General features: G+C 71.0%; 51 protein-coding genes and 2 pseudogenes (2 of these 53 cut by a window edge). 32 read left to right on the top strand and 21 right to left on the bottom strand.

All coding sequences use genetic code 11. The features are described from left to right. The 4 genes from ACGFZK_RS03420 to ACGFZK_RS03405 all read right to left on the bottom strand — a co-directional run. A protein-coding gene (locus tag ACGFZK_RS03420) for an aldo/keto reductase (RefSeq protein WP_393847128.1) crosses the window boundary here: on the bottom strand, window positions 1-156 show its start. The gene continues 687 nt to the left of window position 1, outside the view; 156 of the gene's 843 nt are visible here — the first part of the coding sequence; its start codon is at window positions 154-156; its stop codon lies off the left edge, out of view. Between the two features lie 60 nt (window positions 157-216). Beyond that, window positions 217-369: a hypothetical protein gene (locus ACGFZK_RS03415; RefSeq protein ID WP_393847127.1), complete on the bottom strand. Its 153-nt coding sequence runs from the start codon at window positions 367-369 to the stop codon at window positions 217-219. Continuing rightward, the gene (locus ACGFZK_RS03410) at window positions 366-1403 is read right to left on the bottom strand and encodes an alcohol dehydrogenase catalytic domain-containing protein (protein ID WP_393847126.1); all 1038 of its coding nucleotides are present in this window, start codon (window positions 1401-1403) and stop codon (window positions 366-368) included. Before ACGFZK_RS03410 ends, ACGFZK_RS03415 begins: the two co-directional genes overlap by 4 nt. Before the next feature lie 83 nt (window positions 1404-1486). Next, a complete protein-coding gene (locus tag ACGFZK_RS03405) occupies window positions 1487-1858 on the bottom strand; it encodes a DUF2255 family protein (protein ID WP_393847125.1) in 372 nt (123 codons plus the stop codon). A gap of 447 nt (window positions 1859-2305) precedes the next feature. Here ACGFZK_RS03405 and ACGFZK_RS03400 point away from each other — a divergent pair, with 447 nt between their 5' ends. Both ACGFZK_RS03400 and ACGFZK_RS03395 read left to right on the top strand, forming a co-directional pair. Beyond that, window positions 2306-2536: a DUF5133 domain-containing protein gene (locus tag ACGFZK_RS03400; RefSeq protein ID WP_393847124.1), complete on the top strand. Its 231-nt coding sequence runs from the start codon at window positions 2306-2308 to the stop codon at window positions 2534-2536. Between the two features lie 249 nt (window positions 2537-2785). Then, window positions 2786-4066 carry a peptide ligase PGM1-related protein gene (locus ACGFZK_RS03395; protein ID WP_393847123.1) on the top strand — a complete coding sequence of 427 codons (1281 nt, stop codon included), beginning with the start codon at window positions 2786-2788 and terminating at the stop codon, window positions 4064-4066. Window positions 4067-4146: 80 nt separating this feature from the next. On the opposite strand, the gene ACGFZK_RS03390 is transcribed toward ACGFZK_RS03395, so the two are convergent. Further along, the gene (locus ACGFZK_RS03390) at window positions 4147-4728 is read right to left on the bottom strand and encodes a DUF2231 domain-containing protein (protein ID WP_393847122.1); all 582 of its coding nucleotides are present in this window, start codon (window positions 4726-4728) and stop codon (window positions 4147-4149) included. A 404-nt stretch (window positions 4729-5132) separates the two neighbouring features. Here ACGFZK_RS03390 and ACGFZK_RS03385 point away from each other — a divergent pair, with 404 nt between their 5' ends. Continuing rightward, window positions 5133-5546 (top strand): phage holin family protein, encoded by a 414-nt coding sequence (locus tag ACGFZK_RS03385; RefSeq protein ID WP_393847121.1) that lies wholly within the window; start codon window positions 5133-5135, stop codon window positions 5544-5546. A gap of 242 nt (window positions 5547-5788) precedes the next feature. Then, a pseudogene (locus ACGFZK_RS03380) lies at window positions 5789-5914 on the top strand (DUF4235 domain-containing protein); the annotation flags it as partial. A gap of 34 nt (window positions 5915-5948) precedes the next feature. On the opposite strand, the gene ACGFZK_RS03375 reads toward ACGFZK_RS03380, so the two are convergent. The 4 genes from ACGFZK_RS03375 to ACGFZK_RS03360 form a co-directional block, all read right to left on the bottom strand. Further along, window positions 5949-6206, bottom strand: a complete 258-nt coding sequence (locus tag ACGFZK_RS03375; protein ID WP_393847120.1) for a DUF6479 family protein — start codon at window positions 6204-6206, stop codon at window positions 5949-5951. Between the two features lie 153 nt (window positions 6207-6359). Beyond that, the gene (locus ACGFZK_RS03370) at window positions 6360-7253 is read right to left on the bottom strand and encodes an SDR family oxidoreductase (RefSeq protein WP_393847119.1); all 894 of its coding nucleotides are present in this window, start codon (window positions 7251-7253) and stop codon (window positions 6360-6362) included. 43 nt (window positions 7254-7296) lie between these two features. Beyond that, on the bottom strand, window positions 7297-7920 hold the full coding sequence (locus tag ACGFZK_RS03365) for a flavodoxin family protein (protein WP_393847118.1): 624 nt from the start codon (window positions 7918-7920) through the stop codon (window positions 7297-7299). A 273-nt stretch (window positions 7921-8193) separates the two neighbouring features. Continuing rightward, window positions 8194-9504, bottom strand: coding sequence for a glutathione-independent formaldehyde dehydrogenase (locus tag ACGFZK_RS03360; protein ID WP_393847117.1), 1311 nt, complete (start codon window positions 9502-9504; stop codon window positions 8194-8196). A gap of 328 nt (window positions 9505-9832) precedes the next feature. Between ACGFZK_RS03360 and ACGFZK_RS03355 the strand changes: the two genes are divergently transcribed. Further along, entirely contained in the window at window positions 9833-10129 is a 297-nt protein-coding gene (locus ACGFZK_RS03355) for a hypothetical protein (protein WP_393847116.1), read from the top strand. Here the strand turns inward: ACGFZK_RS03355 and ACGFZK_RS03350 are convergent. Continuing rightward, window positions 10065-11258, bottom strand: a pseudogene (locus tag ACGFZK_RS03350) (PP2C family protein-serine/threonine phosphatase). The gene ACGFZK_RS03355 and the pseudogene ACGFZK_RS03350 sit on opposite strands and share 65 nt — an antisense overlap. A 112-nt stretch (window positions 11259-11370) precedes the next feature. Between ACGFZK_RS03350 and ACGFZK_RS03345 the strand changes: the two are divergent. After that, window positions 11371-12144: a response regulator gene (locus ACGFZK_RS03345; RefSeq protein ID WP_393847115.1), complete on the top strand. Its 774-nt coding sequence runs from the start codon at window positions 11371-11373 to the stop codon at window positions 12142-12144. Window positions 12145-12219: 75 nt separating this feature from the next. On the opposite strand, the gene ACGFZK_RS03340 is transcribed toward ACGFZK_RS03345, so the two are convergent. Further along, entirely contained in the window at window positions 12220-12627 is a 408-nt protein-coding gene (locus tag ACGFZK_RS03340; protein WP_393847114.1) for an ATP-binding protein, read from the bottom strand. Between the two features lie 287 nt (window positions 12628-12914). On the opposite strand from ACGFZK_RS03340, the gene ACGFZK_RS03335 reads away from it, so the two are divergent. The 5 genes from ACGFZK_RS03335 to ACGFZK_RS03315 all read left to right on the top strand — a co-directional run bounded on the left by ACGFZK_RS03335 (window position 12915) and on the right by ACGFZK_RS03315 (window position 18200). Further along, window positions 12915-13259: an STAS domain-containing protein gene (locus ACGFZK_RS03335; protein WP_393847113.1), complete on the top strand. Its 345-nt coding sequence runs from the start codon at window positions 12915-12917 to the stop codon at window positions 13257-13259. Continuing rightward, entirely contained in the window at window positions 13259-13939 is a 681-nt protein-coding gene (locus ACGFZK_RS03330; protein ID WP_393847112.1) for a response regulator transcription factor, read from the top strand. Before ACGFZK_RS03335 ends, ACGFZK_RS03330 begins: the two co-directional genes overlap by 1 nt. Beyond that, a complete protein-coding gene (locus ACGFZK_RS03325) occupies window positions 13936-15078 on the top strand; it encodes a PAS domain S-box protein (protein ID WP_393847111.1) in 1143 nt (380 codons plus the stop codon). Before ACGFZK_RS03330 ends, ACGFZK_RS03325 begins: the two co-directional genes overlap by 4 nt. Beyond that, the gene (locus tag ACGFZK_RS03320; RefSeq protein ID WP_393847110.1) at window positions 15075-15509 is read left to right on the top strand and encodes a response regulator transcription factor; all 435 of its coding nucleotides are present in this window, start codon (window positions 15075-15077) and stop codon (window positions 15507-15509) included. The genes ACGFZK_RS03325 and ACGFZK_RS03320 overlap by 4 nt, the downstream gene beginning before the upstream one ends. A 444-nt stretch (window positions 15510-15953) precedes the next feature. After that, window positions 15954-18200 carry a M4 family metallopeptidase gene (locus tag ACGFZK_RS03315; RefSeq protein ID WP_393847109.1) on the top strand — a complete coding sequence of 749 codons (2247 nt, stop codon included), beginning with the start codon at window positions 15954-15956 and terminating at the stop codon, window positions 18198-18200. Window positions 18201-18282: 82 nt separating this feature from the next. On the opposite strand, the gene ACGFZK_RS03310 is transcribed toward ACGFZK_RS03315, so the two are convergent. The 6 genes from ACGFZK_RS03310 to ACGFZK_RS03285 form a co-directional block, all read right to left on the bottom strand. Beyond that, window positions 18283-19065: a calcium-binding protein gene (locus tag ACGFZK_RS03310; protein ID WP_393847108.1), complete on the bottom strand. Its 783-nt coding sequence runs from the start codon at window positions 19063-19065 to the stop codon at window positions 18283-18285. Window positions 19066-19166: 101 nt separating this feature from the next. Further along, entirely contained in the window at window positions 19167-19949 is a 783-nt protein-coding gene (locus tag ACGFZK_RS03305) for a calcium-binding protein (RefSeq protein WP_393847107.1), read from the bottom strand. A 287-nt stretch (window positions 19950-20236) separates the two neighbouring features. After that, the gene (locus ACGFZK_RS03300; RefSeq protein ID WP_393847106.1) at window positions 20237-21187 is read right to left on the bottom strand and encodes a DUF916 domain-containing protein; all 951 of its coding nucleotides are present in this window, start codon (window positions 21185-21187) and stop codon (window positions 20237-20239) included. Window positions 21188-21258: 71 nt separating this feature from the next. Continuing rightward, window positions 21259-23208, bottom strand: coding sequence for an RICIN domain-containing protein (locus tag ACGFZK_RS03295; RefSeq protein ID WP_393847105.1), 1950 nt, complete (start codon window positions 23206-23208; stop codon window positions 21259-21261). Window positions 23209-23422: 214 nt separating this feature from the next. Continuing rightward, a complete protein-coding gene (locus ACGFZK_RS03290) occupies window positions 23423-24439 on the bottom strand; it encodes a metallophosphoesterase family protein (RefSeq protein ID WP_393847104.1) in 1017 nt (338 codons plus the stop codon). A gap of 232 nt (window positions 24440-24671) precedes the next feature. Continuing rightward, complete coding sequence (locus ACGFZK_RS03285; RefSeq protein WP_393847103.1) at window positions 24672-26690, bottom strand: glycoside hydrolase; 2019 nt, start codon at window positions 26688-26690, stop codon at window positions 24672-24674. A 386-nt stretch (window positions 26691-27076) separates the two neighbouring features. On the opposite strand from ACGFZK_RS03285, the gene ACGFZK_RS03280 reads away from it, so the two are divergent. Continuing rightward, complete coding sequence (locus tag ACGFZK_RS03280; RefSeq protein WP_393847102.1) at window positions 27077-28060, top strand: LacI family DNA-binding transcriptional regulator; 984 nt, start codon at window positions 27077-27079, stop codon at window positions 28058-28060. A 13-nt stretch (window positions 28061-28073) separates the two neighbouring features. Here ACGFZK_RS03280 and ACGFZK_RS03275 read toward each other — a convergent pair whose 3' ends face one another. Then, window positions 28074-29324 carry an ROK family protein gene (locus tag ACGFZK_RS03275; RefSeq protein ID WP_393847101.1) on the bottom strand — a complete coding sequence of 417 codons (1251 nt, stop codon included), beginning with the start codon at window positions 29322-29324 and terminating at the stop codon, window positions 28074-28076. Window positions 29325-29460: 136 nt separating this feature from the next. Here ACGFZK_RS03275 and ACGFZK_RS03270 point away from each other — a divergent pair, with 136 nt between their 5' ends. The 5 genes from ACGFZK_RS03270 to dgoD all read left to right on the top strand — a co-directional run bounded on the left by ACGFZK_RS03270 (window position 29461) and on the right by dgoD (window position 33982). Further along, window positions 29461-30423, top strand: coding sequence for an SMP-30/gluconolactonase/LRE family protein (locus tag ACGFZK_RS03270; protein WP_393847100.1), 963 nt, complete (start codon window positions 29461-29463; stop codon window positions 30421-30423). After that, on the top strand, window positions 30420-31052 hold the full coding sequence (locus tag ACGFZK_RS03265) for a bifunctional 4-hydroxy-2-oxoglutarate aldolase/2-dehydro-3-deoxy-phosphogluconate aldolase (protein ID WP_393847099.1): 633 nt from the start codon (window positions 30420-30422) through the stop codon (window positions 31050-31052). Before ACGFZK_RS03270 ends, ACGFZK_RS03265 begins: the two co-directional genes overlap by 4 nt. Next, window positions 31049-31990 (top strand): sugar kinase, encoded by a 942-nt coding sequence (locus ACGFZK_RS03260; RefSeq protein WP_393847098.1) that lies wholly within the window; start codon window positions 31049-31051, stop codon window positions 31988-31990. The genes ACGFZK_RS03265 and ACGFZK_RS03260 overlap by 4 nt, the downstream gene beginning before the upstream one ends. Before the next feature lie 97 nt (window positions 31991-32087). Further along, window positions 32088-32840, top strand: coding sequence for an SDR family NAD(P)-dependent oxidoreductase (locus ACGFZK_RS03255; RefSeq protein ID WP_393847097.1), 753 nt, complete (start codon window positions 32088-32090; stop codon window positions 32838-32840). Then, window positions 32837-33982 (top strand): galactonate dehydratase, encoded by a 1146-nt coding sequence (gene dgoD, locus ACGFZK_RS03250; protein ID WP_393847096.1) that lies wholly within the window; start codon window positions 32837-32839, stop codon window positions 33980-33982. Before ACGFZK_RS03255 ends, dgoD begins: the two co-directional genes overlap by 4 nt. Window positions 33983-34054: 72 nt before the next feature. Here dgoD and ACGFZK_RS03245 read toward each other — a convergent pair whose 3' ends face one another. After that, complete coding sequence (locus ACGFZK_RS03245; protein ID WP_393847095.1) at window positions 34055-34918, bottom strand: peptidoglycan-binding protein; 864 nt, start codon at window positions 34916-34918, stop codon at window positions 34055-34057. An 851-nt stretch (window positions 34919-35769) separates the two neighbouring features. Between ACGFZK_RS03245 and ACGFZK_RS03240 the strand changes: the two genes are divergently transcribed. The 5 genes from ACGFZK_RS03240 (at window position 35770) to ACGFZK_RS03220 (ending at window position 42899) form a co-directional block, all read left to right on the top strand. Beyond that, window positions 35770-37422, top strand: a complete 1653-nt coding sequence (locus ACGFZK_RS03240; RefSeq protein ID WP_393847094.1) for a ricin-type beta-trefoil lectin domain protein — start codon at window positions 35770-35772, stop codon at window positions 37420-37422. Window positions 37423-37878: 456 nt separating this feature from the next. Beyond that, window positions 37879-38928: a substrate-binding domain-containing protein gene (locus ACGFZK_RS03235; RefSeq protein ID WP_393847093.1), complete on the top strand. Its 1050-nt coding sequence runs from the start codon at window positions 37879-37881 to the stop codon at window positions 38926-38928. 134 nt (window positions 38929-39062) lie between these two features. Beyond that, a complete protein-coding gene (locus ACGFZK_RS03230) occupies window positions 39063-40652 on the top strand; it encodes a sugar ABC transporter ATP-binding protein (protein ID WP_393847092.1) in 1590 nt (529 codons plus the stop codon). Then, the gene (locus tag ACGFZK_RS03225; protein ID WP_393847091.1) at window positions 40649-41680 is read left to right on the top strand and encodes an ABC transporter permease; all 1032 of its coding nucleotides are present in this window, start codon (window positions 40649-40651) and stop codon (window positions 41678-41680) included. The genes ACGFZK_RS03230 and ACGFZK_RS03225 overlap by 4 nt, the downstream gene beginning before the upstream one ends. Before the next feature lie 352 nt (window positions 41681-42032). Further along, window positions 42033-42899, top strand: coding sequence for a DeoR/GlpR family DNA-binding transcription regulator (locus ACGFZK_RS03220; RefSeq protein WP_393847090.1), 867 nt, complete (start codon window positions 42033-42035; stop codon window positions 42897-42899). Here the strand turns inward: ACGFZK_RS03220 and ACGFZK_RS03215 are convergent. Continuing rightward, window positions 42881-43558 carry a response regulator gene (locus ACGFZK_RS03215; protein ID WP_393847089.1) on the bottom strand — a complete coding sequence of 226 codons (678 nt, stop codon included), beginning with the start codon at window positions 43556-43558 and terminating at the stop codon, window positions 42881-42883. The genes ACGFZK_RS03220 and ACGFZK_RS03215 overlap by 19 nt on opposite strands. 373 nt (window positions 43559-43931) lie before the next feature. Here ACGFZK_RS03215 and ACGFZK_RS03210 point away from each other — a divergent pair, with 373 nt between their 5' ends. From ACGFZK_RS03210 to ACGFZK_RS03180, 7 genes are all read left to right on the top strand, one after another. Further along, complete coding sequence (locus ACGFZK_RS03210) at window positions 43932-45407, top strand: protein kinase (protein WP_393847088.1); 1476 nt, start codon at window positions 43932-43934, stop codon at window positions 45405-45407. Window positions 45408-45707: 300 nt separating this feature from the next. Then, complete coding sequence (locus ACGFZK_RS03205; protein ID WP_393847087.1) at window positions 45708-46820, top strand: heparin lyase I family protein; 1113 nt, start codon at window positions 45708-45710, stop codon at window positions 46818-46820. Window positions 46821-46919: 99 nt separating this feature from the next. Continuing rightward, window positions 46920-47969: a galactose-1-phosphate uridylyltransferase gene (gene galT, locus ACGFZK_RS03200; RefSeq protein WP_393847086.1), complete on the top strand. Its 1050-nt coding sequence runs from the start codon at window positions 46920-46922 to the stop codon at window positions 47967-47969. After that, entirely contained in the window at window positions 47966-48925 is a 960-nt protein-coding gene (gene galE, locus ACGFZK_RS03195; RefSeq protein WP_393847085.1) for a UDP-glucose 4-epimerase GalE, read from the top strand. The genes galT and galE overlap by 4 nt, the downstream gene beginning before the upstream one ends. Then, a complete protein-coding gene (galK, locus tag ACGFZK_RS03190; RefSeq protein WP_393847084.1) occupies window positions 48922-50055 on the top strand; it encodes a galactokinase in 1134 nt (377 codons plus the stop codon). Before galE ends, galK begins: the two co-directional genes overlap by 4 nt. Window positions 50056-50163: 108 nt before the next feature. Then, a complete protein-coding gene (locus ACGFZK_RS03185; RefSeq protein WP_393847268.1) occupies window positions 50164-50970 on the top strand; it encodes a DeoR/GlpR family DNA-binding transcription regulator in 807 nt (268 codons plus the stop codon). Between the two features lie 198 nt (window positions 50971-51168). Next, window positions 51169-52920, top strand: a complete 1752-nt coding sequence (locus ACGFZK_RS03180) for a glycoside hydrolase family 35 protein (RefSeq protein ID WP_393847083.1) — start codon at window positions 51169-51171, stop codon at window positions 52918-52920. Window positions 52921-53024: 104 nt separating this feature from the next. Here ACGFZK_RS03180 and ACGFZK_RS03175 read toward each other — a convergent pair whose 3' ends face one another. Next, a complete protein-coding gene (locus ACGFZK_RS03175) occupies window positions 53025-54479 on the bottom strand; it encodes an RICIN domain-containing protein (protein ID WP_393847082.1) in 1455 nt (484 codons plus the stop codon). 511 nt (window positions 54480-54990) lie between these two features. Between ACGFZK_RS03175 and ACGFZK_RS03170 the strand changes: the two genes are divergently transcribed. From ACGFZK_RS03170 to ACGFZK_RS03160, 3 genes are all read left to right on the top strand, one after another. Continuing rightward, a complete protein-coding gene (locus ACGFZK_RS03170) occupies window positions 54991-55917 on the top strand; it encodes a carbohydrate ABC transporter permease (protein WP_393847081.1) in 927 nt (308 codons plus the stop codon). A gap of 40 nt (window positions 55918-55957) precedes the next feature. Continuing rightward, on the top strand, window positions 55958-56926 hold the full coding sequence (locus ACGFZK_RS03165; protein WP_393847267.1) for a carbohydrate ABC transporter permease: 969 nt from the start codon (window positions 55958-55960) through the stop codon (window positions 56924-56926). Between the two features lie 64 nt (window positions 56927-56990). Next, window positions 56991-57089, top strand: the 5' portion of a protein-coding gene (locus tag ACGFZK_RS03160; RefSeq protein ID WP_393847080.1) for an ABC transporter substrate-binding protein. The gene runs 1233 nt beyond the window's last position; 99 of the gene's 1332 nt are visible here — the first part of the coding sequence; the start codon lies at window positions 56991-56993; its stop codon lies off the right edge, out of view.

Here is a 57089-nt window from a genome sequence, read left to right as displayed (position 1 = left end):
CTCTTCGTTGCCATAGGCGGCAGCGGTGTCGAGGAGCCGGTAGCCGGCCGCGAGGGCGTCGGTGACGGCCTGCTCGGTCTGCTCAGGCGGGATCTGGTAGACGCCGAAGCCGAGGATGGGCATCTCGATGCCGTTGTTCAGGGTGACGGTCTGCATGAGGGGTCTTCCTTGCCGTTCGATGCGGAGTCGTTGCGCGGCCGGAGCGGATGAGCGGGGTCAGCGTTCGAGCATCTGCGCCTGGGCTTCCGAGCGGGTCCCGCCGACGGCGGTGTTCTCCTCGACCCGGGACAGGCGCTTGGTGCCGGGGATCGGCGCGACCTCGTCGCCCTGCGCGAGCAGCCCGGCCGGCGCGAAGGTCGAGCTGGTCACGGACGCACCAGCACCTTCAGCCGGCTGCGGTCGTCCATCGCCCGGTAGGCGTCGGAGACCTGGTCCAGTCCGACCTCGGCGTCGAACACGCGGCCGGGATCGATGCGGCCTTCCAGGACGTCGGGGATGGCCTGCTCGATGTAGGCGCGCACCGGGGCCGGGCCGCCGGTCAGGCCCGCGTTCTTCCCGAACAGCGACCCGAAGCCGACCGGCGCCTCCTCGTACTGCGGCACCCCGACGCGGGAGATGATCCCGCCCGGGCGTACGACGCCGTACGCCTGCTCGTAGGCCGGCATCAGTCCCACGGCTTCCAGCACCACGTGCGCGCCCTCGCCGCCGGTCAGCTCCATGACCCGGGCGATGCCTTCCGCGCCGCGTTCGGCGACGACGTCGGTGGCGCCCCACTCGCGGCCCAGGTCGGTGCGGGAGGTGTGCCGGCCCATGAGGATGATCCTCTCGGCGCCCATGCGGCGGGAGGCCAGCACGGCGGACAGGCCCACCGCGCCGTCGCCGATCACGGTCACGGTTCTGCCGGGCCCGACCCGGCCCATGTGGGCGGCGTGGTAGCCGGTGAGGTACACATCGCTCAACGTCAGCAGGGAGGGCTGAAGGGCCTTGTCGACTTCGCCGGGGACCGTGACCAGGGTGCCGTCGGCCTGCGGGACCCGGACGGCCTCGGCCTGCGCGCCGCCGACGCCGCCGGCGCCGTACCAGCCGCCGTGCGGGCAGGCGGTGTGGAAGCCGTCCCGGCAGATCGGACAGGTGTTGTCGGAGTACGAGAACGGGGAGATGACGAAGTCGCCCCGCTTCAGGTCCCGGACCTGGGAGCCGGTCTCCTCGACGACGCCGAGGAACTCGTGCCCCATGGGCACGCCCTCGTCGGTCTTGTCCATGGAGCGGTAGGGGTGCAGGTCGGAGCCGCAGACGCAGGCCAGGGTGACCCGGACGATCGCGTCGGTGGGCTCGACGATCCTGGGGTCGGGAACGTTCTCGACCCGTACGTCGCCGGGTCCGTACATGAGGGTGGCACGCATGGAAGATCTTGCCTTTCGTTGATGCGGAAGCTCCGTGAGCTGCAAAGGGGGCCGCCGCAGTGCCTCGGGCGACCAACGGCGCGTCAGCGCGGTTCGAGGCGCAGCGTCGAGGCGCGGGCCCGGTCGGTCAGAACGTGCTCGACGATGCTCGTGTAGCGCCCGTACTTCTCCCGGTAGGCGGCGTCCACCCCCGCGTACTCGCCGGGGTCGGCCTGGTGGAAGGTGACGTCCTGCCGGACTCCTCCGGCTTCGATGCGGCCCTGGTGGAGCGACTGCGTCCCCCGGAACCAGGGGCCGTCGGGGCCTTTCACCGACCGGACGTACAGCCGGTCGCCGGAGCGGACCACCCACATCGTCACCGGATCGCGCAGGGTGCCGTTGGCCCGTTCGGATGCGAGATCCAGCTCCTCAGCTGAGGCGACCTTGTCCAGATCCGTGCCGTTCCAGTCCGCCATGGTCGTTCCCTTCCGGTTTCCGGCACCGAGCGCCGGGTCTGTGCCCGGCCGTGTCGCCGTCCGTCACATTCACCGTTGCCCGCCCTCATGCGGCCCGCCATCCGAACGACGGGCCCCGGCCCGCCCCGGCCCGCCCTGGCCCGCCCCGGCCCGCTCCGGCCCCCAGGCGTCACCCTCGGCTTCCAGGTCCTGCTCGACATGACCGCCACGCAGACCGCGCCGATGCCGTCCCAACGCAGGCACTGACCCGGGAGCCCGCGCGTCGCGCGATTTCGCCCCTTGACGTCGGAGCGCGGGGTCTGCGGCACCCGACGGCAGCGCTACTCGAGTCGGGGAGCCAGCCCGTTGGGGAGTCGCGGCCGGAACAGACGGTGGCGGGGGTTCAACGGCGATCGGCAGGGTAGGCGACGGCCACTTGATCGATCCGCTGGCGAAAGGCAATCACCCATGCTGATGGCTCACCCGGCCGTGCTCCCCGGCCTCGTCGACCGTTACTGGGCGCTGTCCGTACTCGATTCCGCGGAAGGCGAATCGCCCGTACGCAAGGAGATCGAGGCCGTCGAGCGAGCCCTGTGCGTGGCCACCGGCACGACGGACGTGCACGCCGCCCTGATCGCCGCCCGCCACCAGCTGCCCGGCACGGACCCCCTCGACGACTCCGTACTCGCCTCCAGCTGACCGGTTCAGCCGTCAGCCGGCCCAGCGAGGTCACCCGTTCGGATGCCAAGGGGTGCCGACGCGGTGGGTGCGGCAGAGGCTGGGCCCATGTCCGCCGAGGCGTGGGCAGCGTTCCCCCGACCTGGCTCCACGTCACAGGTGGCGGCGTCTCCCTTCCCGGTTCCGTGCCCGGTCGCGCGCGGCAGGGGCTCAGTGGGGCGGTACCCGGCTGACCGTGGACGGCCGCGCGGCGACCAGAGGAGCAGAGCGGTGACGGAGACGAGCCCGATCGTCGTGTTCGCGAACTTCCTCTCGGACTTGGCGGTGGATCTCAACGAGGGGCAGATCCTGACGCAGTGGGCCCAGCAGGCGCCACGGAAGGCGTGGCTGCTTCGGCCGGGGGACGTGTTCGTCACTCCCGTGCCGCTGAGCCGGGAGTTCCTGCGGTACGTGTACGACCTGACGGGGGTGCCCCCGGAATCGGTGGCGGTCGTCGAGGTACCACCTGCCGGCGCCGTCCCGCTGGCTCGGGCGGTGCGCGAGGCCGGCCTCGCCGAGCACGTCCGGGCTCTCGCCGGTGACCGGGGTGCGGCGCTGCTGCCGACGGCGCTGGACGCGTCGGCGATCGCGTTCGCCCGGGACATCGGCCTCGCCGTCCATCCGTACCCCACGGTCGAGGCTGCCGAGGTCGCGCTGCAGATGACCATGCTGCTCAACACGAAGACCGGGTTCCGCGAGACGGCCGGGCAGCTGGGCATGCGGCTGCCTGCGGGGCGGATGTGCCGGCGCCCGGAGGCCGAAGGCGTGGCCCGCGAACTCCTGCGGGACCACGGGGGTGTCGTGGTGAAGCCCGACCGTTCGGCGGGAGGGCACGGGATGCGTTTCGTGTCCCGGGACGACCTGAGGGGCGGGGCGACCCTGCAGCTCGATACGGTCGGTGGGCCCGAGGGCCTGTGGGTGGTGGAGGAATGCCTCGACGTGGCCGAGTCAGTCAGTATCCAGCTGGAGGCGACCGCGTCCGGGACACACGCGCTGTTCAGTGGAGCCATGCGGACGGCTCAGGGCTCCTTCACCGGGTACGCCTCTCCGCTGCCGCCGTCCTGCGCGCACGTGGCCGACGAGCTGGAGGAGTGGGGGAGGGCCCTGGGCCGCCATCTGATCGACCACGGCTACGCCGGGCCGTTCGGGCTCGACGCGCTGGTGGACGCGGACGGCGTCGGGTACGCGAGTGAGAGCAACATCCGTCGCACGGCCACGACCACACCGCACGCCATGGTCCTCCGGCTGACCGCGGGATCGGCCAACGCGCACCCGGCGTGGTCGGTGTCGAAGGGCCGGACGCGGAGCCCCATGGACTTCGAAGGAGCCCTTGCCGGGCTGCGCGCCTCCCGCCTCGCGTTTGACCCGGAGCGCGGCGAGGGCGTGGTTCTCTACGCGGACGCGCCGCCGGACGGCCGCTCCTGGCGGTACGCGGTGATCGCCAGGAGCGCTGGGGACGTGGAGGAACAGGAAGCCACGTTGGCCGAGGTCTTCGAGTTCGAGGGGGGCTGAACCCGGCCGGGCTGCGGGTCGGTCAGAGGCCTCGAACATACGGAGTCACGACGGCGATCGGGGCGGGGTGGAGCTCCTCCTCATGGTGCGGCGTGCGCTCCCACGGCTTGTCGGTAGGCCACGTGCCCGCCCAGCGCACCACTGACGGCAACGGCGGCCATCCCGCCCAGGGCCCACAGCCGGCCTTTCGCCGAGCGGCCGCGCAGCCGTGCCGTCAGGGACGCGGTGTAGCAGGCCACCACAGCCACGTTGGAGGCCGCGTGGGCCAGGCCGACCCGGGCCTGCTCGGGCGGCAGGTCCGCCCAGTCCACCCAGCCGGCCACCGCTGCCGGGGCCACCCCGGCCAGTCCAACGGCGGTCAGGGTGGTCGACGCGTGCTGTGCCCCGGGTACGACATCGAGCACCGAGGCCGACAGCCAGCATCCCATGGGCACCTGCACGAGCACGGGGTGCACGGGGTGGCCCAGCGGCCGGCCATGCAGTAGATCGCGCATGCCGCCCAGCGGGAGTGAGCGGATTCCCCGCTGCAGCGCCTTGATGGCGGGATCGGCCACCGTTGTCCGCTCGAGCCGGTCCAGGGTCTTCAGCCACCATGCCGAGGCAGTGTCGAGTGCCGCGGTCTGCCCGGCCGCGGGCGAGGTGTCGAGGGTGCGTGAGTTCATACACGACGCCTACCCGCTGCCACGCGGCCATCCCGCCCTGGCCTCGACTGCACCCGAACGACCGGCCCGCCAATGGGGGAGCGCCGGTCTCAGTCCTGAGGCCGGTGGACCCGAGCGCGTCCGGCCGGCGGATGGCAACCGGCTGTTCGGCCGCATGCACGGCGTGGTGGACCATGCGGTGTCCGAGCACGAGGCACGAGGTGCAGGCGGCGTCCTCGTGGCGGGCGCGGAAACGGGCGGACCTGCCCGGCTTCGGCCCAGGGCGTCGATCTGCTCGCGGGGCGGGTGTTGAGGCGAGGACGGGGTAAGCGCTTCACGACCACGGCATGCACATCTCAAGAAGGAGGATCCGCCATGGCGGCTCGCTTCGAGGTCCGTCACCAGCCCGTCCAGGACTCTCGGCCATGAGCACGGTGGAGCGGCAGGGCCAGGTGGTGGAGGACTCGGTGAGCGTCTTGGTCTCGCGCGCTTCCCGGCAGCTCGCGGAGCTGGTCCATGAGGAGATGCAGCTGGCCCGCGCGGAGATGACCCGGAAGGGCAAGCGCTTCGGGAAGGGCGGCGGTCTCTTCGGCACAGTGGGCGTCCTCGGCCTCTTCGTCACCCAGGTCCTGATGGCCACGTGCATCGCCGCGGTCGCGCTGGTCCTGCCGGTGTGGGTGGCGGCCCTCACCATCACCGGCGGTCTCGCCGCGGCGGCCGCCGCGGCCGGGTTGGCGGGGAAGAGGCAGGCAGCGAAGGCAGGTGCCCCGATTCCCGAGCAGGCGCTGGACAGCGTCAAGGCCGGCCTGGCGGAGATCGAGGAGAAGGCACACCGATGAGCGACCGCCCAGTTGGTGCGTGACAAGACGCCCGAGCCGTGCCGGACAAGACAATCCGGCCGCGGCGCAGGTGTGGGACAGCGCGACCCGCGCGGGACAGTACGCGGCGGACAAAACCCCTGACCCGCTGCTGGAACGGGCCGGCCGGGCGGCGACGGTCGCACGCCTCAACCGCACCCCGTTCCTCGTCGCGGGCGCCGTCATCATCGCGCTCGTGTCCGTCGCAGCCGCGGTCGTCGCCGATGAAGGCTTACACGTTCGCATACAAGCCCCTCGGCCTCGCTATCGGCGCCGCGAGCGGCCTGGTCACGGGTGCCGTGTTCACACAGGCGTGGAAGATCATCGAAGGTGAAGGCGACGCCCCCGGGGCCACGGACGCCCTTGGGCGGTTGCTCCAGTCGTTCAGCCGGCCCGATCGGTCGGGTTCACGGGTGGGGGATACTCCTGATCCTTTTGGTCGCGCGCGTGCTCTTCCGGGGTCTGCCAGGAGTCCGCGCGGCGCTGTGCGGCGGGGTTCTGCTCGGCTGGGGGCGCTTCCCGGCGCCTGCGTCGGCTGCCGTACCAGAAGGCACCGATCAGGAGGACGACGAGGACCACTCCGGCGGAAATGAGAAAGAGTGAGGCCTGGCCTTCGGCCGCGAGTGTTTCGATGGCAGTCATGCGCCGCCCCTACCCGCGATCCGCGGATGTACCAGACGCCGAACGGGTTTATATCGGCCGGCGTGCCTGCCCGGTTCGGCGCCGGCAGCCGGCCTCGTAGACGCGTCACCCATCCGGGCGGATCCCTTGTCCCGCGCAGCCGAGCGAGGCAGGTCAGGGGAGGGGTGTGCCGCCGGTGGCGTTGACGATCTCCCCGGTGATGTAACTGGCTTGGGGCGAGGCCAGGAAGACGTAGGCAGGGGCCATCTCTGCCGGCTGGGCCGCTCGGCCCAGGGGCGACTGCTTGCCGAACTCCGTCACGTCGGGCATGGTCGCCGGGATCAGCGGCGTCCAGACCGGCCCTGGGGCGACGGCGTTGACGCGGACGCCGCGCTCGGCGACCATCTGCGCCAGCCCGTGGGTGAAGGAGATGATCGCCGACTTCGTCATCGCGTAGTCGAGCAGGTGCGGGCTGGGCTGGTAGCCCTGCACCGAAGCGGTGTTGATGATGGATCCGCCACGCGGAATGTGAGCGAGGGCCGCGCGGGAGAGCCAGAACATTCCGTACAGGTTGGTCTTCATCACCCGGTCGAACTGCTCCGTGGTGATCGCCTCGATTCCGTCGGGCTGGGACATCTGGTACGCGGCGTTGTTGACGAGGATGTCGATGCGCCCCAGCTCGCCCACGGCGCGGTCGATCAGGGCCTCGCACTGTCCCTCGTCACGGATGTCGCACAGAACGGGAACGGCCTTGCGGCCTGCCTCGCCGACCAGTCGTGCGGTTTCGGCTGCCTCGTCCGCTTCCTCGGGCAGGTGGGTGAAGACGACGTCCGCGCCCTCACGGGCGAAGGCCAGGCACACGGCCCTGCCGATGCCGGAATCGCCTCCGGTGACCAGGGCCGCCCGGTCCAGGAGTACGTCGTGGCCTTGGTAGGAGCCTTCGCCGTGGTCCGGGCGGGGCTCCATCTCCTCGGTCGAGCCCGGGGGTTCCTGCTCCTGGTCGGGAAACGGTGGGCGCGGGTGGCGGGTGACAGGGTCGGAAACACGGGGTGCTTCGTGGGACGACATTCGTTTCTCCGGCTCTCCGGGGTGCGCAGGGGCGGGCTGTGGTTCAGCTCGCCGGGTAAGGGGCTGCCTTGAGGCGGCGGGCGAGGTGGGCGGTGTTCGCGGCGAGAGTGGCCGTCGTGCCGGCCGTCTTCTCCGGGGTCTTCTCGAGGTCCTGGTAGTCGGTGCCCTGCATCGCCTCGCCGACCCAGTAGGTGACGGCGTTCGGGGCGAGCGAGAAGCCGACGTCGCTCAGGCCCTGGAACAGGTCGGCGCTGACCTTGTGCGCGCCGTCCTCGTTGCCGACCACGCACACCGCGGCGACCTTGCCGTAGGTGAGCATGCGGCCTTCGTCGTCGGTCTCGGAGATCTCGGCGTCCAGGCGCTCCAGGACCCGCTGCGCGATGCTGGAGGCGTGGCCGAGCCAGATCGGCGTCGACAGGATCAGGATGTCGCAGCCCAGGATCGTGTCCCGGATCTCCGGCCACGCGTCCCCGTCGCCCATGTCGGTCTTCACACCGGGCTTCACGTCATGGTCGGCGATCCGGATGGTCTTGCCCGTGACGCCGTGCTCGGCGAGGGCGGCCATCGTCTGCTCGGCCAGCAGCTGCGAGCTGGACGGGGCAGGAGAGGGCGAGAGGGTGCAGACGAGCGCGACAGCGCGAAGCGGGGTGTTGTTGTTGGGGTCCATGGTGTCCGGCTACCCGCGAACCCGCATTTGATGTCGCACACGGGCCATTCATCCCCTTTGGCATCCCCTTTGGCATCCCCTTTGGCTCGATCCGGCTGGCGGTGTGCCGCGCCGGCCGATGCACCCCTGTCGGGCGTCGGGGCAATGCGAGGTGCCTCGGGTATGCGCACGATGAACGCGCGAGGCCATGGGAGGGGCGGGACGGTCAGCGCCCCCGGCCACTGCTGCGCGCCATGGGTCAAACGGCCGCCGAACCGCCCTGCCTACCGGTGCTCAAGGCTTGAGGGCCCGCTCCAGCTGCTCCTTGTTCATGTGGGAACGGCCTTCGATGCCCTGCGCCTTCGCTTCCTGGCGTAGTTCCTGCACGGTGTGGTGGGAGGATCCGCCCGCGCTGCGACTGCCTCGCTTGGCAGTGGACGCGTGGCGACTGCTGCCGTTGGGGTGGAGGACGACCTTGGTCCAGCCGTCGTCGCGGTTGTCGAAGTGCTCGTACGCCGATGAGGCCTCGTCGAGGCTGAGCTCGTGGGACACGAGGAAGCTCGGCTCGGCCTTGCCGCCGGCGATCAGGTCGCGCAGGGCCCGGTTGTAGCGCTTGACGGGCGCCTGGCCGGTGCCGACCCGCTGGCCCTTGAACCAGAGCATGCCGAAGTCCAGCGGTACCTTCCCCTGGGCTTCGAGCTCGCCCTGGGCCTCGGCGCCGCCCGGGTCCTCGGGCAGGAACACGCCGACCACGCCGATGCCGCCGGTGAACCGGACCGAGTCGATGAGCCCGTTCATGGTCAGGGTCGCGTCTTCCTTGCCCTGTGGGTCGTGGGCCTGGTAGCCGACGCATTCGCAGCCGTTGTCCGCGCCCAGGCCGAGGGTCGCGTCCTTGACGACCTCGGCCGGATCCTGCTCGGCGGTGTTGATCGCGATGGCGCCCATCTCCTCGGCGATCCGGAGCCGGTCGGGTTGGTGGTCGGCGACCCAGACGCGGCCGGCACCCTTGAGGAGCGCGGAGTAGGCGGCCATGAGGCCGACCGGGCCCGCGCCGTAGACGATCGTCTGGTCGCCGGGCTTGACGCCCGCCATTTCGGTGGCGTGGTATCCGGTGGGGAAGATGTCGGCCAGCATCACGTAGTCGAGCTGCCGCTCGGCGGCGTCCTCACCGAGGCGCAGCGCATTGAAGTCGCCGTACGGGACACGCAGCAGTTCCGCCTGGCCGCCCTGGTACGGGCCCATCTCGGCGAAGCCGTACGCGGCGCCGGCCATGTCCGGCTTGGGCTGCATGGTGAGGCAGTAGTTGGTCAGGCCCTGCTCGCACTGCTTGCAGAAGCCGCAGGCGATGTTGAAGGGCAGGACCACCCAGTCGCCGACCTTGACCTTGCTGACCGCCTTGCCCACCTCGACGACCTGGCCGAGGTTCTCGTGGCCGAGGGTCCGGCCCGTCTCGAAGGAGGTCCGGCCTTCGTACATGTGCAGGTCGGAGCCGCAGATATTGGTGGTGGTGATCTTCACCAGGATGTCGCCGGGGTGCTCGATCCTCGCGTCGGGAACGTCCTTGACCGTCACCGTCCGCGGTCCTTCGTACACTGCCGCTTTCATGGTCTTTCCTTGCCGGCGCCACGCTTCACCGGACTGTCCACGGCGGTGGTGGCACCTTGTGGGAGTGTGGGCGCGGTCGGCTTTGCCGGGCGACTCGACCGCGGGGCGGCGTCCGCCCGCCTCGGCGACTGACGCCTCTCCTATGCCGCCTACCCCGCTCACGTCACACCACGCGGGCTCCTCGGCTCTGCCTCGACCTTCTGTGCTCCGCCCCCTGGGGGCATCATCCAAATTTTGAATCCTTGATCATCTCCTTCGGAGGGGTGCCCAGGTCAGGGCAGGTGCGGTAGGTCATCGATCGCCCGGTACTGCTCCGTCCCTGGCCACGGTGCCCGGCGGCCTGGTGGCCCTGCCGGGCGTCTACCGCCCGCAGGCGGACACTCTGCTGCTCGCCGAGGCCCTCGCCCATGAGGACCTCGGGACGCGCACCGAGGCCCCGGAGATCGGTACGGGCACCGGCGCCCTGGCCCTGCACGCCGCAATCAGGGGCGCCCGGGTCACGGCGGTCGACGTTTCCCTGGCCCGCGGTGGCGACGGCCGGGCGTGCCGGGCTCGCGACGTCAGGACAGCCCTTGGCTGGAACCCCGCCGAGGCGGAGTACCGTCGGTGCGGCGTGCGGCGTTGAGCGCTCTGGTCTGGCTGATGAGGCTGTCCAGGTGCGCTGCGGGGTCCGTGGCCGGTGTGGTGTCGATCAGGGTCAGGAGCCCCTCGATGCCGAGCCGGCCGTCGGCGTCACCGTTGTGCCCTTCGGTGAGGCCGTCGGTGTAGAGGATGAGCGCTCCGGCGTCCGGGAGGGGGATGACGACCGTGGCGGGCCAGTCGTGGTCGCCGGGGACGATGCCGAGTGCGCGATGCCGTGCTCGGCGGCCACCTCCGGGGTCTTCGCCGAGGTGGTGAGCAGGGGTTCGTGGTGGCCCGCCAGATAGAGGGTGGCAGTGGCGGCCTTCTGATCGAGGGGGAGGAGCGTGCAGGTGGCGAACAGGGGCTGGGTGCCGCGCTCCGCCACCAGCAGGCGTTCCATGAGGTGCAGCAGGTCGGTGCCGTGGTGTCCGGCCAGGACGAGCGAGCGCCAGGGGATGCGCAGGCAGACGCCGAGGGCGGCGGCGTCGGGACCGTGCCCGCTGACGTCACCGGTGACGGCGTGCAGCAGCCCGTCGTCACCCTCGACGACGTCGAGGAAGTCGCCGCCGAGCAGGGCCTGTTCGGCGCCCGGCAGGTAGCGGGTGGTCACCGTGACGGTGGAGGTGTCGAGGAGGGGCCGGGGCAGCAGCCCGCGCTCCAGACGGGCGTTCTCCTCCGCGCGCTGCCGGGCCGACTGGGCTTCGGCTGCCGCGCGCTCGGTGTGGCTCCGGTAGACGGGGTAGCGGACCGTGCGGCGCAGCAGGTCGGCTTCGACCTTGCCTTGACGAGGTAGTCCTGGGCCCCGGCCGCCATGGCCTCGGAGCCTGCCTGCTGCTCGGACAGACCGGTCATGACGATCACCGCGGTGTGCGGGGCCATGGCGCGGACGGTGGTGACCGCATCGGTGCCCGACACGTCGGGCAGGTGCAGGTCGAGGAGGATGCAGTCGACGGCGCGGGCCGCGAGTTCCGAGCGGGCTGCGGCCAGCGAGGTGCTCGTGGTGAGCTCGAAGCGCAGCTCGGTGTCGCGGAGGAGCTCCTGACGAGCAGGGCGTCCGCGGCGTCGTCCTCCACGAGGAGGATGCGGTAGACCGGTTCGTCCCGCGCACGCGGCGGCCTCGTCGTGCCGGCCATCCTCTGAATCCCCTCCCGAGACGGTCGCCTTGCACAGTGGGCGCAGCGCATACTAAAGGGCGCTGGACAACCGTTGTTGTCGCTTGTCGGGACAGCCCTTAGGGTGCGGGGTATGCCAGGCAAGAACTTCCACCTGCGGACCACCCCGAAGGAGACAGCAGCTGTCGCCGACGCAGCCGTCGCCGACCTCGCCCGGCGCCTGGCTCTCCACCTGCAGACGGACCTCTCCACTCCGACAGCGGACGACCGCGCGCAGGCCCTGGCACGCCTGCACGTGCTGGACCACCTTCAACAGGCTGCAGAACGGTTGCAACGCGCAGCGGCCACCGATGCCGCGCGTGCCGGAGCCGGATATCCCCAGATCGGCCGCGCATGCGGCATGACCCGCCAGGGTGCCCGCCGCCGCTGGCCGGGGCTCTTCCATCACACCGACGAAGCACCCACGGAGCAACTGACGATGAACGCCCCCGCCCGCCCGTTCGATGTCCTGCTCGTGGAGGACGACATCGCCGACGCCATGCTCATCGAGGAGGCGCTCGCCGAGCGCGGGGCCCGCAACCTCGTCCAGGCCACCGACGGTGTCGCCGCCCTGGAGCACCTGCGCAACCCCGACAGCCCGCGCCCCGACCTCATCGTGCTCGACCTGAACATGCCCCGCATGAACGGCCGCGACCTGCTCCGCATCCTGAAGAACGACGCCGACCTCCAGACCATCCCCGTCGTCGTCCTCACCACGTCCGCCGCCCCCGACGACGTCGCCGGCGCCTACACCAGCCACGCCAACGCCTACGTGACGAAGCCCGTCAACCTGGACGAGTTCGAGCAGGCCGTCCAGAGCATCGACTCCTTCTACCTGGACACCGCAACGCGCCCGCCCCGCGCCTGACATCCCGCCGCTCAGTCCGCCGCGCGCAGCCATCCCGTCCCCTGCCGGCATTCCGATCCGTCACAGGGCCCGGGACTACCAGATCAGCTCCGCGTGGACGGTCTTGCCGTCGTGGCGGGGGACGACGCGTACCTGGCGGGCGAGGGTCTGGACGATGCCCCACCCGCGTCCGCCGGTCCGGTCGGGAGTCCGGGAGTACGGGGGGCGTGAGCTCGTGTCCCGCACGGTGATCTCGATCCCGCCGGGAACCAGGCCGAGTCCCAGGACGAAGGGCCCGGGAGCGTGGCGGACGGCGTTGGTCACCAGTTCGGAGACGACCAGCAGGACGTCATCGTGAAAGGTGCGGCGGGCGGGCGGGGAGTGGTGGCGGAGAAAGGCGTCCGCGGCTTCCCGCGCTTCGGCGATGCAGCCGGGCGCGCCGTCGAAGTCCACGCACTCCTGCGCATGACGGGCGTCGTGCGGAACGGCCGAAGAGAGCTCCATCCCCACGCCCCTTCCACTGAGTGCCTCACTGCTCGGGTGCCCCACCGCTGCCTGGAAGCCCGTAGCACTGTAGGGGCCCTGCCCCTTGGCGTTTCCCCACTGCAGGGTACCCAGCCCCGTTTGAAATTTTCACGGGTTCGCGTCCCTGCCGTCGTGCGCTTTCGCGCCGATCCGCCCACGAGGTGGTGACCCGTCAGGAGAATGGGTTCTTTTCTAGTGCAGATTCACTACTCTTGACTGGTGCCCATTACCCAGGCTGGGGGCTGCCGCATGAGAGAAGACGCAACGTGACCGGCCCGGTGTTTCAGGTCAGTACTGCACTCGAAGCCGATGTGGCCGCTCTGCGGCTCGTCGGCGCGTTGGACCTGGACGCCACCCCGCAGTTGCTCGCCGCCGTCGCCGACTGCTTGGCGCGGCGGCCCGACCGTGTCGTGCTCGACCTGTGGGGCCTGCGGTTCTGCGACTGCGCGGGGCTCAACGTGCTGATGGGGGCCAAGGCCACAGCGGATAGGATCGGCACCGAGCTGCGCGTGGAGGGCGCCCGCACGCAGGTGGCCCGACTGTTCGCTCTCACTGGCGTCGACGAGCTGTTCGCCGGCGGCGTGCCGCGTCTACCACCGAGGACCCTGTGATGCCTTCGACACCGCGGACCACAGCGGACACCGAGCCGCGCACCGCCGGGGGACGCATCACCATCCTGCTCGTCGAGGACCACGACATGGTGGCCGAGGCGATCCGGCTCGCCCTGGACCGCACCGACGACCTGGAGGTCGTCGGCCGTAGCCTGTGCGTGAAGGACGCGCTGGCCGACGCGGCCCGGCTGCGCCCCGCCGTGGTGGTGCTGGACCGGCGACTGCCCGACGGCGACGGCATCGCCGCCATCACCGCGCTCAAGGCCGCCGCCCCCGGCACCCGGGTGCTGGTGCTGACCGGCGAAGGGACACCGGCGATGGCCGCCCACGTCGCCGAGGCCGGTGGCTCGGGACTCATCCTCAAGGTCGACAACCTACGCGAGCTCCAGGACGGCGTACGCCTGGTGGCGGCGGGTGAAGTGGCCTTCAGCAAGGGACTGCTCAGCGGAGCGCTGGACCGGCTGGCCGGCAGGACCGGCTCGGGCACCACCCTCACCCCGCGCGAGCGCGAGACGCTCTGCCTGCTCGGCGACGGCCTGGGCACGGCCGAGATCAGTCAACGGCTCGGCGTCGCCCTCAACACCGCCAGGAACCACATCCAGCGGGTCCTGGAGAAGCTCGGCGCCCGCTCCCAACTGGAGGCGGTCGCCGTGGCCCGCCGTGAGGGCCTTCTCCGATGACCGGTGAGCACCACGCCGAACAAGGCGGCGCCCTCGCTCCGACCGAGACGGCGTTCACCCTGCTGGTCACGAGCGTCCTCGACTACGGCATCTTCATGCTCGACCCCGGTGGCCACGTATCCAGCTGGAACGCCGGCGCGGAGCGGATCAAGGGCTTCAGTGCCGCAGACATCATCGGCAAGCACTTCTCGGTCTTCTACCCGCCCGAGGAAATCGCGGCCCGCAAGCCCCACAGGGAGCTTGAAACGGCCATCGTCGACGGCCGGCTGGAGGACGAGGGCTGGCGCATCCGCAAGGACGGCTCCCGATTCTGGGCCAACGTGGTGATCACCCCCCTCTTCGACGAGACCGGGGAACTGCGCGGCTTCGGCAAGGTCACGCGGGACATGAGCGAGCGCCGCGCCGCCGAGCAGGCACTCACCGAACGCCGCCGCCTGTTCACCCACCTGGTACAGGCACAGGAGCTGGAACGCCGCCGCATCGCCTGGGACGTGCACGACGACTCCATCCAGGCCATGGTCGCCGTCGGCATGCGGCTACAGCTCCTCGCCGACCGGACCGGCGAGCCCTACGCGCGGGAACTCTCCCTGCTGGACGCGTCGGTGCGCGAGGCGGTGAGCCGCCTGCGCAACCTCACCTTCCGGCTCCAGCCGCCCGGCATCGACCGGCACGGCTTGGTCGAGTCGCTCTCCCAGCACCTCACCGAAGTGGTGGCCGTGAGCTGGGGACTCGAGCCGACCCTGGAACACGACCTGGAGAAGGAACCGGCCCCCGAGACCGCGATCACCATCTTCCGTATCGTGCAGGAGGCGCTGCTGAACGTGGGCAAACACGCCCGGGCGCGCACCGTACGGGTCAGCGTCACCACCGAGAACGGGGGCCTGCGGGTCCAAGTGGCCGACGACGGCACCGGCCACGCGGCGGTCGCCCCCAGGTCGCAGGAGCACTTCGGGCTGATGGAGATGCGGGAGCGGGCCGAGACCGCCGGCGGCTGGTGGACACTGCGGAGCGAGCCCGGTACCGGTACGACCGTCGAGTTCTGGGTGCCCGACCTGCCGACCGGGGAGCTGGACGAACCGCTGCCCGGGGCGCTCGTCAGGGGCTTCGACTCCCTGACCGCCACGCAGGGGCCGTCGTGACCCCGCCCGCCACACCCCGGGCTCCCCTGCGGGTGCTGATCTGCGACGACAACGACATACTGCGTGCGGCGCTGGCAGAGGTCGTCGGAGCCCAGCCCGACCTCATCCTGGCCGGCAGCGCGGCCAACGCCGACGAGGCGATCCGACTCGCCACTGCCCGAAGGCCGCACGTCGTGGTACTCGACGTGCGCTTCCCCGGCGGCGGCCCGTACACCGCCGAGCAGATCCTGCGCGCCGTCCCCGGCGCCCGCATCCTGGCGTTCTCCGCCTACGGTGACCACGGCCCGCGCAACGAGATGGCCGCGGCCGGCGTCGCGGGATACCTCGTCAAGGGCGTCACCAACGCCGGGCTGCTGGCCGAGGTCCGGGCCCTGGGAGCCGAAGCCCTCAAGGCCACTCCCTGCGCCGCCGACGGGGGAGCCGGCGCATGACGCCTGCGCCGGCCGGCTGTCAGGCACGCCTTCGGAGCTGAAAGAACGGGGAGAAGCCCCGCTCTCGGGGCGGCACCCAGGTCACCGAGGCCACCTTGGCCAGGCCGTCGTGTTTACGCTAACATCCACTCTCCGGCGTTACCGCGAGCAGCTTCATGCGTCCAACAGGCCGCAGCCTCGCGGTAGGACACGCCCCGAACTGTGAGATCAGCTCCGTCGGGCGGACTCGGACAGGTCCGCCCGGACCGCTTCGGCCGGCGAACGCCGGCCCCCGCACCGGGAGTCACAGTGAAACGAGCCCTCCGCACGACAGTGAGAGCTGGTGCCCTGTTATGCGGCGCCGCCGTGATCGCCATCGGCCTTCCGCCCGCCGCCGCTGCCACTGCCGACAGGGCGGCGGCAGCGCAGCCCCTCACCGACCCGCCCAGGGGAGGCGCCGCGAACGTGCGGCAGACCCCGGACGAGGACGCGTCCCTCCTCGCCGATGCCCGTGCGAGCCGGTCGGCCGTGGCAAAGGCGCTGGGCCTGGGCGGGCAAGAGGTTCTGGTGCCCACATCGGTCCTCAAGGACGTGGACGGCACGCTGCACACGCGCTACGACCGCACCTTCGCCCAACTGCCCGTGCTCGGTGGCGACCTGGTGGTGCACACTGCGCCGGGCGGAGCCGTCAAGGGCGTCACCAAGGCAGCGAGTGCCGCCATCGCCGTGCCCTCCACCACGGCCTTCGCGACGGCCGACTCCGCGGTGTCCTTCGCCGTCGGCCGGGCGAGCACCGAAGGCACCAAGGCCCCGAAGGCCCAATCCGTACGCAAGGTCGTCTGGGCCGCCTCCGGTCGCCCCACGCTGGCCTGGGAGACGGTCGTCGGCGGCCTCCAGCACGACGGCACACCCTCGGAACTGCACGTCGTCACCGACGCCCGGACGGGCGGCGAGATCTTCGCGTACCAGGCCGTCATGAACGGCATCGGCCATGGTCAGTACGCCGGCCAGGTCACCCTCGGCACCTCGGGAACCCCCGGGAACCACCTCCTCGAGGACGACACCCGCGGTGGCAACCGGACCACCGACCTGGGACACGCCTCCGACGACGAGGCGACCGGCACACTCTTCACCGACGCCGACGACGTCTGGAGCGACGGCAGCCCCGGCCACGGTCAGTCGGCCGCGGTGGACGCCCACTACGGCGCCCAGCTGACCTGGGACTACTTCAAGACCCTCCACGGCCGCAACGGCATCAGGAACGACGGGGTCTCCGCCCACAGCCGGGTCCACTTCGGGAACGCGTACTCCAACGCCTACTGGTGGGACCAGTGCTTCTGCATGACCTACGGTGACGGCGCCTACAACACCAACCCGCTGACCTCGATCGACGTCGCCGCGCACGAGATGACGCACGGCATCACGTCCTTCACGGCAGGCCTGCGCTACAGCGGGGAGTCCGGAGGGCTCAACGAAGCCACGTCCGACATCTTCGGCGCCGTGGTGGAGTTCTGGGCGGGCAACCCGTCCGACCCGGGCGACTACCTCGAGGGCGAAAAGATCGACATCAATGGCGACGGCACGCCGCTGCGCCACATGGACCGGCCCTCCAAGGACGGCGACTCCGCCGACCACTGGTACCCGGACCTCTCCCGGATCGACGTCCACCACTCCTCGGGCCCCGCCAACCACTGGTTCTACCTGGCCTCCGAGGGCAGCGGTGCCAAGCTCGTCAACGGCGTCGACTACGACTCACCGACCTACGACGGCAAACCGGTCAATCCGATCGGCCGGGAAGCCGCTGCGAACATCTGGTACCGGGCGCTGACGACCTACATGACATCGAACACCGACTACGCGGGCGCGCGCACCGCCACGCTCCAGGCCGCCGCCAACCTGTACGGGAAGGACGGAGTCGTCTACAACAACGTCGGGAATGCCTGGGCGGCCGTCAATGTCGGTCCCCGCATGGTCCAGGGCGTCACGCTGACCAGCCCGGGCAACCAGGTTTCGACGACCACCGCAGCGGTCGACCTCCGTATCCGGGCCGTCACCGGCAACCCGGGAGCCACGCTGACCTATGCGGCCACCACCCTTCCCGACGGCCTGACCCTCGACTCCTCGACCGGCCGGATCACCGGCACTCCGGCCACGGACGGCAACTCGGCCGTCACCCTCACGGCGGAGGACTCGACCGGAGCCACCGACGCGATCTCGTTCTCCTGGCTCGTTTACACCCCCGGCAACTGCACCACGACGCAGCTGCTCGACAACGCCGGCTTCGAGTCGGGACCGAAGGCCTGGAAGGCCAACGGCAACACGTCGCCGATCACTGACGACAACTCCTGGCTCCCTGCGCGCACGGGCTCGTGGAAGGCCCTGCTCGGAGGCCACGGCAACTCGGTCACCGGCACACTGACCCAGACCGTGTTCATACCGTACGGCTGCCGGGCCACGGTCGGCTTCTGGCTGCGGGTCGTCACCAGGGAGGACACCACGACCGTGCCGTACGACAAGCTGACCGTCCACGCGAACGGCGCGAGTCCGGCGACGTTCTCCAATCTGGACGCGAGCGACGGCTATGTCCGGCGGACCATCGAACTCGACTCGTTCGCGGGGCAGTTCGTGACCCTGACGTTCACAGCCAAGGAGGATCTGGCTGCCCCGACCTACTTCGTGATCGACGACAGCGCTCTGCACATCCATCCCTGAGCGGCCGGCGAAGCAGCGGGGCCCGTGGGGGCCGGTACAAGCCTGTGTGCGCCTCCGCCGGAGGCGCACACAGGCTGCTTCGTCAGGGGCAGTTGACCATCGCGTCGCCGGTGTCGCGGGTGCAGGAGTCGAACGCGGGACCGCCGTCGAGGCTGTCGTTGGCATTGACGCCGTCGGTGGCGACGAGGGTGTCGCTGCCCTCGCCGCCGTTCAGGGTGTCGTTGCCGCTCTCGCCGGTCAGGGTGTCGTTACCGGCGTCGCCGTTGAGGGTGTCGTTGCCCTCGTTCCCGTTGAGGGTGTCGTTCCCCGGCCCGCCGCTGATGGTGTCGTTTCCTCCCAGACCGAAGATGGTGTCGTTGCCCGGCCCGCCGTTGATGGTGTCGTTGCCGGGCGTCGCCCCCGTGAGGCCGAGGGCTCCGGCCGGTTCGTCCCCGACGAGGCGGTCGGCGTGCGGGCCGCCGTTGAGCCGGTCCTTACCGCTGCCTCCGTACAGGGTGGCCGGGGCGTCGAGGTTCGGGGAGACCGTGATGACGTCGTCACCGTCCTGCCCACGGGCCTGTACCTCCGTGGGGAGCGGGCACGCCACCGTGTCCTGTGTGCGGGGTTCGCACGGGGCCGAGGCGCGCACCTCGTCAGCGGTGTCCGAGACGAGGACGATGTCGCCCTGGCGGCGGATGGTGATGTCGTTGGCCACCCCCTGATCGGCGGTGACGAGCAGGGTCCCTCCGGACATCTCGACCACCGTGGCGCCCGCGAGGTGGCGGGGCTCGGCGGTGAGCGGGGCCGCCGAGGCGGGGGTGCCGGCCGGTGCGGCGCAGAGGAGTGCTCCCGCCATGAGTAACGCGCAGATGTGTCGCACTGCCATGTTCGTGTGTCTCCCTCGTCGTCGGTACGCGTTCGTCGTGGGCACGTGCATCGTGGGCGGGTCCGTACGAGGCCGTCCCCGTCCCCGCTCCCGCGGGCCGGTCACGGGCATTCGGTGACGCTGTCGCCCAGGTCGGCGCGGCAGGTGTCGCTCTGGTCGCCTCCCCGCACGTAGTCGTTGCCGCTGACCTCGTCGACGGCGTCGAGGTCGTCCCGGCCCGAGCCGCCGTCCACGAAGTCGTTGCCGGTTCCCGCGATCACCCGGTCGTTGCCGTTGCCGCCGCTCACCACGTCGTTGCCTGCGCCCGCGTTGATGATGTCGGAGCCGCCCCGGCCCTCGATCGAGTCGTTGCCGGGGCCGCCGAAGAGCCGGTCGGGGCCGCTGGCGCCGGTGAGCGTGTCGTTGCCGTCTCCCCCCGAGAGGAAGTCGGCACCCTCGTCGCCTTCCAGGGTGTCGTTGGCGCCGCCGCCGTGGAGGCTGTCGTCGCCGGCGCCGCCGACGAGGGTGGCTCCCAGGCTCTCCAGGAACGACGTGACGTCGTCGGCCTGGTCACCGGCGTGGACGACGAGCTCGGTGAGGCTGCCGGCCCCCGGGCAGACGGCCTCGTTGGCGCTGACCGTCCTGCACCCGCCCAAGGCGGCCACGGTGTCGCCGGTGTCCCTCACCCGGATGGTGTCGCCGGCCTGCCATACGGAGATGGTGTTGCTCAGTCCCACGGCGGCGGTCACCGTGATGGACGTGCCGGTCCTGCTCACCAGCGTGCCGTCCGCCGACGCTTCGGGCGAAGGCGCGCCGGGCGTCGCGGCCGCCGGGCCGGTGAGGGCCAGCGTGAGGCCGAGTACCGCTGTGACGAGTGCGATGGTGCGGGGTAACGCCTTGTCCATGATCTACCTCCTGGAGAGCGTTCGGGCACATCGGATGGCCTGAACGCTCGCCAGGGCATGAGAACGACGTGGGCAAGCCCCGACCACCCGAGAAACAACCACGATCCAACGTGTATGCACAAAATCAAACGCCGGATCGGGATGAGACTGCGGGCCCGGGGGACGGGTGTCAAGCGGCGCCCGCTCCATCACCACGCCTGTCCGAGCCTCCCACCTGCGCCGATCCGCCGTGGACGGAGCCCGGGCAGAACGGGCTTCGGCCAAATGTCGGCTCGATCGCGTGGGCGTCAGTCGCGAGCGGCGGTCCGTGCCGCGCGGGTGGCCCTGCGCCTGCGCCGGAGCAGCAACCAGGCGGCCGACAGGAGTGCCAGGCAACCCGCGAGGAGCCACGGCACCTTCAGGAAGCCGTCGGTTCCGGAACCACGGACGTGGTCCGCGCTCGCCGTGACGGTGACCTGGCCCCAGCCCGCGAAGGGGGCATCCGCCCAGGCCTCGGTGAGGCGGACCTTCTGCCCCGGGAGCAGCTCGGCCGGTACGTTCGCGAGCCGCCGTTCGCCGGGCCCGCCCAGAACGACGCCGCCGACGCGGAGGGAGACCCGGGGGGCGAGCTTCACGTTTCCCGTGTTGTGCAGGGTGTAGGCAACGGTCGATTCGCCGGTGCCGGTCCACGGTAGCTGCGGGCTCCGTGCCGTGAACCGCACGTCCTCCACGGCCAGGCCGGGTTGTTGCGGCCCTTCGACGCGCAGATAGATCCTGGCTCCGACACCGCGCTGGATGCCGAGGTGGGAGCCGTCCGCGGGCCGCACACGGGTGTCGACCGCGACGAGGGCGCCCACGTGGTCTCCGGGCGAGGCGTCACGGGGGACGTTGAGGGTGACGCCGACCGTCACTGCCGAACGCGCCGGCACCGTGACGGTGTCCCGCTCGGGCTTTCCCCAGGCGCCGACGTCTCGCTGGGTCTCCTCGACACCGCGTACGGCCAGTCCGCCGTCGCGTTCCGTGTTGTGGGCGTCGGCGACGTAGAGGCGCAACGTCAGCTCCGCGGTGGTGGTGTTGGTGACGACCGCGCGATCGTTGAGCGTTGCGCCGGGCTGTGCCGGCAGTTCGAAGGCCGCCCGTGGTGTGATCGCGGAGTCCGCGGGTCTGACCGACCATTCGCCGTTGTCCGCCGCCCCGGCCGGTGTGGGGGAAAGGGTCGTCAGGAGGAGAAGGAGCAGGGCAACGAAGGCGGTGCGCATGGCTCGTCAGCTTTCCGGGCGTCGCGGGCGCGTCGCGGGCCGGACGCGTGGCGTCCGGCCCGCGGGCGCTGTCAGAGGAGGGTGAGGGTGAGGATGCCGGTGTAGCTGCCGACGGGTGTGTACCTCGGGACGTCGAGGGAGACGGTGGCGTCGGCGGCGAACTCGCCGCCCGTCACGTCACCGCCTGCGGCGGAGGCCAGGGTCGCGCCGTCCTTTCCGACGACTCCGGGGCTGCCCGCCGCGCACGTGCTGGGACTGCCGCCCTGGGTGGAGCAGACGGGTGTCCAGGTGAGCCGGTCGGCCTCGATCTTCCCGCGCGGTCCGGCGAAGTCGGTGATCTTGCCGGTGAGTGACCAGCCGGCCGTGCCGCCGCGGAAGTCCTTCACGGTGACGGTGCCCAGCTGTCCGGCCGAGGTTCCGCCGGTACCGAAGTCGACCGGGGGGAGCCGGACGGGGTCCGCCGTGGTGGCCATGGTCAGTACGCCGGCTCCGACCGAGGTGGTGAGCTGCCGATCGGCCGTACCGGGGGCCGGCGGGTCGGTCGGGTCGGTGGGATCGGCAGGATCGGCGGAGGCGGAGACCTTCCAGGCCTGACCGGGCGAGCCGTCGCACGCGGACTGGACGATCCCGGCGCCCGCCGTGGTGGAGCCGCCCCGGACGGCAAGGCACTTGCTGCTGTGCTTGGCGACGATGCGTACGTACCCGTCGGGGAGGGTCTCGAAGCGCCAGCGCTGGTTGTCCCCCCAGCCGCAGTCGTACTGCTTGACCTCGGCGCCGTCAGCGGTCGACTTGTCCGCGACGTCCAGGCACTTGCCGCTGTGCTGGGCGAGGACGCGCACGTAGCCGTTGCTGTTGTCGGTGAACCGCCACTGGCTGTTCAGGGTGCCGGCGGCGCAGGTCTCCTGGGTCACCGGCACCTGGTTGTCGGAGGAGCTGCCGGGCACGGTGGCGCAGGCGCCGCTCCCCTTGTTGGTGATCGTCTGAGGGTCCCCTCCGGTGCCGGATATCCGGCCCGTCGCGGTGTCGATCGAGACCTGGGGGTACCACGGAAGGATCATGGTCGTGGCCGTGGGGAACGCCAGGGGGAGCCACACGTACGTGGAGTCGTTGACGTGCTTCGGGTCGGACCACACGCCCGCCCAACGGTCCCCCATGTAAAGGAAGGAGGTGGTCTCGCTGCCTTCCACGGGCAGGACGAACGCCGTCTGGGAGTGGTGGCCGTCGTGGCTTCCGACGTCCTTCATGGGCGACCACGGTCCCGCCAGGCTGGTGGCGGTGGCGTACTTCTGCTGGTTGGGGTCCCAGTAGCTGGTCCCGGAGGTGAGCATGAAGTAGACGTCACCGCGCTTGAAGAGGGCCGGTGACTCGCGGTGCTGGCCCGGCCAGGGGTTGGCCACCAGGTTCTTCACCTGCGTGTAGTCGTCGCTGAGCTCGTAGATGTGCAGGTCGGCGTTGTAGTTGGCCGAGGAGATCATGTAGGCCTTGCCGGCGGCCTTGTCCTCGTACACGGTGATGTCGCGGGACATGTGCTCGGCGCCGGAGGCGTCCTTCGGGCGGAAGGACCCCTTCCAGGTGTAGGGGCCGTCGATCGTGGAGGAGACCGCCACGGCGGCGCGGGCCTCGGCGTAGGAGTCGTCCGCCTCCTTGTGCATCCACATGACGAACTGTTTGGTCTTCTCGTTGTAGAGGACCTTGGGCCGCTCGATCACGGCGGAACGGATCTCCGGGTCGGCCTCCTGCGTCAGGACGTGACCGCGGGGCTCCCAGTTCTTCAGGTCCTTGGAACGGTACGCCGAGACGTAGCGGAACTTGTTGTCGTCGCCGCGGTCCTCACCGAACCAGTAGTAGTAGTCGTCGACTTTGAGTACGCCGCCGCCGTGGGCCTGCACCCCTTGTCCCCCGGTGTCCGGGAACTGGGTGCCGGGCTCGGTGGTGACGGGCGCAGCCAGCGCCGTCGGCGCTCCGCCGAGAACGGGGAGGAGCAGGCTCAGGCCGACGAGGGCGGATCTCACTCTTCGCATGCAGATCCTCGATGTCACCGCGCTCACGCCGGTATCCGGCACAGGGGAGTCCCGCTCCCCATGTGCACAGGAACCAACATTTCTGCGCGTGAACCAACAATTCTGAGCAGAGGCTGGCTCACCAGTACCTGAATGTCAACAGTTCGTAAACAATTGCGACATCCCGTGCATGACTCACGACCGCAGCGTCACCTTCGGGGGCGGCGCCCCCGGGTCAGATCGTGGTCGCCAGCGGAACGGAGATCTGCTTCAGCCACGCACCGGCCGCGAAGTCCCGGGCCCTGATGACGACACGGTCGCGGTGCACCTCCACCTGGAGGCCCTGGTTGAAGACGCCGGGTACCGTGCTCTCGCCCCCCTGGCCGTTGTCGGCGAAGCCGGTCTGTACGGCCCCGGTGTTGATCACCGAGAACCCGTCCAGGTTCGCCGTACCGGGCACGACACGCCGCACGTACCAGTCGGACAGCGTCAGGTCCCAGTGCGTGTGTCCGCTGAACAGGAACACGTCGCGGTGGCGCCCCAGCAGCCCGAGGAGCGCGTCTGCCTGGAGGTAGTCGCTCGTGTAGAGCTTGTTCCGGGTACCCGAGACCGTGTTCGGCAGGGGGTGGTGTGCGATCAGCATGACCGGCTTGCGGTGTCCGGACCAGTGGCGCAGGCGCTGCTCCAGCCACCGCAACTGCGCTTCGCTCAGCCATACTTCGTCCCAGAGCTGGGGGTCGTGGTAATGCATGTACCGCTCGGTGCCGATGCTGAGGATCGGTATGCCGCCGAAGGTGGTCTCGGCGTACACCGTGCCGCGCCCGGCGAACCGGTGGAAGCTGCGGAACAGGGAGTCCTCCGTGGCTCCGTTGGGCCAGGTGGCCAGGGAGAGCGTCTGCGGATCGGCGTACTTGGGGACGTAGAACTCGTGGTTGCCGATGGCCCACGCGACTTCGCGCGGGCGCGGGCCGCGTTCCAGCACCTGCCGCACCGCCGCGTACTCGAAGTCGTAGCCGCGCGGAGTGATGTCGCCGGCGACCGCGAGCCCCGAGCCGTGCGGGGCGGTGGCCCGGATGTCCCGCAGGGCGACGGCGAAGTCGTGCAGGTCGCCCTGGATGTCACTGATGACGTTGAACGTGCACAGCGGCGCGGTGGGAGGGTGGCCGAGTGGCTGTGCCGCGGCCGGCGACGAGGTCGCGGTGCCGAGGGCGACGGCGCCGGCCGTCGCTGCGATCAGAGACCTGCGTTTCATGGGTGCGTGGTCCTTCCACTGGTCCGGGGCGCGAACGAGCCGCCCCTGGGGGAGACAGCGCATGTTTACGCAATCAAGGCGACCTGCACGTGAATGCAGGGCAACGCTTGCCCTGGCCCTGGCCCTGGCCCTGGCCCTGGCCCTGGCCCTGGCCCTGGCCCGGACCCGACCCGGCGCCGCCGGTGACGGGTCGCAGGATCCGCCACCGGCAGCGCGTCTCACCCCGTCGGGACTAGCCGCCCGCGGGGTCCGCGCGGAAGGTCCAGGACTGGTTGCGCCCCGTGTTGGGCCGGTAGGTGCCGACCGGGGCGCCGTCGGCGGTGGAGGCACCGGTGACGTCGAGGAGAGTGCCGGTCGCGCTGTTGACCAAGGTGTGGTGCCCGTCTCCGGAGGTGGACAGCATCCACTGCTGCTGTGCGGACGGCCCCGGAGGAAGCAGGGTGAGTTCGCCGTCGGTGACGGCGAGTGCCTGCCCGCTGCCCGCGTTCGTCACCCGGTACGAGGCCGTGCTGCTCCAGTCGCCGGGCACCGACCGGGTGAAGGTCCACTGCTGTGCGGTGTCGGGGCGGTCCGGGGAGCGCTGGACGAGTGCGCTGCCGGCCCCGGGCGAGGCGGCGGTGAGGGCAAGACCGCTGTGGTCGTTGACGAGGAGCCGGGGGTCGGCGGCGGGGGCCGCCTTCTCGGGGTCGACGCCGGACGCGCCCGGTACGACGAGGGTCGTGACCGAGTGGGGGGCGAGGGTCACGGTCAGGCGCTTGCCGGTGGTGGAGACGTCGGCTTCCCGGTGGACGTTGCGGGTCGCGTCCGTGGTGTAGCGCTGCACCGGTGCGGAGGAGACGTCCCGGAAGCCGGTGAGGTCCAGGGCGACCGTACGGGCCGACCCCGTGGGGTTGGTGTGCACCACGACCGCACCCTGCCCGCCGGGACGCACGGCGGCCAGGGTGTGGTCGTCGTTCGTGCCGATGACGCGGGAGCCGGGCCGGATGAACCGGCTGTACTGGGCCATCGCCCAGTACTTCTTGTTCTTGCGCAGCGGCTCCTTCGCGGCGTGGGCCGGGGTGAAGTCGGTCTGGATCAGACCCCAGTTGGAGTTCTCGTGGGCCGGGGTCATGTTCTCGTAGTCCTCCACGGCCTGCCACAGCACCCAGGCCCGGGGCTCGAGCTGCGTGATGTCGTCGGTGATGCGCTCGGCGAGGTCGAGGGCCGGACTCATGTCGGTGAAGCTCTGCGGGACCGTGCCGCCCAGGTCCACCTCCGACATCCACAGAGGCGTGTGCGCGCCCTTGGCGATGTCCCGTGCCCCGCTGCGCCCGTTCGTCCCGTAGGTGTGGGTGTTGAGCCGTCCGACGGCGGAGCGGACCGTGCTGCCGTAGCGGTCCCAGTTGGCGCGGAACCTGTCCGGGTCCGTCTCGTCCATCGCCGCGATCGGCGTGCGCAGTCCGCTGCGGTCCAGTTCGGCGCGCAGCGCCGTGATCATGCGGGCCTGGGAGTCGGGGGCCCAGTGGGAGCCCTCCTGGCGTCCGCCCGCGCGCCAGTAGGCGGTGTCCGGTTCGTTGACGGGCGACACGGAGGCGAAGGTGACGCCCGTGCTGTTCTGCACGCGCTGCAGGGTCCCGGCCAGGTAGGCGGCGAAGCGCTCGTACTGGTCGGGGCGGAGGTTGTCGTGCGTGGGGTCGACCGCACCCGAGACGAGCCCGCTGTGGGTCATGAAGTGCGGCGGGGAGTTCGAGAACGCCTCGAAGGTGTCGGCGCCCCGGGCTTTGGCCGCCTTGAGCCACCAGCGCTGGTTTCCGTCGGCGTACGGGTCCCAGTGATCGGGGTTGTCCGGGTCCCACCCGTCGGGCGCCTCGGCGCCGGACCGGCTCCAGTGGCCGGGTACGGCTGCCCCGGCGCGCATGTAGGGCTCGGTCTCCGGGCTGTCACCGCCGCCGATGTTGTAGCGGGCGATGGTGAGGCCGAGTCCTTCGGCGCCGTACAGGGCGTCGGCGAGCCGGTTGCGCTGGGCGTCGGGCCAGCCGCCCGTGACGTTGGCGAACCAGGCGAGTGCGGTGCCCCATCCCTCGAACGGCGCCTGCTGGTAACCGGGATCGAGACGGACGGGCACCGCTGCCGCCCGGTCGGGGGCGGCTGCGGCCGGAGGCGACGCCGCACCGCCGACGAGGAGTGCGGCGACGGTCGCGAGCGAGGTGGCGAGGGCGGTGCGCAGGCGGAGCCGGGCGACGCCCGGGGGCCTTCTTCTGGAACCGAGCACAGGTGGTCTCCTGTCGTGAGCGGGTGCGGGTGCGGGTGCGGGTGCGGGGGAGAGGCGCCTGGCTGCGCCGCGCTGGGACGGGTGGGGCGGCCGCAGGACCGTTTTCGGCAGTTTTCGGCATGAGCGCGCGCGAGCTGGACCCGCCAGGCAGCGCCTGATGTTTACGTAAACATCATGCGCTGCGGAGAGTGTCGAAGCGGTGGGTGGACATGTCAAGAGAACCGGCGAGTAGCGTGAGCGCCCGCCCTCTCGGTGCGCAGCGCTAACATCCGTACGGAGTGCACCACGCACTCAGCTCGGAGCAGGGGTTCGGAGGTCCGGTTCACATGCCGCGCGAGGTCGGAGCAAGATCACCGAGGTCCCGTCCGCTGCGTCAGTCGCCCTCCATGGCCGATGTCGCCGCGATGGCGGGGGTCTCGTCGCAGACCGTCTCCCGTGTGGCCAACAACCGGGAGAACGTGGACGCGTCCACCCGCGAGCGGGTGCTGGCCGCGATGAAGATGCTCGGGTACCGGCCCAACACGGCGGCCCGGGCGCTGGTCACCGGACGGTTCGGCACGCTGGGCGTCATCAGCTTCGACATCAGCGCCTACGGCAACGCCAGGACCTTCGCCGCCATCTCCGAGGCCGCCCGCGAAGCCGACCTGTTCGTGAACTTCATGGGAGCCCGGGCGCAGACCGGAGCCGCCGTGCGCCAGGCGTTCCAGCAGCTGATGGTCCAGTCGGTGGACGGCATCATCCTCATCGAGTCGCAGATCCTGGACACACCCGAACTCCGGCTGCCGTCCGCCGTCCCCGTGGTCTTCGCCGACGGGGACACCGGCCACCGCTACGCCAACGTCGACATCGACCAGGCCGAGGGCACCCGCAGCGTCGTGTCGCACCTGCTGGGCCTCGGTCACCGTACGGTCTGGCACGTCGCGGGGCCCCGTGACTCCTACGCGGCGCGCCGCCGGGCCGAGGCGTGGCACCGCTCGCTCAAGGACGCGGGTAGCGTCGTGCCACCGCTCCTCTACGGGGACTGGTCCGCGGCCTCGGGGTACCGCGCCGGACGTGAACTGGCCGGCCGCCCCGAAGTGACCGCGATCTTCGCCGCCAACGACCAGATGGCCCTCGGCGTCATGCGCGCCCTGCAGGAGGCGGGCCGGCGCGTGCCGCAGGACGTGAGCGTGACCGGATTCGACGACGTTCCCGAGGCCGCGTTCTTCCCCGCCCCCCTCACCACGGTCCGGCAGGACTTCGACGCCGTGGGCCGCCACTGCGTCACACTGCTGCTCGAACAGATCGGCGGCGAGACGGGCAGCCCGCGCCAGGCGTCGGTGGCGCCCGTCCTGGTGGTGCGCGAGAGTACGGCGGCCCCGGCCGGCTGAGGATGGGCCATCCTCAGGACGTCTGGGCTTTCGCCGCCCTGGCGGCGCGGCGCCCCGCCGCCACGGTGCCGAAGGTCTCGCGGTCGTCGAGGAAGCCCTCGAGGGCGAACGTGGCGGCTCCGAGGCTCACCGGGTTGTCCGGCACGGCGCTCCGCTGGAAGGTGAGCGCCTGGAGCGTCGCCGGTAGTGCGTGCGCCGCGATGACGTCGCGGGTCTGCCGCAGCAGCGGCTCGCCGAGCCGTTCGGCCACCCAGCCGCCCAGTACCAGGGTCTGCGGATTGAACAGGTTGAGGAGATCGGCCGCGGCCTCCCCCAGGTAGCGGGCGGTCCGCGCCACCGTTTCGGTGGCCACGGCGTCGCCCTCCGCCGCGGCGCGGGCGACGTTGGTGACGACGGCGTCCTCGTCGGGGTCCAGGAGGGGGCTTTCCGCGTCCAGTTCCCGTACGGTGCGGGCGACGCCCCGGGTGCTGACGTAGGCCTCGACACAGCCCTGCCTGCCACACCTGCACTCCCGGCCGCCGCGGACCAGGCAGGTGTGACCCCACTCCCCGGCGCTGTTGGTGGAGCCCCGGTACAGCGCTCCGTCGACCGCGATGCCCGCGCCGACGCCGGCCCGGAGGGTCAGTACGACGAGGTCGTCGACCTCGCGTCCGGCGCCGAACCACATCTCGGCGACGGTACCTGCCTTGAGCGGATTGTCCAGGTACAGGGGCATCGGGAGGCGCTCGGCGAGGAGGGAGCGCAGTGGCACGTCGCGCCAGGACCAGTAGGGCGAGAAGACGGACACGCCGCCCTCGCGCTCCACGAGGCCGGGGACGCTGACTCCCGCTCCGAGGATGCGCAGAGGCCCGCCCTGGGTCTCCGAGAGGCTTTCGACCCCCGCCACGATGGCGTCGACCACGTCGTCCGGGCGGACATCGGTCTGGGGCAGCGGCAGCCGTACGCTGCGCAGCACCGTCAGCGCCAGGTCGAACAGCTCGACCTGGACGGAGGTCTCCGCGACGTCGATCCCGACGAGCGCCCCGCGCTCCGCGTTGACCGCGAGACGTGCCCGCGGACGGCCGCCCTTCGAGTCCTCGTGGCCGGCCTCGCGGAGGACCCCGGCCTCCAGCAACTCCGCGACGAGGTTGGCCACGGTCGCGAAGGACAGTCCGGTCGCCGCAGCGATCTCCTGCCGGCTCACCGGGCCGGGGGCGGCGAAGACGCACCGCAGCGCGTCGAAGCGGTTGCGGCGGCGGATGTCCTGGGCGGTGCGTTTCGCCATGGGCGCGTGCGTCCTCTCCTGGCCTTGACCAAGACCGTCGTGTCGGGACCGAGCTTATTCCATGCGTTGGACGATGAGTATTTACATGAGTTAGAAGAACTCCTAGAGTTTCGTCGCACAAGAGAGGAGCGACACCATGCACCTGACCGCACTGCCGTGCGCGCCCGTGCCGGGACGCCTGACCGAGGGGCCCGTCTGGAATGCCGGACGCGGTGAACTGCTGTGGGTGGACATCACGGCGGGCCTCGTCCACCGGGCTCGGCTGGTGGCCGGCGACGACGACAGCGGTCTGCCGGACCTCGGGCCCAGGACGACCGTCAGCCTCGACCGGCCCGTCGGAGCGGTCGCGCTCTGCGCGTCCGGCGGGCTCCTCGCGGCCGCCGGAACGTCCTTCCTGCGGGTCGACGGCGCCGGGGTGGTGACGGAGTTCGCCGCCCCCGTCCTCCCCGACGACGGCACGCCGCGACGGTTCAACGACGCCAAGTGCGACCCCGGCGGCCGGCTGCTGGCCGGCACCATGGCCTACGACGCGACCCCGGGCGCGGGCACCCTCTACCGCCTCGACCCCGACGGCACCGTGACGACCCTGCTGAGCCCGGTCACCATCTCCAACGGCCTCGGCTGGAGCCCGGACGGCCGGCTGCTGTACTACGCGGACAGCCCGACGCATCGCGTCGACGTCTTCGACCACGACCCCGTCACCGGCGCCCTCTCGGCCCGCCGCCCCTTCGCCGACACCGGCCCCGCCGGCGTGCCGGACGGCCTGGCGGTCGACACCGAGGGCCGGGTCTGGGTGGCCGTGTGGGGAGCTGGGCAGGTCAGGGCCTACACCCCCGACGGCGCCCTCCACGCCGTCGTGACGGTCCCCGCCTCACAGGTGTCCAGCTGCGCCTTCGCCGGCCCGGACCTGGATCTCCTGATGATCACCACCGCGGCCGACGGGCTGACACCCGAGCGGCTCGCGACGGAGCCGCACGCCGGCCGGATCTTCATCTGCCGGCCCGGTGCCACCGGCCTGCCGGTCCCGCCCTTCGCCGACGACCCGGCGCAGTTCCCCGGGTCCTCCACCACCTCACACGACCCCCGAGGTTCCGCATGACGACCGACCCCCTGGTCCCCGCACTCGCCGTCGCACCCGTGATAGCGATCCTGCGTTCCCGATCGCCCCGCCACTTCGCCGCCACCGCCGACGCCCTCCACGAAGCGGGCATCCGGGCCGTGGAGTTCACCCTCACCACCCCGGGAGTCCTGCACGCCCTGCGCGAGTACGCCGAGTCCAAGCCGGCCGGTACCGCCCTCGGCGCGGGCACCGTGATGACCCCGTCCGACGCGATGCGCGCCGTGGAAGCCGGCGCCACCTACCTCATCACGCCGGCCACCTGCCTGGACGTCATCCGGGAGGCCCGCCGTCTCGGCGTCCCGGTACTCCCCGGCGCCCTGACGCCGAGCGAGATCGTGGCGGCCTGGCGAGAGGGCGCCACCATGGTCAAGCTCTTCCCCGCCTCGGTGGGAGGCCCGGAGTACCTGCGGGCCGTCCGGGCGCCGCTGCCGCACGTACCGCTCATCCCGACGGGAGGCATCGGCCTCGACCAGGCCCCCGCCTATCTCGCGGCGGGCGCGCGCGCCCTGGGCATGGGCAGCCCGCTGATCGGAGACGCCTGCGAGGGCGGCGACCTGGACGCGCTCCGGGAACGTGCCGCCACACTGCTGGACGGCATCCGCTCATGACCGCGCTCGTCACCCTCGGGGAGGCCATGGCCGTCCTGGCCGCCGACCGGCCCGGCCCGCTCGCCTCCGGCGCCTCGCTCCGCCTGGGCTTCGCGGGAGCGGAGGCCACGGTCGCCATCGGGGTCAGCCGCCTCGGCCACCCGGCGTCCTGGACCGGACGGGTCGGGGCCGACAGCGCCGGCACGATGATCCTCGACGCACTGCGCGGTGAGGCCGTCGACGTCACCCGCGCACGCGTCGACGACACCGCACCGACCGGACTCATGCTGCGCGAACGCCGCACACCGGACCACACCCGTGTCACCTACTACCGCCGCGGACTCGCCGGCGCCCGCCTCATCCCCGAGGACATCGACCCGGAGCTCGTCGCCCGGGCCCGCGTCCTGCACGTCACCGGCATCACCCCCGCCCTCGGCGACGGTCCGAGGGCCGCCGTACGGCGAGCCGTCGACCTCGCCCGCGCCGCCGGCGTCACCGTCAGCCTGGACCTCAACTACCGGGCCCGGCTGTGGACCCGTCAGGAGGCCGCGGCCGAACTGACCGACCTCGTCACCCGCGCGGACGTCGTCTTCGCCGGTCCCGAAGAGGCCTCGCTGGTCGTCCCCGAGGCCGACCCCGCCACCATGGCGCGCACCCTGCTCGACCTCGGCCCGCGCGAAGCGGTCCTGAAGCTCGGCGCCCGGGGGGCCGTCGCGGTCACGCACGACGGCGAGGCCGCCCAGGACATCGTGCCGGTCACCGCGGTGGATCCGATCGGCGCCGGCGACGCCTTCGTCGCCGGATACCTCGCCGGAATCCTCGACGGCACCCCCCTCCTGGGCCGGCTCCTGCTCGCCGCGACGTGCGGCGCCTTCGCGGTGGCCTCGTCCGGCGACTGGGAGGGCCTGCCCCGGCGCGCCGAACTGGACCTCCTCCACGGCGCGGACGTCACCCGCTGACCGGTGGGCCCCGCTCCACCCCGCTCCACTCCGCTGCACCCCCACCACTCCACCCCCACCACTCCACCCCCACCACTCCACCCACGAAAGACCAGCCATGAACCGATTCACAGGGCGAACCGCCGTCGTCACCGGCGCCTCGTCCGGCATCGGCGCAGCCAGCGCCGTACGTCTGGCCGCCGAAGGGGCCGCCGTCGTGCTCGCCGACATAGACGAGGCGGCGGGCACCGCGCTCGCGCGCAGGATCCGCGACGACGGCGGCCGCGCGGAGTTCGTGCCGTGCGACGTCTCCTCCGAACAGGACTGGCGCAGCCTGAAGGACCGCACGCACACGCTGTTCGGCCCGGTGGCCATCGTGCACAGCAACGCCTTCACCCACACGCCCGCGCCTGCCCACGAACTGCCCGGCAGCGACTGGGACCGTGACATGGCCGTCAACCTCAAGGCGCCCTACCTGGCCGTACGGACCTTCCTCGACGACCTGCGCGCCGCCCGCGGCTCCTTCGTCGCCACGTCCAGCGTGCACGCGCTGTGCAGCCTGCCGGGCTACCCGGCCTACGCCGCGGCGAAGGGAGGCATGTGCGCGCTCGTCCGCCAGCTCGCGGTCGAGTACGGACCGGACGTGCGGTTCAACTCCGTACTGCCCGGCCCCATCCTCACCGAGAACTGGCAGGACGTGGACGAGGAGGGCCGTCTGCTCTCCGCCCGTGCCACAGCCCTGGGACGGCTGGGCCACCCCGACGAAGTAGCGGCCGCCGTCGCCTTCCTCGCGTCCGACGACGCCTCGTACATCACCGGCACGAACCTGACCGTGGACGGCGGCTGGGCCGTGAAGAAGGAGTCCAAGTGAAGATCACATCCCTGAGGACCTACCTCGTCGCCCCCCGCTGGTGTTTCCTGCGCGTGGACACCGACGAAGGCATCACCGGCTGGGGCGAACCGGTCGTCGAGGGCCGTGCGCACACCGTCGCGGCCGCCGTCGAGGAACTGTCCGACTACCTGGTGGGCCAGGACCCGATGCGCATCGAGGACCACTGGCAGGTCCTCACCAAGGGCGGCTTCTACCGCGGCGGCCCGGTCCTGTCCAGCGCGGTCGCGGGCATCGACCAGGCCTTGTGGGACATCGCGGGCAAGGCGCTGGGCGTGCCGGTGTGGCAGCTGCTCGGCGGCCACGTCCGGGACCGGGCACGGGTGTACAGCTGGATCGGGGGCGACCGGCCGACCGACGTCGCGGAGCAGGCCGCCGCCCGCAAGGCCGAGGGCTTCACGGCCATCAAGATGAACGCCTCGCCCCAGCTGGAACTGATCGACACGCCGCGGGCCGTCCGCGACATCGTCGAACGGGTGGAGAGCGTGCGCGCGGCGGTCGGCGACGGCTTCGACATCGCCGTGGACTTCCACGGCCGCCTCACCCTCCCCATGGCACGGCGGGTGCTTCCCCTCCTGGAGCCGTACCTGCCGTTCTTCGTCGAGGAACCGGTGGTTCCCGAGATGAGCGCCCACATCGGCGAGGTCGTGCGCTCCACCAGCATCCCCATCGCCACCGGAGAACGGCTGTACTCCCGGTGGGACTTCAAGCCGGTGCTCCAGCAGGGGATCGCCGTGGCCCAGCCCGACCTCTCGCACGCCGGTGGGATCTCGGAGGTGCGTCGGATCGCGGCGATGGCGGAGGCCCACGACGTCTCCCTGGCGCCGCACTGCCCGCTCGGCCCGATCGCGCTGGCCGCCTGCCTCCAGGTCGGCTTCGCCACACCCAACCTGCTGATCCAGGAGCAGAGCCTCGGGATCCACTACAACGCCGGGTCGGACCTGCTGGACTACCTCACCGACCGCTCCGTCTTCCGCTACGAGGACGGTCACGTCGCCCTGCTCACCGCGCCCGGACTGGGCATCGATGTCGACGAGAAAGCCGTCGAACGCGCCGCCGAGGCCGGCCATCGCTGGCGCAACCCGGTGTGGCGGCGGGCCGACGGCTCCCTCGCCGAATGGTGACGGGGGAGGCACGGGCGGCTGCTGCACGGCGAACGGGCCGGCCAGGCCCTTCGCCCGTCCGCCGCTGTTCCCTCAGGACGTGAGGGACTCCAGCAGCCGTCGCGTCGCCGGGCCGTAGACCCCGGGCGGGTCGCCGCGCACGCCGTGCGTCGCCTGGAACCGAGCGACCGCGTCGTGCAGGTGCCGGTCGTAGCGACCTCGCTGGGGCATGCTCCACGCCCCGATCTGCGCGAGACGCCGCTGTAGTTCCTGGACCTCGGGCCCCGTGTCGTGCCGGCGGAGCGTCGGCCGGTCGGGGGAGGCCGACGGTGCGCCGGAGGACGGCGCAGTTTCCGGATGGTCCTGTCGCGGGGCGGCGCCGGACGTGGCTGCGGAGGGGGTGGACGACGTGGAGGGGGCAGCCGATGACGCGGTCCCCATCGGGCTCTGCCCGCCCGTGGGCGTGGTCCGTTCCGCACCGCCGGGGATCGCTTCCTGGGGTGGGGTCTGCCCGGTCGCCGCGTCCGGGGTCTCGTCCACGTCGAGTACGTCGAGCCGGCTCGCGGGGGGCGGAGATGCCACCCCCCGGGTGTCCTGGTCCCGGGAGAGCGCGTACGCACCCGCGATGGCCGCGGAGCCGATCAGGGTGGCCAGGGCCGTGGTGATGCGGAGCGGCCGACGCCGCCTGGTGGGCCCGTGCGCCCGGTGTCGTGCCGGCCCGGTCATGTCCACGGGCGGGCCGAACGCGTGGCCGTCGCCCGACGGGCGGCTCTCCCGCACCACCTGCGGTACGACCCACGTCACCGTGGTGGTGGAGGTGACGGCCGCCGGTTCGTCACCCGGTGCGGGTTCGCGCAAGGAGACGTACGGCCGGACCCACTCCCGGTCGAACTGCGCCGGGGCGGCGGCCGGGCCTGCGGTCGCGTCGTGATGCGCGATGCCACAGGCACAGCGCAAAGGGTTACCGCATCGTGGGCAGAAAGGGGTGCTCACCAAACTCCAGTCGGCTGTTCCGGGAAATGCAGAATGAGCCCTCGGCGCGCCACGTCGTACAACTCTTGAATTGTCGGGACCGTATGTCGCGGGTGCCCTTGTGGTCGTCCGCTGCGGGACGGCCGTGTGGTGAAGGAGGGAGTGAACGGTGAATCTACTGTGTGCGGAGCACCTGAATCCAGCCCAGTCGGGACCCAGTTGATAACGATCGGCTAAACGTGCGACCGGGGCCGCCCCGGACTCTCCTCATGGGAAACCACTACCCGGGGAAGCCCCGGGTGGAGGGTCTCGGCCGGATCGGCGCACCGTGACGCGGCACAGTGCCCGTGTCCTGAACTGCTCGATCCCCTGGTGTCGGGCGAGTCCGCACCACCGTTGCCCGCCTTGGGCTACCGGCGGGTACCGCAGCCCGTCCAGTAAGATCATCGGTGTTGACTTCCTTGCGTGTGTGTCTGATTCTGTTCGGTGCAAGGGTGGCCTCGGCCCTCTTGCCGAGGCGCCTCGCCCGGTGCGGTCGATGGTGCGCGGGCCCCGCGGCAAGTGCCAAGCCGGGGACGCCTTTCCCTGGTGCGCGACCGTGCCGCTCTTGATGGCGCTGCAGGGCGGCCTCCAGACCGGATTCCTCTGTGCATGGGAAATGCCGGTGGCTCGCGCTGCCCGTAAGAAAGCTGTCTGCATTTTATGAGGGAAGTTTTCGAATTCCCGCCGGAAAGAACTATCGGCGAGGGTGTCGTGTCCTGAACAATAGGGCGACTTTCCCTCCCCACCCAGGATGTCCTCACGTGTCGACGAATCATCCCTCTGTTGTGGGTCGAATGACCGACCAGCAACTGTGTGACACCATCCGCACCGCGGACCCGGCCGCCCCCTCGGCCGAGACCGAGCTGCGCCGGCGCCATGGCCCGAGGGTCGCCGCCTTCGCCCGAGCGGTGACCGGCGATCTGCGGCCGGCCCGGGACGCCGCGGACCACGCGACGGACCGGTTCCTCGGCATGCTGGCCTCCACGACCGACGCCCTGGACCGGCCTCCTCGCCTGGCGTTGCTGACGCTGGTGTCCGGGTCCGCGCCTCCCGCACCGTCCGCGCCTTCCGGGGCCGGACCGGACGAACGGGCCGGACGACCCGCCGGTGTCACGCCGGGGACGTCGACCGGTGCCGCCGATGTTCCGCTGGACCCGGCCCTGCAGTCGTTGGTCCGCAAGGGGTTCGTCACCCTGGCGCTCCGCACGCAGGCCGTCCTGTGGCACTCCGTGGTCGAGCGGGAGCCGGACGGCCATGTCGCGACGATCACCGGTGACCGGCCCGACGCCATACCGGACCTGGCTCACCGGGCGCTGGCCGCGTGCCGTGACGCCTTCCTGCGCGTCCACTTGCGCGCGCGACCCACGCCGCACTGTCCCGCGTACGCACGCATGCTGGATGCCGCCGCGGCGCGCGCGGACGTACGCGAGAACCCGGACCTGACGCGTCACGTCGACGGATGCCCCGGCTGCGCGGCCGCTCTGCGCGGCCTGGTCGCCCTCTGCGACACCCCGGGTCCGTTGCTGGCCGGCTCTCTGCTCGGCCCTGCCGGCCCCCTCTACCTCTCCGCGGCGGCCGGCGCGGGTGCGGGTACGGACGCGGACGCCGAGGACACGCTGCCCCTTCCGGTCGCGACCGCGGCCGCGGGCCGGCCGAAGCCGGCTGCCGGCGACCGGAAACTGTCCGTCTTCGTACGGAGGCCGGCCGGGCGGGTCTCCCTCGGCGTGGCGGCGATCGTGATCACGACGGCGGGGCTCGCGGTCGTCGTCCCTGCGGCCTGGGGGCCCGAGCCGCCCGCCGCGGCTCAGGGGCAGCCATCACCACCGCACGCCGGAGGAGCAGACCCGGGATCGCCGGCTCCGTCGGGGAGCAAGGGGCGGCCCTCCGCCTCCGCCTCGCCCCATCGGTCCCCGAGCACGTCCCCGTCCCCGACGGGGCCGTCGCCCAGCGACCAGCCCACGCCCGGCCCCACACCGACCGCGCAGGCCGCGACGACCGACCCCGTACAACCCTTCCGGGCCTCTGCGTACGTTCCGGCCGTCAACTCCGCCACCGGTCTGTGCCTGGACGTCCGCGGCGGCTCCTTCGCCAACGGCGTCGACGTGATCACCGCACGCTGCCGGGCCGGGGCACCGGTGCAGCAGTGGCGCCTCGATGAGAAGGGTCTCCTGCACAATGCCGCCAACCCGGGCTACTGCATGGACGCACGCGGGTCCGCAGGGGACGGCGTGGGGATCTGGTCGTGCTCGGCCTTCGGCAGGCCCGAGGGGAACAATCTGGTGTTCTCCACCGACGCGACGGGGCGCATCAAGCCTCGGATCGTGCCGGGCTACGCCGTGACGTCCGGGAGCGGCGAGCCCGGAGCACCCGTCTCCTTCGGTCGTACGGGGCCGGCGGCCGAGCAGCGCTGGAACGAGCCCACCGGCCAAACGCCTTCGAGCCGGTAGTCAAACAGATTCGGACATGTTCCAATGAAAATCAACAGCCCCGAGGTCTGTCGATGCCCGGCGTCTGCGGCCTGCGGTGCCGCACGGGCACCCGTCCCGCACCTTGCGTGCTGATGCCCTATGGCTACCCCAGGGGGCGTTCCGGCTGCCCTGGGGCGTCTCTGGAGGTCACGGGGGCGCATCAATCCGAAACCCCCGCTTCACACTGTTGACTTATGGCGGAAACAGCGCTTTTCTCTGTTGCATCAAGTTTGAAAACGGCCGACTGTGGCGGATTCCCCAGCGAGGGAATCGTCCCCTGGGGGCTCGCCGGCCGAGGTCGGACACCTCTGCCTCGAAGTCCCCAGGGACCCGCAGTCCCGGGCGGCGATCACGACGACCGCCGGACCGAACCCCACCCCACCGCACGTGCCCCACTGGTCGCCCGGAGCGACCCGTCCAAGCAAAGGGATCGACATGCTCACTCACCACCACCGCCGCCCGGTAGCGGCCGCGGCCCTGGGCCTGGCCACGATGCTCGTCCTGTCCTCGTGCTCCAGTGGTCAGGAGACGACGGGCGGGACCGCGGACGTCGGCAAGGTCGACGGGAAGATCTCCCTGACCTATCTGCAGAAGCAGGGCGACCAGGAGTACTTCATCGGCGAGGCCGCCGGCGCGAAGGCGAAGGCGAGTGAGCTCGGTATCGACCTGAAGGTGGTGAACCTGGGCAACGACGCGAACAAGACCGTGAGCGAGGCCCAGGCAGCCATCTCGCAGAAGAGCAACGGGCTGATCGTGGTCGTCCCCGACCCGGCCGTGGGCCCGCAGGTCGTACAGCTGGCGAAGACCGGCAAGGTGGCGCTCCTGACCTCGGACGACCAGATCTGCAGCACCGGCCCGGACCCCTCCGCCTGTGGTGCCGACGACCTGGTGCCCCGCATCGGCTTCAGCGGCGAGCAGATGGGCGGCGAGGTCGGCAAGCGGGCCGCCGAGGAATTCAAGAAGGCCGGCTGGAACCCGGCGGAGACGCGGACGATATCGGCCTGGAAGCAGGACGTCACCGTGTGCACCGACCGCGTCAACGCCTCGAAGAAGGCGTTCGCGGATGCCGCGGGCGCGCCGGTGCAGAACATCGACGTGCCGACGGACAACTCCCCGACGGGCGCTCAGGACAAGATCGCCGCGACGATCACCGCCAACGCCTCCGTGAAGAACTGGGTGGTCTGGGGCTGCAACGACGAGAACGTCCAGGGCGGGGTCACCGCCCTGGAGAACGCCGGCTTCAAGGCCGACAACGTGATCGGCGTCGGCCTCGGCGCCTACCTCGCCTGCAAGAACTGGAGCTCCGGCAAGCCGTCCGGCATGAAGGCCGCGCTCTTCATCAATGGCAAGGACGTCGGCGCCCTGGCGGTGCAGACGATGTTCGACAAGCTCAAGAACGGCAAGGACTTCCCCAAGGAGGCCTTCGCCCCGACCAAGATGGTCGACGCCTCCAACTGGAAGGACGCGGGCGTCACCTGCGGCTGATGCCGAGCCCGCGGCCAGGACGGGTACGGTCCGCCGCAGCGGCGGCCGTACCCGCCACCCGTCCAGACCACCACCGCCGACCAGCAGCGTCGCTGGAACGAACGCCCTACGTAACCCCAGCTTGCGAGGCCCCCATGACCACAGCCGGCACAGAGCCACCCGCCACCGCCCTTGATCCCGGTGAAGAGGTCTCCGTCGAGAACATCACCAAACGGTTCGGTGCGGTACAGGCGCTCAGCGGCGTCACGCTCAGCTTCCCCCGGGGCCGGGTGACCGCCCTCATGGGGGAGAACGGCGCGGGCAAGTCGACCCTGCTGAAGATCCTCACCGGTGACCACCAGCCCACCGAGGGGAGCATTCTCTGGGACGGGCGTCCGCGGACCCTGTCGTCACCGCACGACGCCCACAAGGCCGGGATCCGCATCATCCCGCAGGAGCCGGAGATCATCCCGCACGTCTCGGTCGCCGAGAACGTGTACGCGGGGGCCCTGCCGCGCACCGCCCTGCGCCGCCTCGACCGGGCGGAGCTGCGCCGCCGCATCACCGCGGACCTGGCCCGGCTCGGATTCGAGAAGGTCATCCACCCCGATCAGCTGGGATCCGAACTCACTCCCGCACAGCGCCAGTTGGTGGAGATCCTGCGGGCGCTGACCGGTGAGGCCAAGGTCATCGCTTTCGACGAGCCCACCTCCTCCCTCTCCGAGAACGAGGTCGAAGCGCTCTTCGGCCTGATCGACCGGCTCCGGGACCAGGGCATCGCCGTCATCTACGTCTCCCACCGCATGAAGGAGATCTTCCGCCTCGCCGACCGCATCGCCGTCCTGCGCGACGGCGCGGTCGCCGGTGTGCTGGAAGCCCGCGACACCAACGAGGGGGAGGTCGTCCGCCTGATGGTGGGCCGTGACCTGTCCTCCCTGTTCGTGCGACAGGACGTCGCCCGCGACGAGGTGGTCCTGCAGCTGGAGGGCGTCACCACGGACGACGTCAGCGGTATCGACCTCCACGTCCGTGCCGGAGAGGTGGTCGCCCTGGCCGGACTCATGGGAGCCGGACGCTCCGAGCTGGCCCTCGCCCTCGCCGGCGACCGGCCCGTCCGATCGGGTCGCGTCTCCGTCAACGGCCGCCCCCTGCGTCTGCGCAGCCCCCGGGACGCGATCCGCGCGAGCATCGGACTCGCCCCCGAGGAACGCAAGGCCCAGGCGCTGTTCCTGCACCGCTCCATCCGGGACAACACCTCCCTGGTGAGCCTGGACAGGCTGCGCCGCTGGCGCTTCGTCCAGAGCCGCCAGGAGAAGGCGGTGACGCAGGACTTCTCCGACAGGCTCCGGGTGCGCACCCCCTCGATCGAGCACGAAGTGCGCAAACTGTCGGGCGGCAACCAGCAGAAGGTCGTGCTCGCCCGCTGGCTGCTGCGCAAGCCCAAGGTCCTGATCCTGGACGAGCCGACGCGCGGGATCGACATCGGTGCCAAGGCCGAGATCTACCGCATCATCGCCGACCTGGCGCGGGAGGGGGTCGCCCTGCTGGTGATCTCCTCCGAACTACCCGAGGTCCTGGGCCTCGCCGACCGGATCGTCGTGATGCAGAACGGTCGCATCACCGGCGAGCTCAACCGGTCGGAAGCCACCGAGGAAGCCATCCTCAACCTCGCCATGGCCGACGACCTCGCCCCCGTCGCATCCGACCGACCGCACACCGACTCCGCCGATGGAGACGCTCGATGACCACCACCCAGACGCCGGCCACCACCGAGAACCTCCCCGCTCCGGCGCGGAAGACCGCAGGAGCCCTGCTCTCCTCGCTCGGCGGGCAGAACCTCAGCCTGATCGGCGCCCTCGTCCTCGTCCTGGCCCTGTTCGGGTTCCTCAACGACAACTACCTCAGCCTCGCCAACATCCAGGTCATCGGCGAGGCGGTGACGATCACGGGGCTGCTCGCCATCGTCCAGACGGTCGTGATCATCTGCGGCGGCCTCGACATATCCGTCGGCTCCCAGGCCGGCCTGGCCTCCGTCGTGAGCGCCATGGTCTTCACGTCCGGCGGATCCAACCCCTACCTCGGTATGGCCGCCGCGATCGGCATCGGCATCCTCGTCGGCGTGGTCAACGGCGTCGCCATCGTCTACGGCCGGGTCAATCCCACCATCGCGACGCTCGCGGGCCTGGCCGCCTACAAGGGGGTGGCCCAGCTCGTCTCCGACGGCCGCGCGCAGGGCTACGTCCTCAACGACCCCTTCTTCGTCTTCCTCGGCCGGGGGAAGATCGCCGGGGTGCCGGTGATGATCTGGATCCTGGTCGTCGTGGCGCTGGCGGTGCACGTCATGCTGAAGTACACGGACATCGGCCGCAACATCTACGCGATCGGCGGCAACGACACCGCGGCGCGCCTCGCGGGCATCAACATCAACAAGTACCTGGTGGCCGTCTACGCGCTCATCGGCGTGGTCGCGGCGGTCGCGGGCATCCTCCTGACCGCGCGGACCGGCTCGGGACAGCCCGTCTCGGGCAGTGAGGGCCTCGAACTCAAGGCCATCACGGCGGCGGCGCTGGGTGGCTGCGCGCTCAAGGGTGGCAAGGGCGGTATCGGCGGCACGCTCCTGGCCGTGGCGCTGCTCGGCGCGCTGGAGAACGGTCTGACCGTCGAGGGCATCAACACCTTCTGGCAGAACGTCGCCCAGGGCGCCCTCCTCGTCGCAGCCGTCGTCATCCAGCAACGCCGCAGCGGCGAACGGGCCGTCGGCCTGCCCCACTGACGCGGTGCGCACGACGGTTGTGCGGTCCGTATGACGAGGCCCGCCCCGGGAGGGGGCGGGCCTCGTCGGGCGCATCGGTTTCTCCGGCCTGAAACGCGATCAATCACACGGAGGGCGAGGGGGATCGGGGACAGGCCTTTCGGTGCGCGCCGCCGTTATTCGTCATGAGCTCGCGCGGACAAAAGAGCAGGGGACGGTCACCAGGGCTAGTCGATCGGATACGCATCCCGGCAAATCCGCCCTTCGGTACGCAGGTTCGGCGAAGGTACTGTGAACCCCTTGCCCACCCTTATTGGATGCAGTGTACAATTGATCTCTGTCTGGAATTCACTAGAGATCATTGGGTGGGACTGTGACGGAGTCGGCACCGCTGGCGGCGCAGCGGCGAGAAGTGATCCTCGATACCGTGCGCCGCAAGGGGGCGGTGCGTGTTGCCGCGCTCGTGGAGCAACTCGGGGTGTCCGACATGACCATCCGCCGCGACCTGGACGTGCTCGCGCGGGCCGGGTCGGTCGAGAAGGTGCACGGCGGGGCGGTGAGCACCTCCGGCACCACGGCCGACGAGCCCGGCTTCGAGACCAAGTCCACGCTCAAGTCGGCGGCCAAGGCCGCGGTCGCCGAAGCGGCAGCCCAACTGGTGCAGCCCGGAAGTGTCGTGGCGATCTCCGGGGGCACGACGACGTACGCCGTGGCCCACCGTCTGCGCGACATCGCGGGCCTGACCGTGGTGACCAATTCCCTGCCCGTCGCGGAACTGATGCGGTCGTTCGGGAGGGAGGACGGTTCCGCGGCCCCGACCCTGCTGGTCACGGGAGGGGCCCCCACCAAGTCCGCCTCCCTGGTCGGGCCGCTGGCGGATCAGGCGATCCGCTCCCTCCAGGTCGACCTCCTCATCGTCGGGGCGCACGGCGTGTCCGAGCGCGCCGGGGTGACCACTCCGAACCTCGCGGAGGCGGAGACCAACCGCACCCTGATCTCCGCCGCGACCCGGCTGGCCGTCGTGGCCGATCACAGCAAGTGGGGTGTCGTCGGGCTGAGCCGGTTCGCCGGCCTGTCCGAGATCGACTACTTCGTGTCCGACGAAGGACTCGCCGAGCAGGCACGCACCGTCCTCGGCGAGCAGGTCGGGCGGCTGATCCTGGCGGACACCCAGGAGGTGCGAGAGCCGAACGGCGCGCCCACGACAGGTGAAACCGCTCGTCAGGGCTCGAAGCGGTAGCCGAAACCGCGGACGGTGACGATGCGCTCCCGGCCGATCTTGTGGCGCAATCGCTGCACGTGCACGTCGACGATCCTGTTGTCGCTACTCCAGGGGGCGTCCCACACCTGCTCCAGCAGCGCGGTCCGTGACAGGACCACGGCGGGCTGCGCGGCGAACGCGAGGACGAGTTTGAGCTCGGTGGGAGTGAGGTCGAGCAGGCGGCCGGACCGCCGGACCGTCAGGCCCGCCGGGTCGATCCGCAGGTCACCGAATTCCGTCGCAGCCGTCCAGGAGGATGTCGTGGCCGCCGGGCAACCGGCGGCGCGACGCAGCGCGCACCGGATCCGCGCCACGAGGACCGGAATGTCCAAGGGCTTCGTGACGTAGTCGTCGGCGCCCGCCTCAAGACCCAGTACGACGTCCACCGGATCGGTCCGCGCGGAGATCAGCAGCACCGGAGTACGGCTCTCCGCGCGGATGCGCTGCAGCAGGCTGACCCCGTCGAGGCCGGGCAGGAGGACATCCACGACGGCCACGTCAGGACGCAGTTCCCTGAAGCGGACCAGCCCCTCGTCGCCGTCGACGGCCGCGTGCACCTCGTACCCGTAGCGCCGGAGGGCGAGCGATGTGGCCTCGCGCGACAGCCCGTCGGCCTCGACCAGCAGTACGGAGGTCACGGCCCGGCCCCCGCCCGCCCGCGCACGCCTCGTGTGTCGCCGGGAGCGGTGGTGGACATCGTCGTGGCCCCGCCCATCGTCCGCCTTCGCCCGTATTTATCCGGTGCCATACGCGCCGGCACCCCGAAATCGTTCAGAACTAAAGCGGCATTTCTGCGCTCATGTGATGGGGTGTCGCAAGTCTGACCACGCATCAGACGGGTGTCAAGCAATTGTGGTGGGCAAGAAGCCCGGGAAAGGGATTACGCTGCACGCCTCTTGGAACGTCGGGTAGCGGTGCAATGCATTCGCCGGCACCTCTTGGCCGCATATACGGCGTGGCGTTATGGTCCCCGGTGAGGGTCGAGCAACAGGAAAGTGGGGAACGGCGACGGTGTCGGAAGAAGGACGGCTCGTGGCCGGCCGCTACCGGTTGGTGCAGCGAGTCGGCCGCGGCGGCATGGGAACCGTCTGGCGCGCCGAGGACGAGCTCCTCGGACGGCAGGTGGCGGTGAAGAAGCTCCACGTCCCCCCGCACGTTCCGGACGACACGATCCGCACGCTCCACGAACGCACGCGCCGCGAGGCGCGCAGCGCGGCCCGGATCGCCCACCCCCACGTGATCGTGGTGCACGACGTGGTCGAGGACGAGGGCCTGCCGTGCATCGTGATGGAGTACGTTCCCTCGATCACTCTGGAGGAAGCACTGGAGGAGCGGGGTCCGCTCCCGACGGCCGAGGCCGCCAAGATCGGCCTGGCCGTCGTCGCGGCGCTGCGCGCGGCCCACGACATGGGCGTGCTGCACCGCGACGTCAAGCCCGCCAACATCCTGCTGGGGCACGACGGCCGGATCGTCCTCACCGACTTCGGCATCGCCGCCGTGAGCGGCACCGAGACGCTCACCAGGACCGGCGAACTGGTCGGCTCCCTGGCCTACCTCGCCCCGGAACGCCTGCGCGGCGGCGACGCCGGGGCCGCCGGCGACCTGTGGTCCCTCGGCGTCACGCTGTACCGGGCCGTCGAGGGCCGCCATCCCTTCGACCGGGAAGCGCCGATGGAGACGGCGTACGCCGTCGTCAGCGACCCGCACGCGCCGCTGGTCAGTGGGAGCACCCTCGCGTCCCTGATCGACGGGCTGCTCGTGAAGGAGCCGGAGCAGCGGACCGGCCTGACCGAGGCGCAGCGACTCCTGCGCCTCGCGGCGGGCGGCGAGAGCGCCGCGCGCGGCCCGTCTTCCACCCGGCTCCACCGCGGCGCCCGGGGCGCCCGCGCCACCCGGCGCCTACGCCGGGGCCTCCTGTGGTCCGGCGCGGCGGTCACGGCCGTGGCGTGTGCGGTGACCGCAGCACTGCTCTGGCCCGGCGCGCTCTTCGGCGACGGGTCCGTCTTCCGTTCAGGCGGTCAGGCAAGCACGGCAGCGCCGTCGCCACCCGAGGGCTACCGCCTCGAGGACGGCGGCGGCGGGGTGACCCTGCCGGTGCCCACCGGCTGGACGCGCGACGAGCTGGCGGGAGGCGAAGTCGCCTTCGTCGACCCGTCGGGGCTCCTCGGGCTGCGCGTCAAGGCCGACGCGTTCGCGGGCGCCGACCCGCTGGAACACTGGCGTACGACCGAGGAAGAGCAGACGCGCCGTGACAATCCCGGCTACGAGCGCGTGCGGATGACGACGAGCACCGTCCACGGCAGGCCGGCCGGGTACTGGGAGTTCACCTTCAACGGCAAGGTGCGCAAGTTCCGGGCGGTGGAGGTGGCTTTCGCCGACGCGGACGGCACGCAGTACGTCGTCTACTTCTCGGCACCGGACGCGGAGTGGGCTCGGCACCGGCCCGTCTTCGACGCGGCCGTCGAAGGGCTCCGACTACCGGCCTGAGCCCACAACTGAGCTCCGTGTCACCGTAGTTGCTGGTTCGTTATTCGAACGGGCGGTCTCTCCGCTGGTTCTCCCGCCTCCCTGACCAGTAGGGTCGCGGCAGCTTCGGCCACCGGGTGAGCGCCTGAGAGCGCAGCACCGGAAGGCCGGTCTCCGTCCGGACGCGCTCGCCCGGTTCCCCGCTGCGACCCGGCGGTCTCGGCCGGAGGCCTTGCCGGCTTATCCGTCCGGTCCCGTTCCGTCTTGCCGCCGGCCGCCGGCTGAAGTCCCCAACCCCTTTTCGCGCAAGGACGCATACCCGTGCCCCACGTCATATCGCTGTCATCCGCCGGCCGACCGGCCCGCCTCCTGATCGCCTGCACCACCGTCCTCCTCGTCGTCGGTCCGACCGCCGCCGCCCCGGCGGTCGCCGCCGATTCCGTGTCGTACGACTTCGAGTCCCCCTCCCAGAAGCTGCCGTTCATGGCGATCAACGGCTTCGGCCGTGTCCTCGTCGGGCCCGCGCCCGGAGGAAGGCCGGGGCAGGCCGCGCGCGTCAACACCCCCAACGACGGACGTTCGTTCAAGTCCGAACTGGTCATCAAGGGCCTGGACGCGGGCAGTCATCGCTTCAGCTTCGCCAACTACCTTCCCGGCGACTGGCAGGAGCGGGACCTCGACACCATCGTCGCCCAGTGGTTCAGCACGCAGGACGACGGCGGGGGCATCAAACCCGTCGTCGCACTCTCGGTCCACGGTGCCAACTGGCAACTGAAGGTGCACTGGATGACCAACGGTGAGATCCAGGAGACCGTCATCCCGCTCGGTGCTGCCCGTCCGGGCCACTGGAACCGATGGACCTTCGACATCACGTGGTCCTCCGCCGGCAGGCCCGGTTCGCTCGCCGTCACGCGGGACGGCGTCACCGTCGGTTCGCACCAGGGCGCCAACAACTACCACCGCGGCGATCCACCGCACTTCAGGATCGGCGCCTACCGCCCCAACTGGCGCCCGGAGAAGGGGCCGTCGAAGCGGGTCGGAGCATCCGAGGCGGTGCTCTTCATCGACGACATCGCCATCACCGGCACGGCCGCCGGTTCCCGACCGGACGACATCCATCCGACCGCACCCGGTGGTACCGCCTCCCCTTCGGAGTCACCGGCGCAGTCGCCCGGCCCCGCCCCCACAAGCTCGCCCTCCGCCTCCTCGTCCGGACAGAGCGGCGAGGCGCCCGCCGGCGGGGACACCACCCTTGGAGCGGCGGAGCACGAGGCGCAGAGCGACGTGATGCCACAAGGGAGCGCCGGACGGATCGGCGTGCTCGGGGGCGCCGTCGCCGGCGCCACGGCCCTGGCCGGCGGTGCTTTCGTCCTGATGCGGCGCCGCAACGCGACGCACGCGCCACGAAGGGGTCGCCGCCGGTCGCGCACCTGACAGGAGTGCACGTTGACTTTAGTTGTTTTCTGTTTACTCTTGTCGACGTATGGCTTGCCCTAGCCGCCGTACCGTACTCCGAGAGACGGGCACGTTTCCGTGAAGAGAACCACGACGAAGCTCGCGGACGGCCGCGAGCTGATCTACTTCGACCTCGACGAGAGCGCCGAGCGCGACGCGGTCGACCGGCGCCCGCTGGAGCCCGTCGAGAGCCGACCGGAGCTGCGTCTGGACCTGGCGACCGGCGACTGGGTCACGATCGCCTCGCACCGGCAGGGACGCATCCACCATCCGCCGACCGACGCGTGTCCCCTGTGCCCCTCCGGGGACGGGCACCACAGCGAGATACCGGCGGCGGACTACGACGTGGCCGTCTTCGAGAACCGTTTCCCCTCCCTGGCGGGGCGCGTCGGACGCTGCGAGGTCGTGTGCTTCACCCCGGACCACGGCGCGAGCTTCGCCGATCTGACCGAGGACCGCGCGCGGCTCGTACTCGACGCCTGGACGGACCGCACCGAGCGGCTGTCGTCCCTTCCCGGCGTCGAGCAGGTGTACTGCTTCGAGAACCGCGGCGCGGAGATCGGCGTCACCCTCGCGCACCCGCACGGGCAGGTCTACGCCTTTCCCTTCGTACCGCCGCGGACCGCCAAGATGATCGCCGTCGCCGGCACGCACCGGTCCGTCACCGGCGGGAACCTCTTCGAGGACCTGCTGGCCGAGGCCCGGGCCGCCGCATCGCGCGTGGTCCTGGCGGGGGAGCACTGGACGGCGTTCGTCCCCTATGCCGCCCGCTGGCCGTACGAGGTGCACCTCTACCCCCATCGCCGCGTCCCCGACCTCACCCACCTCACGGAGGCCGAACGCGCCGAGTTCCCCGGGATGTACCTGGAGCTGCTGCGCAGGTTCGACCGGTTGTTCCGTCACGAAGGGGAGCCCGCTCAGGCAGCCCCCACTCCCTACATTTCCGCCTGGCACCAGGCGCCGAAGGCCGGCGGCCAGGAACTGGCGCTGCACCTGGAGCTGTTCACCGTGCGCAGGTCGGCGGGCAAGCTCAAGTTCCTCGCCGGGGTCGAATCGGGCATGGACTCCTTCGTCAACGACGTGGCTCCGGAGGCCGCGGCCGCACGGCTGCGGGAGGTCGCGTCATGAGCCGGTACCTCGTGACCGGAGGCGCCGGCTACATCGGCAGCGTGGTCGTGGCCCACCTCCTCGAAGCCGGCCACCGCGTCACGGTGCTCGACGACCTGTCGACCGGCGCGCCCCAAGCCGTACCCGCGGGCGCCGAGTTCGTCCGGGGCGGTCTCGGGCACGCGGCCGCCCTGCTGTCCGCCGACCACGCCGCGGTCCTGCACTTCGCCGCCTCCTCGCAGGTGGCCGAATCCGTACGCGACCCGGACAAGTACTGGCGCAACAACGTGACCGGTTCGCTGGAGCTGATGGCCGCCATGCGGCACGCGGGCGTCCGCACCCTGGTCTTCTCCTCCACCGCCGCGGTCTATGGCGAACCCGAACGGCTGCCGATCGCCGAGGACGCCCGCACCGCGCCCACCAGCCCCTACGGCGCGACCAAACTCGCCGTCGACCACCTGATCACCGGAGAGGCCGCCGCCCACGGACTGGCCGCCGTGTCCTTGCGGTACTTCAACGTCGCGGGCGCCCACGCGGGCCACGGCGAGCGCCACGAACCCGAGTCGCACCTCATCCCGCTCATCCTCCAGGTGGCCCTGGGGCGACGCCCGCACATCGACGTCCACGGCGACGACTACCCCACGCGCGACGGCACCTGCGTACGCGACTACATCCACGTCGCCGACCTCGCCGAGGCCCACCTCCTGGCCCTGGAGGCAGCCCGTCCCGGCGAGCACCTCATCTGCAATCTGGGCAACGGCGAGGGCTTCACGGTCCGGGAGGTGATCGACTCCGTCCGACGGGTCACGGGCCGAACGATCCCGGAGATCCTCCGCCCCCGCCGCCCCGGCGACCCCGCCGTACTGATCGCCTCCGCGGACCGCGCGCGCGAGCGACTCGGCTGGCGGCCCCGCCGCACCCACCTGGACTCCATCGTGGCCGACGCCTGGGCCTTCGCACGCGAGGTGACGGTATGAAGGAGACCTTCCGGCGCATCTACGGCGCCTACCCGGAGGGCGTCTGGGCAGCACCCGGCCGGGTCAACCTGATCGGCGAGCACACCGACTACAACGACGGCTTCGCGCTGCCCATCGCCATCCCCCAGCACACCCTGGTCGCGGCGCGACGGCGACAGGACGGCCGGTTGCGGCTGCACAGCGCCCAGGGCGACGGCCCGGTCATCGACCTCGACCTCGCCCACCTCACCCCCGGAGCCGTCACCACATGGGGCGCCTACCCGGCGGGGGTCGTCTGGGCGCTGCGCGAGGCCGGACACCGGCTCGGGGGCGCCGACGTGCACGTCGACAGCACGGTGCCCACCGGCGCCGGCCTTTCGTCCTCCGCCGCACTGGAGTGCGCGGTCGCCTTCGCCTACAACGACCTCTACGGCCTGGAGCTGAGCGCATCCGCCCTCGCTCTGATCGGCCAGCGGGCCGAGAACGGCTTCGCCGGCGTGCCGTGCGGGGCCATGGACCAGTTGGCCTCCGCCTGCTGCACCGCCGGTGCGGCCCTGCACCTGGACATCCGCGCCGGCGCCCACGAGCAGGTCCCGTTCGCCCCGGAGGCGCAGGGAATGAGCCTGCTGGTCGTCGACACCCGCGTGAAGCACGACCTCGGGGACGGCGCGTACGCCGCCCTGCGGGCCGGGTGCGAGCGGGCCGCCCGCCTGCTCGGGCTGGCGGCACTGCGCGACCTCACTCCCGAGGACCTGCCCCGGGCCGCGAAAGCCCTCCCGGCCCACCTGGTGCCCCTGGTCCGGCACGTGGTGACGGAGAACGCACGGGTCACCGAGGCCGTCTCGCACCTCCGGGCCGGACACCTGGCGGCGCTGGGGCCGATCCTCACGGACGGCCACGCATCGCTGCGCGACGACTTCCGCATCTCCTGCGCGGAGAGCGACCTCGTGGTGGACACGGCCCTTGCGCACGGAGCGCTCGGGGCGCGCATGACCGGCGGCGGTTTCGGAGGGTCGGTCATCGTGCTGGCGGAGGAGGGCCGGGCGGAGGTGATCGGCGCCGCCGTCACCACTGCGTTCCGTGCGGCCGGGTACCAGGCTCCGCACCTGTTCCCCGTCTCCCCGGCCGCCGGCGCCCGGCGCATCGTATGAGAACGCGGTGAGGCCGAACCCCGGCGACGTAGACTGTGCGTTCGTGAGGAATGCCGTGTGACTTTGACGGCGCACACGGGCGGCGCGCAGAGGAACGGGGACGAGATCGTGACCGAGGCAGCACGCCTTGCACCCCAGCGGAGGGCACTCATCCTCGACATCGTGCGCCGCGACGGCGCCGTACGGGTGGCCGATCTGGTGGAACAGCTGGGCGTCTCCGACATGACCATCCGCCGCGACCTCGACGTGCTCGCCCGCACCGGCTCCCTGTCGAAGGTGCACGGGGGCGCGATCAGCGCCTCCGTCACCACGGGAGACGAACCACCCTTCGAAACGAAAGTCGGTCTGGAGTCGCGGGCCAAGTCGGCGGTGGCCGAGGCGGCCGCCGCTCTCGTGAAGCCGGGCAGTGTCGTTGCCATCTCCGGCGGGACGACGTCCTACGCGGTGGCCGCCCGGCTCCGGGACGTCCCGGGTCTGACGGTGGTGACCAACTCCCTGCCGGTCGCCCAGCTGCTGCGGCCCACGGGGGCCGAGCCCGGCCCCACGGGCCCCACGCTGCTCCTGACCGGCGGCACTCCCACCAAGTCGGCTTCCCTCGTCGGACCTCTGGCGGACCAGGCGATCCGTTCCCTCCAGGTGGACCTGCTCATCATCGGGGCCCATGGCGTCTCCGAACGCGCCGGCGCGACCACTCCGAACCTCGCGGAAGCCCAGACCAACCGCGCGCTGATCGACTGCGCCACTCAGGTGGCCGTGGTCGCGGACCACACCAAGTGGGGCGTCGTGGGTCTCAGCCGGTTCATCGCGCTCTCGGAGATCGACTACTTCGTCTCCGACGACGGCCTCGACGCCGAGGCGTGCTCCGTCCTGCGAGATTCGGTGGGACAGCTGATCCTGGGCACCACCCAGCCGTAGGCCCCGGCCGGCCCACTCCGCTCCCGGCGGGCCCCGTCGGCGCACTCCCTTCCCCGCTGCTGCCCGCGGGAACATCCACGCGCGTGACGGACACCCGGAGGGGACTTGCCATGTCCGTGATGTTTACGCAAACATTCAGGAGTGGCGACAGCCCCACGGCGCGATCCGCGCATCCCTGCTCAGTTGAGGAGCACGCGCATGCCCCTTCTCCAGATCGAAGACGACGGATTCCGGCTCGACGGCGATTCCTTCCGCATCCTCTCGGGCGGACTGCACTACTTCCGCGTCCATCCCGACCTCTGGCGCGACCGGCTGCACAAGGCCCGTCTCATGGGGCTCAACACGGTGGAGACGTACGTACCGTGGAACCTCCACCAGCCGCGGCCCGACGAGTTCCGCCTGGACGGCGGCCTCGACCTGCCCCGGTTCCTCGACCTCGCCGCCGCCGAGGGGCTGCACGTACTCCTGCGGCCCGGCCCCTACATCTGCGCCGAATGGGAGGGGGGCGGCCTGCCCTCGTGGCTGCTGGCCGATCCCGCCATGCGGCTGCGCAGCCGCGACCCGCGCTTTCTCGCCGCGGTCGACGACTACTTCGGCCGGCTCCTGCCCCCGCTGCACGACCGGCTCGCCACCCGGGGCGGGCCGGTGCTCGCCGTGCAGGTGGAGAACGAGTACGGGGCGTACGGCGACGACACCGTCTACCTGGAACACCTCGCCGACTCCCTGCACCGCCACGGCGTCGACGTCCCGCTCTTCACCTGTGACCAGCCGGCCGACCTGGAGCGAGGGGCGCTTCAGGGAGTGCTCGCCACCGCCAACTTCGGCAGCCGGTCGGCGGCACACCTCGCCACTCTGCGCACCGCCTGGCCGTCCGGGCCGCTGCTCTGCACGGAGTTCTGGATCGGCTGGTTCGACCGGTGGGGCGGCAACCACGTCGTCCGCGGCGCGGAGCAGGCGTCCCAAGAGCTGGACGAACTGCTCGCGACGGGGGCCTCCGTGAACTTCTACATGTTCCACGGCGGCACGAACTTCGGCTTCATGAACGGCGCCAACGACAAGCACACCTACCGGCCGACCGTCACCTCCTACGACTACGACGCCCCCCTCGACGAGGCCGGCGACCCGACCGAGAAGTTCGCCGCCTTCCGCAAGGTCATCGCCAAGTACGCCCCGGTCCCGGCGGAGTTCCCGTCCCCGCGCGCGGCGAAGTTCAGCCTGGATGCGGTGGAGCTGACCGAGAGCATCGGTCTGCTGGACGCCGCGCCGGCCCTCGGGGACGCCGTCGCCTCGCGCCGTCCGCTGACGATGGAGGAACTCGGGCAGGACTACGGCTTCGTGCTGTACGAGGCGGACCTGCCGGATGCCGGACCCGCCCTGCTCGAACTGGAGCAGGTGCGCGACCGGGCCCAGGTCTTCCTCGACGGCCAGCCCGTGGGGGTGCTGGAGCGGGAGGGCCACGAGCACTCCCTCACCTTCACGGTCCCGAGGCCTGGCACCGTCCTCACCGTTCTCGTTGAGAACCAGGGGCGCGTGAACTACGGCCAGGGCATCCACGACCGCAAGGGGCTGCTCGGCGGCGTTCTGCTGAACGGGTCCCCGCTCGACGGATGGACCAGCCGTCCGCTGCTGCTCACCTCGCTCGAAGACCTCCCGTTCGGCGTCCGGTCGTCCACGCCGACCGGACCGGCCTTCTACCGTGGCACCTTCGACGCGGACCGGACGGCCGACACCTTCCTCCACCTCGACGGCTGGACGAAGGGCAGTGTCTGGGTCAACGGCTTCGCCCTGGGCCGCTACTGGTCCCGCGGTCCCCAGCGTTCGCTGTACGTACCCGGTCCGGTGCTGCGCAGGGGCGCGAACGAAGTCGTCGTACTCGAACTGCACGCGCCCGGCCGCGCACGAAAGGTGGCCTGCCGGGAGGCGCCCGACCTGGGCCCCGTCGAGGACTGACCCGCCCCGGGCGGCCGTGAGGGCCGTGTGAACCCACGCCGTGGGTTCACACGGCCCCGCCGGTGCCGGTGCCGGTGCCGGTGCCGGGGCGAGGGCGCGACGGGTCAGACGGCCGCGCGCCGCCACTTCTGGTTGTCGCCGCCGTTGCACGTCCACTGGACGAGTCGCGCGCCGTCGGCCCAGGAGTGGTTCGCGACGTCGAGACACTTGCCGCTGTGCTGGGCGACGAGCCGCATGCCGGTCGGGCCGGCCTGGGCCGTCTTCCACTTCTGTCCGGGCGCGTCGCCGCAGGCGGTCTGAACGACGGCGGCGGCGTCATCGGGGGACGCGTCCCGTACCGCGAGACACTTCCCGCTGTGCCGGAGCATGATCCGCACCGTGCCGTCTCCCACGCCCTGGAACCACACCTGCTGGTTGACACTGCCCGCCGCGCAGGCCCACTGGATCAGCGCCGCACCTTCGGCCACCGACCAGTCGGCGGCGTCGGCGCACTTGCCGCTGTGCGCGGCGGTCAGGGTGTTCCAGTCCCCGGTGCCCCGCACGGTTCCGGCTTCCGTGGAGATGATGATCTGGGGGTAGTAGTCCATGGACAGGGTGGTCCTGGTCGGGAACTTCAACGGGAGCCAGACGTACTGCGAATCGTTGACCGTGCCGCCCATCGAGTTGCCCCAGCGGTCGCCCATGTACAGGTGGGTGGTGGCACCGGAGGTGCCCTCGACGGGCAGTACGAAGGCCGTCTGGGAACCGTAGGTCCTGCCGTCCCCCAGGTCCCGCAGCGGGCTCCACGTGCCGGTGACGCTGTCCGCCGTGCCGTACTTCTGCTGGTTGGGGGACCAGCCGGTGGCGCCGGACGTCACCAGGAAGTAGACGCCGTCGCGCTTGAACAGGGCCGGAGCTTCGCGCGACTGGCCGGCCCACAACCTCTGCACCCGGGTCTCGACACCGGTGTAGTCCGCGGTGAGCCGGTAGACGTGCAGGTCCGCGTTCTCGTTGGCGGCAGAGATCATGTAACCGGTGCCGTCGGTGTCCACGAAGGTGGTGATGTCCCGGGACATGTGACCCAGCGGCCGGAGGCTCCCGCGCCAGGAGTAGTTCCCGTCGACCGTGGAGGAGACGGCCACCGCGGCTCGGGCCTCGCTGTAGTCGGTGGCGCTGCCCTCCTTGTGCATCCACATGACGAACTGTCCGGTGGCGCGGTTGTGCATCACCTTGGGACGCTCGATGTTGGCGGTGGCCAGCTCCGGGTCGGTGGCCTGGGACAGGACGTGGCCGCGGAACTCCCACGTCTTGAGGTCGGTGGAGCGGTAGGCGGAGACGTACCGGAAGCTGTTGTCGGGGTTCCGGTCCTCTCCGAACCAGTAGTAGTAGTCGTCCACCTTGATGACCCCTCCGCCATGGGCGTGGACGGGCCGGCCGGCGGGGTCGGTGAACTGCGTCGCGTTGACGACGGTGACGGGGGAGGGGGAGGCCGCGGCGGTGCCGAGACCGCCGAGCAGACTCGCGAACAGGGCCGCCACGACGGCGAACAGGGCTGCAAGGTGCGGGGGGTGACGTCGCATGGATACCTCTGGCTGGCTGGCGTGCGGGTGAGAGGTGTGCGTGCGGGCAGGGTGTGCCCACGCTTCGGACCCGGCGGTGACGCCGACCCCGGTGACATCGGTGTTCCGCCTCTGTAATGTTTACGTAAACACTCAGTGGCTGGCTGCGAGTCTGGGAGCCGCGCCGGGGCCTGTCAAGCAGTCGGACGTGAAACGTCACAACCGGCGCGGGGCGGCGCTCCTGCGCCCAACATCACTTGGGACGCCCCGGGTTGGATGCGGCGGCCGCGGCCGGCTGCTCGTGACGACGCCTCGCCGGGCGGACAACGCCGTCCGGCGGCTACTTTTTCGGCCGGGCGGGCGCAAGATGCTTGACGCTCCCAGGCGGGAGTGTCACCATCGCGCTACCGATGATTACGTAAACATTTCTCATCAGGTCCTGCCCCATGAGGCCGATTCCGGCCCGGAGGCCGTCATCTCATCCCTCCGTTGCGGACCTGTAGGTCACTGACACAAGGACCAAGGACCCACCATGACGCTCCTGCCGGCACCGGCAAAAGCAGTCCCCCCACCCCGTTCCCGTTCCCGTTCACGCGCACGCCGGAACGCCCTCGTCGGCTGGGGGTTCGCCGGACCGTTCGCAGCGGTGTTCGCCCTCGTCTTCCTGGCTCCCATCGGGTACGCGTTCTACCTCAGCCTGATGCGCGACCGTCTCATCGGCGGTACCTCCTTCGTCGGCGCGGACAACTATCTCCAAGCGCTCACCGATGCGCGGTTCTGGGAGGGGTCGGCCCGGGTCGGGCTGTTCCTGCTCGTCCAGGTACCGCTCATGCTGGGGATCGCGTTGCTGGTCGCGCTCGCCATCGACAGCGGCCGGCTGTACGGCAAGGCCTTCTTCAGGGTGGCCGTCTTCCTGCCCTACGCCGTACCGGCCGTGGTGGCCAGCCTGATGTGGGGGTTCATCTACGGCGCCAGGTTCGGCCTGGTGGGCAACCTGAACGACGCGTTCGGCCTGTCCCTGCCGGATCCGCTTTCCCCCTCACTGGTGCTCGCCTCCATAGGCAACGTCGTGACCTGGGAGTTCGTCGGTTACAACACCTTGATCTTCTACGCCGCCCTGAAGGTGGTTCCGCGCTCCCTCTACGAGGCTGCGGCCATCGACGGCGCAGGGGAGTGGCGCATCGTCACCGCGATCAAGCTGCCGGCCATCCGCAGCGCGGTGGTCATCGCGACGATCTTCTCGATCATCGGCAGCTTCCAGCTGTTCAACGAGCCGAACATCATGCAGAACCTCGCGCCCAACGCGATCACGACCGACTACACCCCGAACCTCTACACGTACTCGCTGGCCTTCTCCGGGCAGCAGCACAACTACGCGGCGACCATCGCCATCGTGATGGGCGTCTTCACCGCGGTCATCGCCTACGCGGTCCAGCTCCGCGGCATGCGGAAGGGCTGAGCACATGATCACGGACCCCACCGGTGCCTCCTCGGACACGATGGAGCGCACCGTCCAGTCCGGCGCCGACTCGAGCAGCGCCGCCGCTGGATCGCACAGGCCCCCGGCCACCGAACCGCCCCGTCCGTCGCCGTCGCGTCGCCGCCGGCGGTCCCACACCCCGCTCGACCCCAGGCCCAGCATCCCGCTGACCCTGGTGACCGGGCTGGTCCTCGTCTACACCCTCCTGCCCCTCGTATGGCTGGTCATCAACGCGACCAAGGACCAGGAGGACCTCCTCGACTCCTTCGGCCTGTGGCTCGGCAAGGACTTCCAGCTCTGGGACAACATCTCCCGCACGCTGACCTACGACGACGGCGCCTTCGTCCGCTGGACGCTGAACACACTGCTGTACGTCGCCGCCGGCGCGGGCGGTGCGACACTGCTCGCCGTCCTCGGCGGATACGCGCTGGCCGTATACGAGTTCCCGGGCCGCCGCGCCGTGTTCGCCGTCGTCATCGGGGCCGTGGCCGTCCCCGGTACGGCCCTCGCCGTCCCCACGTTCCTGATGTTCAGCGGCATGGGCCTGGCCAACACCCCCTGGGCAGTGATCATCCCCTCCCTGGTCTCCCCCTTCGGGCTCTACCTGATGTGGGTGTTCACCGCCGAAGCGGTACCTTCCGAACTGCTCGAAGCCGCCCGCATCGACGGCGCCGGCGAGCTGCGCATCTTCTTCCGGATCGCCCTGCCGCTGCTGATGCCGGGAACCGTGACGGTGCTGCTCTTCTCCATGGTCGCGACCTGGAACAACTACTTCCTGCCGCTGATCATGATCAAGGACCCGGACTGGTACCCGCTCACCCTCGGTCTCAACGCGTGGAGCGCCCAGGCCAGGACCGCGGGCGGCGAGCCCGTGTTCGACCTCATCATCACCGGATCCCTGCTCACCATCGCGCCGGTCGTCGTCATCTTCCTCCTGCTCCAGCGCTACTGGCAGTCAGGTCTGGCCGCCGGCAGCGTCAAGGAGTGACCCGCCCGGCTCCGCGCCTCGCCCCGACCCACCTCATCCGCACACCGAATCAGGAGCACCACCGATGAGAACGAACAGCCGCCGCCGGATCTTCGCCGCCGTAGCCGCGACGTGCGCCCTGACCCTCGGCGCCACCGCCTGCGGTTCGCCGGAGCCCGGGGCC

Source organism: Streptomyces sp. NPDC048257, assembly GCF_043201855.1.
Lineage (GTDB): Bacteria > Actinomycetota > Actinomycetes > Streptomycetales > Streptomycetaceae > Streptomyces.
Note: the sequence above shows the minus strand (reverse complement) of the source record. Positions and strands in the feature narration are given on the sequence as shown.

Coding starts and splice junctions, on each gene's coding strand:
- ACGFZK_RS03410 (WP_393847126.1), bottom strand. CDS start 1,403: ATGCGTGCCACCCTCATGTACGGACCCGGCGACGTACGGGTCGAGAAC.
- ACGFZK_RS03405 (WP_393847125.1), bottom strand. CDS start 1,858: ATGGCGGACTGGAACGGCACGGATCTGGACAAGGTCGCCTCAGCTGAG.
- ACGFZK_RS03400 (WP_393847124.1), top strand. CDS start 2,306: ATGCTGATGGCTCACCCGGCCGTGCTCCCCGGCCTCGTCGACCGTTAC.
- ACGFZK_RS03390 (WP_393847122.1), bottom strand. CDS start 4,728: ATGAACTCACGCACCCTCGACACCTCGCCCGCGGCCGGGCAGACCGCG.
- ACGFZK_RS03385 (WP_393847121.1), top strand. CDS start 5,133: ATGAGCACGGTGGAGCGGCAGGGCCAGGTGGTGGAGGACTCGGTGAGC.
- ACGFZK_RS03375 (WP_393847120.1), bottom strand. CDS start 6,206: ATGACTGCCATCGAAACACTCGCGGCCGAAGGCCAGGCCTCACTCTTT.
- ACGFZK_RS03370 (WP_393847119.1), bottom strand. CDS start 7,253: ATGTCGTCCCACGAAGCACCCCGTGTTTCCGACCCTGTCACCCGCCAC.
- ACGFZK_RS03365 (WP_393847118.1), bottom strand. CDS start 7,920: ATGGACCCCAACAACAACACCCCGCTTCGCGCTGTCGCGCTCGTCTGC.
- ACGFZK_RS03360 (WP_393847117.1), bottom strand. CDS start 9,504: ATGAAAGCGGCAGTGTACGAAGGACCGCGGACGGTGACGGTCAAGGAC.
- ACGFZK_RS03345 (WP_393847115.1), top strand. CDS start 11,371: ATGCCAGGCAAGAACTTCCACCTGCGGACCACCCCGAAGGAGACAGCA.
- ACGFZK_RS03340 (WP_393847114.1), bottom strand. CDS start 12,627: ATGGAGCTCTCTTCGGCCGTTCCGCACGACGCCCGTCATGCGCAGGAG.
- ACGFZK_RS03330 (WP_393847112.1), top strand. CDS start 13,259: ATGCCTTCGACACCGCGGACCACAGCGGACACCGAGCCGCGCACCGCC.
- ACGFZK_RS03325 (WP_393847111.1), top strand. CDS start 13,936: ATGACCGGTGAGCACCACGCCGAACAAGGCGGCGCCCTCGCTCCGACC.
- ACGFZK_RS03310 (WP_393847108.1), bottom strand. CDS start 19,065: ATGGCAGTGCGACACATCTGCGCGTTACTCATGGCGGGAGCACTCCTC.
- ACGFZK_RS03305 (WP_393847107.1), bottom strand. CDS start 19,949: ATGGACAAGGCGTTACCCCGCACCATCGCACTCGTCACAGCGGTACTC.
- ACGFZK_RS03300 (WP_393847106.1), bottom strand. CDS start 21,187: ATGCGCACCGCCTTCGTTGCCCTGCTCCTTCTCCTCCTGACGACCCTT.
- ACGFZK_RS03295 (WP_393847105.1), bottom strand. CDS start 23,208: ATGCGAAGAGTGAGATCCGCCCTCGTCGGCCTGAGCCTGCTCCTCCCC.
- ACGFZK_RS03290 (WP_393847104.1), bottom strand. CDS start 24,439: ATGAAACGCAGGTCTCTGATCGCAGCGACGGCCGGCGCCGTCGCCCTC.
- ACGFZK_RS03280 (WP_393847102.1), top strand. CDS start 27,077: ATGGCCGATGTCGCCGCGATGGCGGGGGTCTCGTCGCAGACCGTCTCC.
- ACGFZK_RS03275 (WP_393847101.1), bottom strand. CDS start 29,324: ATGGCGAAACGCACCGCCCAGGACATCCGCCGCCGCAACCGCTTCGAC.
- ACGFZK_RS03270 (WP_393847100.1), top strand. CDS start 29,461: ATGCACCTGACCGCACTGCCGTGCGCGCCCGTGCCGGGACGCCTGACC.
- ACGFZK_RS03265 (WP_393847099.1), top strand. CDS start 30,420: ATGACGACCGACCCCCTGGTCCCCGCACTCGCCGTCGCACCCGTGATA.
- ACGFZK_RS03260 (WP_393847098.1), top strand. CDS start 31,049: ATGACCGCGCTCGTCACCCTCGGGGAGGCCATGGCCGTCCTGGCCGCC.
- ACGFZK_RS03255 (WP_393847097.1), top strand. CDS start 32,088: ATGAACCGATTCACAGGGCGAACCGCCGTCGTCACCGGCGCCTCGTCC.
- ACGFZK_RS03240 (WP_393847094.1), top strand. CDS start 35,770: ATGACCGACCAGCAACTGTGTGACACCATCCGCACCGCGGACCCGGCC.
- ACGFZK_RS03235 (WP_393847093.1), top strand. CDS start 37,879: ATGCTCACTCACCACCACCGCCGCCCGGTAGCGGCCGCGGCCCTGGGC.
- ACGFZK_RS03230 (WP_393847092.1), top strand. CDS start 39,063: ATGACCACAGCCGGCACAGAGCCACCCGCCACCGCCCTTGATCCCGGT.
- ACGFZK_RS03225 (WP_393847091.1), top strand. CDS start 40,649: ATGACCACCACCCAGACGCCGGCCACCACCGAGAACCTCCCCGCTCCG.
- galE (WP_393847085.1), top strand. CDS start 47,966: ATGAGCCGGTACCTCGTGACCGGAGGCGCCGGCTACATCGGCAGCGTG.
- galK (WP_393847084.1), top strand. CDS start 48,922: ATGAAGGAGACCTTCCGGCGCATCTACGGCGCCTACCCGGAGGGCGTC.
- ACGFZK_RS03180 (WP_393847083.1), top strand. CDS start 51,169: ATGCCCCTTCTCCAGATCGAAGACGACGGATTCCGGCTCGACGGCGAT.
- ACGFZK_RS03175 (WP_393847082.1), bottom strand. CDS start 54,479: ATGCGACGTCACCCCCCGCACCTTGCAGCCCTGTTCGCCGTCGTGGCG.
- ACGFZK_RS03170 (WP_393847081.1), top strand. CDS start 54,991: ATGACGCTCCTGCCGGCACCGGCAAAAGCAGTCCCCCCACCCCGTTCC.
- ACGFZK_RS03165 (WP_393847267.1), top strand. CDS start 55,958: ATGGAGCGCACCGTCCAGTCCGGCGCCGACTCGAGCAGCGCCGCCGCT.